Here is a 57,671-nt window from a genome sequence, read left to right as displayed (position 1 = left end):
CCAAGCCCGACGCCGATGCGACGACCAAGGTGCCCGCCTCCTCCCGCTACCCCGGTCAGCTGCGGAAGCAGGAGCTGCCGGTCCAGGCGTTCCAGGACATCAGGACCACACAGAACACCCTGGACAACTTCAAGGTCATCCTCACCGCACAGGACCGGGTGGTGACGCCGTTCGGCCGGGCGATCGACCGGGAGATGTCGACGTCCTGGCGCGGCAGCCCTGCGGCGGCCCAGCTGTATCGCGACAGTGTGCGGACCTATCTGCAGAGCCTCACCGAAGAGGTACAGCTGATCGAGAAGTCGCAGGTGACTCTGTCGGGACGCAGTGCGACAATCCCGGTCACCGTGCAGAACAAGCTGGTCCAGGGCATCGACCATCTGGTGCTGCGGCTGAGGTCGGACAACCCCACGCGCCTCAGCCTCGACCACGACAAGGGCATCGCCGAGCAGCCGATCAAGGTCGAGGGCGGCCACAGCCAGTCGGTGAAATTCGCCGCTTCGGCCAACGCCAACGGCCCGGTGCAGATGACGGCCCAGCTCTACACCGAGGACGGCAAGCCGTACGGCCTGCCCATGGAGTTCACGGTGAAGGTCTCCGAGATCACACCGACCGTGATGCTCGTCATCGCGGGCGGCGTCCTGCTGCTCGTCCTCGCAGGCGTCAGGATGTACAGCCAGCGCAAGCGCGCGGCTGCCCGCGAGGCGGCCGCGGAGGATGCGGAGGGCACAGAGGAGGCTGCTGAGGGCACTGAGGGCTCGGAAGGTGACATCAACAGCCCCGATCCCGGGCAGGCGAGTGACCCGACACCGGACACCGGACCGGAAAGCGGCGACCCGTCGGGCACGGGTGAGAAAGTGGACCGTTGAGCGATGTCGTGGCCGGCCGGCCGGGGACGATGAGGTGGGGTAGCAATGAACGCGCCGTACGACGGTGACCGCGGTCAGGGCGCGGGCGGAGACCCGGCAGACCAGGTTCCTCCGCCGCCGCAGCCTGCCCCCGAACCGTACTCACAGGACCCGTACATCCAGGACGCCTACGCCCGTGATCCTTACCAGGCGCAGGATCTGTCCGCGCAGGACCCGGTGACCGAGGCGCTCTACGACCGCGCCTCGCACCCGCCGCCGACTCCGGGCACGTATCAGGAACCGCCGGCCCTGTACCAGCAGCCGCCGACTCCGCAGCATGCCCCGGACCCCCACGTCTGGGCGCAGACCCCGCCGCCCGAGCCCGCCGGACCGTCGCGTCATCTGCCGTACGGGGAGAACGCCAGGACCACCCAGTTCACGGGCGTGGACGATTTGGTCACCCGGGCCGGCGAGGAGGAACCGGAGCCTGACGCGTTCGCGCACCTTTACCGGGACCAGCAGACATCGGGTCAGCCCTCGCCCACTCCCGAGCCGATCCCGGCGCCGCCCGCCCCGAAAAAGCCGAGCGGCCGGGTCTCCGGCCTGATGAGATCCAGCGCGGTGATGGCCGCGGGCACCCTGGTCTCCCGCCTCACTGGCTTCGTCCGCAGCCTGGTTATCACCGCTGCGCTCGGCGCCTCACTGCTCGGTGACACCTACACCGTGGCGTACACCCTGCCGACGATGATCTACATCCTCACCGTCGGAGGCGGCCTCAACTCCGTCTTCGTGCCGCAGCTGGTGCGCTCGATGAAGAACGACGACGACGGCGGCGAGGCCTACGCCAACCGTCTGCTCACCCTCGTCATGGTGGCGCTCGGGATCATCGTCGCCATCGCGGTATTCGCGGCACCGCTGCTGATCCATCTGATGTCGGACACCATCGCCAGCAGACCGGCGGCCAACAGCGTCGCCGTCACCTTCGCCCGGTACTGCCTGCCCACAATATTCTTCATGGGCGTGCACGTGGTGATGGGCCAGATCCTCAACGCACGTGGGAAGTTCGGCGCGATGATGTGGACTCCGGTCCTCAACAACATCGTCATGATCGCCACGTTTGGCCTGTTCATCTGGGTCTACGGCACCTCTGCCGAATCCCAGATGGGTGTCCAGACCATCCCGCCGGAGGGTGTCCGGCTGCTGGGCATCGGCACCCTGCTCGGTCTCACCGTCCAGGCCCTGTCGATGATCCCGTATCTGCGCGAGACGGGCTTCCGCTTCCGTCCCCGCTTCGACTGGAAGGGCCACGGCCTCGGCAAGACCGTCAAGCTGGCCAAGTGGACCGTGCTGTTCGTCCTCGCCAACCAGGCGGGTGTGCTGGTCGTCACCCAGCTCGCCACCGCTGCCGGTGAGGCCTCCGGGAGGTCCGGCGCGGGCATCCTCGCCTACTCCAACGCCCAGCTGATCTGGGGCATGCCGCAGGCCATCATCACCGTCTCGGTGATGGCCGCCCTGCTGCCCCGCATCTCCCGCGCAGCCCACGACAACGACCCGGGGGCCGTACGCGACGACATCTCCCAGGGCCTGCGCAACTCGGCGGTCGCCATCGTCCCGGTCGCCTTCGCGTTCCTCGCCCTCGGCGTCCCGATGTCCACGCTCCTGTTCGCCTCCAGCGGCCTGGAGTCCGCCCGGGGCATGGGCTTCATCCTCATGGCGTTCGGCCTCGGCCTCATCCCGTTCTCCGTGCAGTACGTCGTACTGCGCGGCTTCTACGCGTACGAGGACACCCGCACGCCCTTCTACAACACCGTCATCGTCGCCGGGGTCAATGCCGCCGCCTCCGCGCTCTGTTACGTGGTCCTGCCGGCCCAGTGGGCGGTTGTCGGTATGGGCGCCTCGTACGGCCTCGCCTACGCCGTCGGCGTGGGCGTCGCCTGGCGGCGGCTGAAGAACCGGCTGGACGGCGACCTGGACGGCTCCCGCGTCATGCGTACGTACACCCGGCTCGGCATGGCTTCCGTCCCGGCCGCGGCCGCCGGCGGTGCGGTCGCCTTCTTCGTCATGAAGGGACTCGGCAGCGGCGCTGCAGGCTCGCTCGCCGCGCTGGTCGCCGGCGGAATCGTCCTGCTGGGCGTCTTCTTCGTCGCCGCGAAGCGGATGCGTATCGATGAGCTCAACGCCCTGGTCGGAATGGTCCGCGGACGCCTCGGACGGTAGGACGCGAGTACCGCACAACCATCGTCGGCCGCCGTGTGTCGTGCATAGCGGCCGACTGTGGGCACAATTGGCATGGCTTTTGGATAGGGCGCAACGGATGGGGAGGCAGGAACGACGGTGGCGGAACGTAGCACGGCCGCCGTCGACGTGGCCGACAACAGCGGAGACGACCCGCTGACCGCGCAGGCGGGCAAGGCCACGACCGACGGGGCGGCGGAATCCCAGAACTCGGCGGAGAAGACCGCACCGGACACGGGCAGCGAACGGCAGGGCACCGAACCCGCCATCGCGGCGCCCGAAATGCATAGTGGCCACAAACTCGCCAGACGCTACCGCCTCGAGGAGTGCGTCACCCGTCTGGACGGTTTCAGCAGCTGGCGTGCTGTCGACGAGAAGTTGCGCCGTGCGGTGGGAGTGCATCTGCTCCCTGCCGATCACCCGAGGGCGCGCTCAGTGCTCGCGGCGGCCCGCTCCTCCGCGCTCCTCGGCGACCCTCGGTTCGTACAGGTCCTGGACGCCGTCGAAGAGAACGATCTCGTCTACGTCGTCCATGAGTGGATTCCTGACGCAACGGAGCTCACAGCTCTGCTCGCCATGGGCCCCATGGAGCCTCACGACGCGTACCAGCTCGTCGACCAGCTCTCTCAGGCCATGGCCGCGGCGCACCGTGAAGGCCTTGCCCACCTCAGGCTCACCCCGGGCGCGGTGCTGCGGAGCTCGACCGGGCAGTACCGGATCCGCGGCCTCGCGGTGAACGCGGCTCTGCGCGGAATCACCGCCGATGGACCACAGCGTGCCGACACCGAGGCGATCGGTGCGCTTCTCTACGCGGCGCTGACGCATCGCTGGCCGTACGAGAACGACGCGTACGGCCTCTCCGGGCTGCCCAAGGGCGTCGGACTGCTCGCCCCCGACCAGGTGCGGGCCGGTGTTCACCGCGGCCTCTCGGAACTCGCCATGCGGGCCCTGGTCAACGACGGTGCCACTGCCTCCCGCCAGGAGCCGCCGTGCACCACGCCCGACGAGCTGGCCAAGGCTGTGGCGGCGATGCCGCGCATCCGCCCGCCGGAGCCCGCGTTCACCTCACCACCGGAATACCAGCGCACGACCTACCAGCAGGGCACTTACGCCCGTCCCGCGCCCCGCCCGGGCACGAGCACCACCCAGCCGGTTCCCTCCCCTCCGGCACCGCTCCAGAGCCGCACCGGCAAGGTCCTCAAGTGGACCGTGGCCGCGCTGCTCATCGCCGCCCTGGGGCTGGGCAGCTGGCAGGTGGCGGACAAGCTGATCGACCGCGACAAGGACTCGGTCGATCCAGGCAGCTCGCAGACGGACAGCGGCGAAAAAAACGCCGCACCCGAATCCGGCAAGCCGGTCGCCATCACCGGTGCCCGTGACTTCGACCCGCTCGGCGACCACTCCGAGAAACCGGCCGGGATAAAGAACAGCTACGACGGCGACCCTGCGACGTTCTGGACCACCGACGGCTACTTCCAGAGCGGTGACTTCGGACGGCTGAAGCCGGGCGTCGGCATCATTCTCGACCTCGGCAAGGTCCAGCAGGTCGGCACCGTGGATGTCTCCTTCCTCGGCGGTGACACCTCCGTGGAGCTGCGGACAGCGTCCGAAGATGCCTCGTCCGAGCCGACAACCCTCGACGGCTTCAACAAGGTCGCCAACGGATCCGGTTCGAATGTGTCCCTCAAGCCCGGCAAGCCGGTACGGGCACGGTACGTTCTGGTCTGGCTGACCAAGCTGCCACAGAGTGACGAGGGCAACTTCCGGGGCAAGGTCTCGGAGATCAAGATCACCAGCTGACGGCACCAGGGGAGGGGGCTCACCGTTGGACGACGCGACACTCGGCGACACAAGCGACCAGGACCTTCTGGCACGCCATGTCGCAGGGGACCCGGATGCCTTCGGTGAGCTTGTACGGCGCCACCGCGACAGGCTCTGGGCCGTCGCCCTGCGTACCCTGGGCGACCGTGAGGAGGCTGCTGACGCGGTCCAGGACGCCCTGGTCTCCGCCTTCCGGGCCGCCCATACCTTCCGCGGCCAGTCCGCCGTCACTACCTGGCTCCATCGCATCACCGTGAACGCGTGTCTCGACCGGGCCCGCAAGGCTTCCTCACGGAAGACCTCCCCCGTCGACGACACCGAGCGGCTGGAGCAGCTACTTGAGCCTCATGAGTCCGCCGAAGCTCCGGTCGAGCGCAAGGATCTCCACCGCGAACTACTGGCCGCGCTGGCGAAACTTCCCGTCGATCAGCGGGCCGCGCTGGTGCTTGTCGATATGCAGGGCTACCCCGTCGCGGAGGCGGCCCGCGTCCTCGATGTGCCCACGGGGACCGTCAAGAGCCGATGCGCGCGTGGGCGGGCACGGCTGTTGCCCATGCTCACTCATCTGCGGAGCGATACCGGGGATAACACCGAGGTCAGCATGGGAAGGAACCGGACGCCGGGGACATCCGTCCCACCGGCGTCGGGACAAAGGGACGCAGGGCCGAATGACCCTGCAGCTGTGAAGGGCGGAGGTGGGCGCGCGTGACATCCACGGCCGACACGACTCAGCACCCGGACGTCTCGGAGATCTCCGACCTCACGGAAGGTCTTCTCTCGCTGGAGCGCACGGCCGATGTGCGACAGCACCTCGACGGATGTCCCCTGTGCGCGGATGTACGCACGTCCCTCGAGGAGATTCGCGGGCTGCTCGGCACACTGCCCGGAGCGCACCGGATGCCCGCCGACATCGCAGGCCGTATCGATGCCGCTCTGGCCGCCGAGGCTCTTCTGGACGCCACCGCTCCCGCAGAGGCCGCCGCTGTTTCACGTGAAACAGCGCCCGTCGCTCAGCAGGCGGACGTCACGACGACCGACCGGCCAGCGGGCCGCCCGCGCGCTGCCACCGGTCCCGGCCGCAGCCGCCGGACACGGCGCCGCCGCACAGCCGTCCTCGGCGCCATCTTCAGCGCGGCCGCAGTAGGCGTCAGCGTCCTGCTCCTCCAGTCCCTGCAGTCCACCGGCGACAACAGCGCAGACGCCGCCAAGAAGGAAGCAAGCGTCAGCTCCACTGCGGGTGGCACCCAAGACTTCTCCGAGTCCGGCCTGCAGGGCCGCGTGCAGGCTCTGGTCGCCACCAGCCTCGGTCAAAGGGAGCCGAGGATAGAGAAGGGGCCGTCTATCGACAGCCAGTCCAACCCCGTCTCGCCCAAGAGCAAGCCGGACATGACTGTGCCTCCCTGTATCCAGAAGGGCACCGGCCGGACCGATGCTCCGATCGCCTTCGAGCGGGGTCAGTACGAGGGCAGTAACGCCTACCTCGTCGTGCTGCCGCACTCCACGGACAGCGGTCAGGTCCAGGCGTATGTGATCGATGCGGCCTGCGTCGACACCGCCCCCGCACCGACGGGCAAGCTCCTGCTGACGACCGCCTACCCTCGCCCCTGACACACGCCTCCGCGCCGCTCGGACGTACCGGGAATGCACGCCCCGTAGGATCCGTTGGGTGGGGTGAGAGTCATTGAACCGGCCCCGTAGGCAGCAGGCAGTCCGCAGAAACGAGGAAGAAACCCGTGAGCGACGTCCGTAACGTGATCATCATCGGCTCCGGACCCGCCGGCTACACGGCTGCGCTCTACACCGCGCGCGCATCCTTGCAGCCGCTGGTGTTCGAGGGGGCCGTCACCGCCGGCGGTGCACTGATGAACACGACGGAGGTGGAGAACTTCCCCGGCTTCCGCGAGGGCATCATGGGCCCGGACCTGATGGACAACATGCGTGCACAGGCAGAGCGCTTCGGTGCCGAGCTGGTCCCGGATGATGTCATCTCCGTCGACCTCACGGGCGAGATCAAGACTGTCACTGACACGGCAGGTACCGTTCACCGCGCCAAGTCCGTGATCGTCACCACCGGTTCACAGCACCGCAAGCTCGGTCTGCCGAACGAGGACGCGCTCTCCGGACGCGGCGTCTCGTGGTGCGCGACCTGTGATGGCTTCTTCTTCAAGGACCAGGACATCGCCGTGATCGGCGGCGGTGACACCGCGATGGAAGAGGCCACCTTCCTCTCCCGCTTCGCCAAGTCCGTCACCATCGTCCACCGCCGCGACAGCCTGCGCGCCTCCAAGGCCATGCAGGACCGCGCCTTCGCCGACCCGAAGATCTCCTTCGCCTGGGACAGCGAGGTCGCCGCGATCCACGGCGAGCAGAAGCTCTCCGGTCTGACCCTGCGCAACACCAAGACGGGCCAGCCCTCCGAACTCGCTGTGACAGGACTGTTCATCGCCGTGGGCCACGACCCGCGCACCGAGCTCTTCAAGAGCCAGCTCGAGCTGGACGACGAGGGCTACCTGAAGGTCGAGGCGCCGTCGACGCGCACCAACCTGACCGGTGTCTTCGGAGCGGGTGATGTCGTCGACCACACCTACCGTCAGGCCATCACCGCCGCCGGCACGGGCTGTTCCGCCGCCCTCGACGCTGAGCGCTTCCTCTCCGCGCTTGCCGACGGCGAGAACGCCGCCGAGCCGGAGAAGACCTCCGCGGTCTGACCCCTGCACCATCCCCCTCACACCCCGCAAAGAAGTAAGGAGGCCGCCGTGGCCGGCGCCCTGAAGAACGTGACCGATGACACCTTCGAGGAGGATGTCCTCAAGAGCGACAAGCCCGTACTGGTGGACTTCTGGGCCGCCTGGTGCGGTCCCTGCCGCCAGATCGCGCCATCCCTCGAGGCCATCGCGGCCGAGCACGGCGACAAGATCGAGATCGTGAAGCTCAACATCGACGAGAACCCGGCCACCGCCGCCAAGTACGGGGTCATGTCCATCCCGACGCTGAACGTCTACCAGAACGGCGAGGTTGCCAAGACGATCGTCGGTGCGAAGCCGAAGGCCGCGATCGTCCGCGACCTCGAGGGCTTCATCGGCGAGTAGCACCGCGCCGCTGTTTCACGTGAAACACGAATGGGCTCATCCCTCACCGGGATGAGCCCATTCTCGCTTTCCTACTCACAACGGCCGCAGCACCGGCTCCTTCTGAACAGCCCCGAGCAGCCGGTCCAGCGCCAGCTCCACGTCTTCCTTCCAGGAGAGCGTTGTCCGCAGCTCCAGCCTCAGCCGGGGATACGTCGGATGGGGACGCACGGTCTTGAATCCCACGGCCAGCAGATGGTCGGCGGGCAGCACACAGGCAGGCTCCTTCCAGCGGGCATCCCCGAACGCCTCGATCGCCCGGAAGCCCCGCCGCAGTAGATCCTTGGCGACGGTCTGCACCATCACCCGCCCGAGCCCCTGACCCTGATACCCCGGCATGATCCAAGCGGTCATCAGCTGCACGGCATCCGGTGAAACAGGGCTCGTCGGGAAAGCCGTGGAGCGCGGCACATACGCCGGAGGCGCATAGAGAACGAAGCCGACTGGTACCTCGTCGACGTAGACGACCCTGCCGCAGGAGCCCCACTCGAGCAGCACGGCCGAGATCCAGGCCTCTTTCTCCAGTGAGGGTGTTCCCGCCTTTACCGCGGCTTCTCCACTGACTGGATCAAGTTCCCAGAAGACACACGCACGACAGCGCTTGGGAAGGTCCGAAAGGTTGTCCAGCGTGAGTGGTGCAAGCCGACGCCCCATGAAGGCCATTCCTCACTTCCCTCGCCTGCCGCGCTACGAGCGGCTGCCAGCGCGCTCCTCTCCCAGAGCAGGCTGCTGACGAACCCGCCGACTGCCCCCAGGCCCAAGCCGGCTGTCACCAGTTGGCTGCGGCTCACCGATCGCATGGCCCTCGCCCTCCCTCTGAGGTGGATCAAGGTGTATGCGCCATACCAGAACGCATCGTATCCACCCAGCCCTGGCACGGATACCGGGCGACGGCAAAGGGCAGACCGTGTTCCTCCAACGATCGGACACGGCCCGCCCCTGACGGTATTACGGAAGGGCTCAGCCCTCGTCGCCCTCAACGGGCTCCTCGCCGAGTCCCTGCTCCAGGACCCGTCCCTCGCCGGGGGCGAGGGTGCCGAGGATCCGCTCCAGATCGTCTATCGACGCGAACTCGACAACGATCTTCCCCTTCTTCTGACCGAGGTCGACCTTCACTCGCGTCTCGAACCGGTCCGAGAGCCGTGAAGCCAGGTCGGTGAGCGCCGGCGACAGACGGGCACCGGCTCGCGGACTCTTCGGCTTGGACGTGCTCTTGGGACTCGAGTTGATCAGGGTCACGATCTCTTCGACCGCTCGCACCGAGAGCCCCTCAGCCACGATCCTGTGCGCAAGCCGGTCCTGCTCCTCGGAGTCCTCCACCGAGAGCAACGCCCGCGCATGACCGGCCGACAGCACCCCGGCAGCCACCCTGCGCTGGACGGGAGGCGAGAGACGCAACAGGCGCAGCGTGTTGGACACCTGCGGACGCGAGCGTCCGATCCGGTCGGCCAGCTGGTCGTGCGTGCAGTTGAAGTCCTTGAGCAGCTGGTCGTAGGCGGCAGCCTCTTCCAGCGGGTTCAGTTGGGCACGGTGCAGGTTCTCGAGCAGCGCATCCAGAAGGAGCTTCTCGTCGTCCGTATCCCGGACGATCGCGGGAATCCGCTCCAGACCCGCCTCACGGCAGGCCCGCCAGCGGCGCTCGCCCATGATGAGCTCATAGCGCTCGGGCCCCGACTGCCGAACGACAACGGGCTGAAGCAGCCCCACTTCCTTGATGGAGGTGACCAGCTCCGCAAGAGCGTCCTCGTCGAACACCTCACGCGGCTGGCGCGGGTTGGGCGTGATGGTGTCGATCGGCAACTCCGCGAAGTGCGCGCCGGCCGGCTCGACCGGCTGCGGCACAGCCTCCGGTTCCGGCGCAGGCGTGATCGCCTCCGACGGAGGGGAAGCGCTGGGCAGCGTCGTCACCTTCGCCGCCGCCACACCACGTTCCGCGGTCAGCACCGGACCCGCTCCCGAAGAACTCGAAGCCCCGGAAGGAGGCACCGCCTTCTCCTGGGGAGCGGCAGGGATCAGCGCACCCAGCCCACGCCCCAATCCTCTACGTCGCTCACTCACTGGATCCCCTCCGACATGTTCTGCTGGCTGTTCTGGCTGCCCACATGGGCATGCTGCGGGTCGTAGTGGATCCCGACCCCCCGCAGCGCGATCTCACGCGCCGCCTCAAGATACGACAGGGATCCACTGGAACCCGGATCGTAGGTCAGCACCGTCTGTCCGTAGCTCGGCGCCTCCGAGATACGCACCGAGCGCGGAATGCTCGTCCGCAGCACCTCATTGCCGAAGTGACTGCGCACCTCGTCGGCCACCTGGGAGGCCAGCCGGGTCCTGCCGTCGTACATGGTGAGCAGGATCGTCGACACATGCAGGTCCGGGTTGAGATGACCGCGGACCAGGTCCACGTTCCGCAGCAGCTGGCCCAGACCCTCCAGTGCGTAGTACTCGCACTGGATGGGGATGAGCACCTCGGCACCGGCGACCAGCGCATTCACGGTCAGCAGACCGAGCGACGGCGGGCAGTCGATGAGGATGTAGTCCAACGGCTGCTCATAGGCCTGGATCGCCCGCTGCAGTCGGCTCTCCCGCGCCACCAGCGACACCAGCTCGATCTCCGCACCGGCGAGATCGATGGTGGCGGGGGCGCAGAAGAGACCTTCGACGTCCGGGACGGGCTGGACCACCTCGGAGAGCGGCTTGCTCTCCACCAGGACGTCATAGATCGAGGGGACTTCGGCGTGGTGATCGATCCCCAGCGCCGTGGAGGCGTTGCCCTGTGGATCCAGGTCTACCACCAGAACGCGCGCGCCGTGCAGCGCGAGCGAGGCAGCGAGGTTGACCGTAGTGGTGGTCTTGCCCACGCCGCCCTTCTGATTGGCGACCACCATGACGCGTGTCTGCTCAGGTCGGGGCAGACCCTCACCGGCACGCCCCAGCGCCTCCACGGCCAGCTGGGCAGCACGGCCGATGGGGGTGTCGTCCATCGGGGGCGGTGTTTCACGTGAAACATCCTCCCCCGACGGCTCCGTACGGGGACCGGGGACCGGATCGGTCATCGGTCCCGCGATGTTGGCGTCGGACCGCAAGGATTCACTCTCCTCGACTTCAGGCTCGCAATGCACAGAGCCTGCCATGCTTTCGGGGTCGTGAACCAGCGAGGCCCGTGGTTCTGTGGAGGAATCCACCTCTGTGGACAATTCCGTAGCCCTCAAGAGGGGCTTCCGGTCCCGCATCGGGGCGGCAGCACGGCCGCGGCTGATGATTCCCTGCAGCAGTGAGCGACGTTTCACGTGAAACACGATGCACGCGCCGCGGGACTACAGCCGCACGACACTCCGAAATGCGTACGTATGGCAGCTTGTATGGAGCATCGCTGATAGACAGTACGGACTGTACGGATCAGCGACGCCGTCGGGTACGACTGGTCCGGGCGGCCTTGGCCCGCTTCGCCGCGAAGCGCACTCCGCCGGGACTCTCTCCGACTTCCACACGCACCACAGTGGAGAGCGGCTCCACGATCCCCTCACCGACGTGCAGCACTGAGGTCTCCACCACACCGAGCTTGCTCAGCGCAGCACGGGCCCCCTGGAGCTCCTCCTCGGCAGTGTCACCCTTGAGCGCCAGCATCTCTCCGTACGGACGCAGCAGAGGCACTCCCCATCCCGCCAGCCGGTCCAGCGGTGCCACGGCTCGCGCCGTCACCACATGCACGGGAGGCAGCTTCCCAAGCACTTCCTCGGCTCGGCCCCGGACCACGGTCACATGGTCCAGGCCCAGCAGTTCGACCACTTCCTGAAGGAAGTTCGTCCGCCGCAGCAGCGGCTCGAGGAGGGTGATCTTCAGGTCCGGGCGTACCAGCGCCAGCGGGATGCCCGGCAGACCGGCCCCGGAGCCGACATCGCAGACCGTGACACCCTCGGGCACAACCTCCGAGAGCACCGCGCAGTTCAGGAGATGCCGCTCCCACAGCCGCGGCACCTCACGGGGACCGATAAGGCCCCGCTTGACTCCCGCGTCAGCGAGCAGCTCCGCGTACCGCACAGCCTCCGGAAAGAACTCTCCGAATACCGTCCGCGCCTCTTCGGGCGCCTGGGGAAGCTCTGCTGCCTCCGTCACGGGAACCGTCCTTCCGTACCGCACTGTCGCAATGTGGACTGTGGTGGCTGACTATCAGGCTGACAAAGATCGGCCCCGCCTGCGAACAGACGGGGCCGAGGAAACAATCGAGGTCAGGCCGGGAGTACGACGACGAAGCGCTGCGGCTCCTCGCCCTCGGACTCACTCCGCAGACCCGCGGCCGCGACCGCGTCGTGCACAACCTTGCGCTCGAAGGGCGTCATCGGGTTCAGCTTCACCGGCTCACCGGTGCTCTTCACCTCGTCGGCCGCCTTCGCACCCAGCTCGCTGAGCTCCGTGCGCTTCTTGGCCCGGAAGCCCGCGATGTCCAGCATCAGCCGGCTCCGGTCCCCGGTCTCCCGGTGCACTGCGAGCCGCGTCAGCTCCTGGAGAGCCTCCAGGACCTCGCCGTCGCGGCCCACGAGCTTCTGCAGATCCCGGCTGTCCCGGTCGCTGATGATCGAGACCGCTGCCCGGTCCGCCTCGACGTCCATGTCGATGTCGCCGTCGAGATCAGCGATGTCGAGCAGACCCTCGAGGTAGTCGGCCGCGATCTCCCCTTCCTGCTCGAGGCGGGTCAGGGTGTCGCCGCCCTCGGCGGGGGCGGAGATGGTGCCTTCCGTCACGGATGGACTCCTTCTTACTTCTTGGACGACGGGTGCTTGGGCCGCTGCTGACCCTTGCGCTGTCCGGACTTGGGCTGCTGGCGTGCGGAGCCTGAGGGCTTGCCCGCCGGCTTCGGCTTGGCGTCCTGCGGCTCATCCTTCTGCAGCGAGGGCTTCGACTCGGAGTCGGCGCCCTCAGAGCTCTTGGCGGCGCCCGGCTGGGCACTGGCGGACTGCCGCTTCGCCTTGGTCTGACGCTTGGGCTGCTGCCGCCGCTGCGCTGCGCCGCCATCGGCCTCGGCGACAGCGGTGTCACTCTTGGCCACCGTGCCGTCCGCCTGAGCGGCAAAGCCCGCCTTGGCCAGACCGCTGATGAACCTGCGCTCGTTGTCGTTGCGGTCCACGCCCTTGGCAACGATCGCCTGGACGACACTGCGCTTGCGCCGCGAACGCACCTCGCTGTGGGCGGTGACGCCCTTCAGCAGCCGCTGCAGGTACTGGTCCTGGGCCTTGCTGCCCGGGGTCGGGTTCTGGTTGATCACGAACATCTGCTGGCCCATGGTCCACACGTTGGTGGTCAGCCAGTAGACAAGGACACCGACGGGGAAGTTGATACCCATCACAGCGAAGATCACCGGGAAGATGTACATCAGCATCTTCTGCTGCTGCATGTACGGCGTCTTCACCGTGAGGTCGACGTTCTTCTGCATCAGCTGGCGCTGCGTGTAGAACTGCGACGCCGACATCATGATGATCATGATCGCGGTGACAATGCGCACATCGGTCAGCGAGGCGCCGAGGGCAGCGACTTCCTTCGTGCTGTCCGTGAACTTCGACGCCAGGGGGGCACCGAAGATGTGTGCCTGCCGGGCACTGTCCAGCAGCGATTCATTGATAACGCCGATGGTCTTGCCCGAGGCGATGCTGGAGAGCACGTGGTACAGAGCGAAGAAGAACGGCGACTGCGCGAGGATCGGAAGGCACGAGGAGAGCGGGTTGGTGCCCGTCTCCTTGTACAGCTTCATCATCTCTTCGGACTGACGCTGCTTGTCGTTCTTGTAGCGCTCCTGGATCGCCTTCATCTTCGGCTGGAGCGCCTGCATGTTCCGGGTCGACTTGATCTGCTTCACAAAGAGCGGGATCAGACAGATCCGGATGAGGATCACCAGCGACACGATGGACAGTCCCCAGGCCCAGCCCGTGTTGGGGCCGAAGATCGCCCCATAGAGCGTGTGGAACTGGACGATGACCCACGAAACAGGTGTGGTGATAAAGCTGAAGAGACTGGCAATCGTGTCCACTAATCAGGCTCCTTGAGCATTGGGCGAAGACTCTGCGGCCGGGCTCGGGGGTTCGGGGGCCGACCCCCGGGAAGGCACATCAGCTGCGGAGTGCCCGCCCTTGCTGCCGCGCAAGGCGTCGCGCAGCATTTCGTGCCACCGCGGGCGCTTGCGCGGCGGCACATAATCCACGCCGCCCGGCGACCACGGATTGCACCGCAGGATCCGCCAAGCGGTGAGAGCTGTGCCCTTCACCGCGCCGTGCCGGTCGATGGCCGTAAATCCGTAGTGGGAACACGACGGGTAGTACCTGCAGACAGGCCCCAACAGCGGGCTGATCGTCCACTGGTACAGCTTGATCAGAGCCAGCAGCGGGTACTTCATCGCGCGCCCCCTCCCAGCAGCCGCTGAAGAGCGGCATCCAGGTCTCGGGCCAGCTGTTCATAAGCGGCGTCGCCCGCACCGGGCAGCGCCCGTACGACCACCAGGCTACCGGGGGGCAGCTCGGCGAGACGGTCGCGTATCAGGTGGCGCAGTCTCCGCTTGACCTTGTTGCGTACGACCGCGCCGCCCACTGCCTTGCTCACGACGAAACCCGCACACGTCGGGGGAGCGCTCTCCCCAGGCGCGTGCGGGTCCGTTGCACCGCTGCTTAGATGGACGACGAGAAGCGGGCGTCCGGCCCGACGTCCCCGGCGTACCGCGGTCGCGAAGTCCTCGCGCCGCCTCAGCCGATTCTCGGTAGGCAGCACGTCATGACCTGTAAGCGATCAGGCGGACAGGCTGGCGCGACCCTTGCCACGGCGGTTCGCGAGAATCGCGCGGCCGGCACGGGTACGCATCCGCAGGCGGAAGCCGTGGGTCTTCGCGCGACGACGGTTGTTCGGCTGGAAGGTGCGCTTGCTCACTCGGGGGCTCCAGAAATGATTCGTAGATGGCGGGACATCGCCTGGCTGTCACCGTGCGCCCACGAGTAGCTCGCGTATACGCCCGAGTGCACCGCTTCACGATCACAGACCGTGATCTTTGCCCATCGGAGGCAGGCGGCAGCAGCCATCGACAACTCGACCTGGTTACGGTACGCGCGGCTACGCCATCCGGTCAAACCAGACCCATGACGTGGTCCACTGTGCACAGGCTGTGGACAACAACTTGAACCGCGCGGGTCGGCCTGACTACCGTGGCTGAACTCCAATTCCTTTCCTGCCTGTCTTCCCATCCCGTCCCGAGAACCACACATTCGTGGGACGGGACCTGTGAGAGAGCGTGCCTTGTGGCTGACGTACCTGCCGATCTTGCCGCAGTGTGGCCACGAGTGCTGGAGCAGCTCCTCGCGGAGGGCCAGCAGGGGATCGAGCCCAAGGACAAGCAGTGGATCGAGCGCTGCCAGCCCCTCGCGCTGGTGGCCGACACCGCTCTCCTCGCCGTTCCCAATGAATGGGGCAAGCGCGTCCTCGAAGGCCGGCTCGCCCCATTGATCAGCGAGACCCTCAGCCGTGAGTGCGGCCGTCCGATCCGTATCGCGATCACCGTCGACGACTCGGTTGGCGAGCCCCCGGCCCCGCAGGCGCCCGCGCAACAGCAGCAGGCGCCCCGCTATCAGGGCCCGCAGCACGACGAGCCCCGCCAGAACGACCACTACGAGGGGTACGGGCACCGGCCCGGCGACGACGGACTTCCCACCGTCCGCCCCGCCTATCCCGAATACCAGCAGCACCAGCAGCAGCGACCGGAACCCGGCGCCTGGCCGCGTACCCAGGAGGACCTGTCCTGGCAGCAGCCTCGTCTCGGCGGCTTCCAGGACCGCGACCCGGCTGCGGAGCAATGGCGCGAGCCGTACGCCACCGGCCGGCCGCGCCAGCCCCAGCACGACTACCGGCAGCCGCAGCCGCCCGAGCGCCAGCAGTACGAGCAGCACCAGCAGCAGCGACCGGACCGGCACGAGCTGCCGGAGCACCAGGCCCCGCACCGCGGCGCTCCCGGGGGTGCACCCGGACCGCTGGGAGCGCAGCCGTCGCCGGCTCCCGGTCCCGGCGAGCCACATGCCCGCCTCAACCCGAAATACCTCTTCGACACCTTCGTCATCGGTGCGTCCAACCGGTTCGCGCACGCTGCGGCCGTCGCGGTCGCCGAGGCACCGGCCAAGGCGTACAACCCCCTTTTCATCTACGGGGAGTCGGGACTCGGCAAGACCCACCTGCTGCATGCCATCGGGCACTACGCGCGCAGCCTCTACCCCGGCACGCGGGTGCGGTATGTGAGCTCCGAGGAGTTCACCAACGAGTTCATCAACTCGATCCGCGACGGCAAGGGCGACACCTTCCGCAAGCGCTACCGCGACGTGGACATCCTGCTGGTCGACGACATCCAGTTCCTGGCGAGCAAGGAGTCGACGCAGGAGGAGTTCTTCCACACCTTCAATACGCTCCACAACGCCAACAAGCAGATCGTGCTCTCCTCGGACCGGCCGCCCAAGCAGCTGATGACGCTGGAGGACCGACTGCGGAACCGTTTCGAGTGGGGTCTGACCACCGACGTACAGCCGCCGGAGCTGGAGACACGGATCGCCATCCTCCGTAAGAAGGCGGTACAGGAGCAGCTCAACGCTCCGCCGGAGGTGCTGGAGTTCATCGCCTCGCGGATCTCTCGCAATATCCGCGAGCTGGAGGGTGCGCTGATCCGGGTGACGGCGTTCGCGTCGCTCAACCGGCAGCCGGTGGACCTCGGGCTCACCGAGATCGTGCTGAAGGACTTGATCCCCGGTGGGGAGGACTCGGCCCCCGAGATCACCGCGAGTGCGATCATGGCGGCGACCGCCGACTACTTCGGGCTGACGGTGGAGGATCTCTGCGGATCCTCGCGCAGCCGGGTGCTGGTGACCGCCCGCCAGATCGCCATGTATCTCTGCCGTGAGCTCACCGACCTGTCGTTGCCGAAGATCGGCGCGCAGTTCGGCGGCCGCGACCACACGACCGTGATGCACGCGGACCGCAAGATCCGTGCGCTGATGGCCGAGCGGCGCTCGATCTACAACCAGGTCACCGAGCTCACCAACCGCATCAAGAACGGCTGACAGGCCGGCACAGCAGCCGCCGAAGAGGTCTTCAAGGGCGCTCTGGGACGAAGTCCCGGGGCGCCCTTCGGCGTTCCCCAGCTGTCCCGCAGATGTCCGGTGTTCGAATACGCGGCGACGGGGCGGGTTCTCCACAGATCTGGGGACGATCTTCCGTCCACAGCCTGGGGACTGGGAAGTTGTCCAGATTGCGTCCACAGGGGCGATTACTGAGACTTCATCGCGCGAGGTCAGACGGTTGTGGATTTGTGGCCAACCGTGCTCCACAGACTGTGGACACAGAAACCGTCCACAGGACGTGATCCATGTTGTCCACTGGCGGCCCACAGGCTATGCCGCGTTGCCCACAGCTTCTCCACAGCCCTGTCCACTGTTCGGCAACGAAACCCCAGGTCTCACCGTGTCGAGTGAAAGGCGTCACACCAACGAGGTCGGTTGGGCTGTGGGGAACGTGGGTAAAGCTGGGGACAGCACTGGGGAGAAGTCCCCTAGGGCTGTGCATCGGATGTGCAGAACTTTCGGGCGTCCACAGATGGGCCCGGTTGTCCACCGGCTCCACCCACAGGCCCGGTGGACAAAAAAACGGGTCTGACCTGCACAGATGGCGTTATCCACCGTTTCCACAGGCCCTACTACTACTCCCACCTAGAGTTACCGGGAAATTCGCTTCGAAGAAGGCCCTGTGCACAACTGACGCCCGGAGCGTCCGACACCTCTTGCGACGACTTGACCCCGACCCGCACCGACTGTCGGTGCCGTACGTCAGACTGGTCCCCGGCGATACAGCCGACGACGAAGGCCAGCAGGGCGAGCCAGCAACAGCAGGAGGCGGTTCCGGTGAAGATCCGGGTGGAGCGCGATGTACTCGCGGAGGCGGTGGCCTGGGTGGCCCGGAGCCTCCCGGCCCGTCCGCCGGCACCCGTACTCGCGGGCCTTCTTCTGAAGGCGGAGGACGGTGCCCTCAGCTTCTCGAGCTTCGACTACGAGGTCTCGGCCCGTGTCTCGGTGGAGGCGGAGGTGGACGAGGACGGCACCGTTCTGGTCTCCGGCCGGCTGCTCGCCGACATCTGCCGCGCTCTCCCCAACCGCCCGGTGGAGATTTCCACAGACGGTGTACGCGCGACCGTGGTCTGCGGCTCCTCGCGATTCACACTCCACACCCTGCCTGTGGAGGAGTACCCGGCGCTGCCGCAGATGCCGACCGCGACGGGCACCGTGCCCGGTGAGATCTTCGCCTCTGCCGCCGCACAGGTCGCCATCGCCGCCGGTCGCGACGACACGCTCCCCGTCCTCACCGGCGTACGCATCGAGATCGAGGGCGACACGGTCACGCTGGCCTCCACCGACCGCTACCGCTTCGCCGTCCGCGAGTTCCTGTGGAAGCCGGAGAACCCCGATGCGTCCGCCGTGGCGCTGGTGCCCGCCAAGACGCTGCTGGACACTGCCAAGGCACTGACCAGCGGTGACACGGTCACGCTTGCGCTCTCGGGCTCGGGTGCGGGCGAGGGGTTGATCGGTTTCGAGGGTGCCGGGCGGCGGACCACGACCCGACTGCTCGAAGGCGATCTGCCGAAGTACCGCACGCTCTTCCCCACCGAGTTCAACTCGATCGCTGTCATCGAGACGGCGCCCTTCGTAGAGGCCGTCAAGCGTGTGGCGCTGGTCGCCGAGCGGAACACCCCGGTGCGGCTGAGCTTCGAGCAGGGCGTGCTGATCCTCGAGGCCGGTTCCAGCGACGATGCACAGGCTGTGGAGCGTGTCGACGCGAACCTCGATGGCGACGACATCTCTATCGCCTTCAACCCGACCTTCCTGCTCGACGGCCTGAGCGCCATCGATTCCCCGGTCGCCCAGCTGTCCTTCACCACCTCGACCAAGCCCGCGCTGCTGAGCGGCAAGCCGGCTGTGGATGCCGAGGCGGACGAGGCGTACAAGTACCTGATCATGCCCGTCCGGCTGTCCGGCTGAGCCTGCCGAGTGAGCTGAAGGTGTGATCCCGACGGGGCTGCTCCCGCCCGAGCAGGCCCGTCGGGGCCGTGCGTACCGGCCGGGCGTAGGCTCAGAGCCGGGTACGAATCGGCATACAACGCTTAAGGAATCTGTGATGGAGCTCGGTCTCGTCGGCCTTGGCAAGATGGGCGGCAATATGCGCGAGCGCATCCGCCGCGCAGGCCACACAGTCATTGGCTACGACCGCAATCCGGACCTCGCCGATGTCCACAGCCTCGAGGAGCTTGTGGGCAAGCTGAAGGGCCCGCGGGTCGTGTGGGTGATGGTCCCGGCCGGAGCCGCGACCCAGTCCACTGTCGACGAGCTTGCCGAGCTGCTCGAGCCGGGCGACGTGGTGGTGGACGGCGGCAACTCCCGCTGGACGGACGACGAGAAGCACGCGGTCGAGCTCGGTATCAAGCGCATCGGCTTCGTCGACTGCGGTGTCTCCGGCGGTGTCTGGGGCCTGGAGAACGGCTATGCGCTCATGTACGGCGGCGAGGACGAGCACGTCGCGAAGGTCCAGCCGATCTTCGACGCGCTCAAGCCCGAGGGCGAGTTCGGCGCGGTCCACGCGGGCAAGGTCGGCGCCGGTCACTTCGCCAAGATGGTCCACAACGGCATCGAGTACGCCATGATGCAGGCCTACGCCGAGGGCTGGGAGCTCCTGGAGAAGGTCCACTCGGTCACCGACGTACGCGAGGTCTTCCGGTCCTGGCAAGCGGGCACGGTCATCCGTTCCTGGCTGCTCGATCTGGCGGTCAACGCGCTGGACGAGGACGAGCACCTGGAGAAGCTGCGCGGTTATGCACAGGATTCCGGCGAGGGCCGGTGGACTGTGGAAGCCGCGATCGACAACGCCGTGCCGCTGCCCGCGATCACCGCGTCGCTGTTCGCGCGGTTCGCGTCCCGTCAGGACGACTCCCCGCAGATGAAGATGATCGCGGCGCTGCGCAATCAGTTCGGCGGCCACGCGGTGGAGAACAAGAAGTAACCCTGAGCCGGGGGAGGTCGGCGTACATCCATGCACGTCACGCATTTGTCGCTGGCCGACTTCCGCTCGTACGCCCGGGTCGAGGTCCCGCTCGACCCGGGCGTCACCGCGTTCGTGGGGCCGAACGGGCAGGGCAAGACGAACCTCGTCGAGGCGGTCGGCTATCTCGCGACGCTGGCCAGCCACCGGGTCTCGTCGGATGCTCCGCTGGTACGGATGGGGGCCGACCGGGCCGTCATCCGGGCCGCCGTCACGCAGGGCGAGCGCTCCCAGCTGATCGAGCTTGAGCTCAATCCGGGGAAGGCGAACCGGGCCCGTATCAACAGGTCTTCACAGGTCAGACCGCGTGATGTGCTGGGGATAGTCCGGACGGTGCTGTTCGCGCCGGAGGATCTGGCGCTGGTGAAGGGCGATCCGGGCGAGCGGCGGCGGTTCCTCGACGAGCTGATAACGGCGCGGTCGCCGCGGATGGCCGGGGTGCGGTCCGATTACGAGCGGGTGCTCAAGCAGCGCAACACCCTGCTGAAGTCGGCGGCGATGGCGCGACGGCACGGCGGGCGCGGGATGGATCTGTCCACGCTGGATGTGTGGGACCAGCATCTGGCGCGGGCGGGAGCGGAGCTGCTGGCACAGCGGATCGATCTGATCGCGGCGATGCAGCCGCTGGCGGACAAGGCGTACGAGGCGCTGGCGCCAGGGGGCGGACCGGTTGCGTTGGAGTACCGTTCCTCCTCCTCTGCCGGGAGCGGGGTCGGTAGCGACGGCGGGTCCGGTGTGCACGGTCGCGACGAGTTGTACGCACAGCTGATCGGCGCGCTTGCGGAGGTGCGCAAGCAGGAGATCGAGCGGGGCGTGACGCTGGTCGGGCCGCACCGGGACGAGTTGGTGCTCAAGCTGGGGCAGCTGCCGGCGAAGGGGTACGCCAGCCATGGCGAGTCCTGGTCGTACGCGTTGGCGCTGCGGCTGGCCTCGTACGAGCTGCTGCGGGCCGAAGGCAACGAGCCGGTGCTGGTACTGGACGACGTCTTCGCGGAGCTGGACGCGCGGCGCCGGGAGCGGCTGGCGGAACTGGTGGCGCCGGGCGAGCAGGTGCTGGTGACGGCGGCGGTCGACGACGATGTGCCGGGGGTGCTGGCGGGGGCGCGGTACACGGTGGCCAACGGGGAGGTGGAGCGCGTATGAGCGACGAGCCGGTGGGGTCCGGGGAGCCGGCGGAGTCGCCGAAGGTGCCCGAGTCGTCGGGCGTCGACCTGGCGCGGGTCGCGCTGCGCGCGGCGAAGGAGCAGGCGAAGGCGCGCGGTGCGGCGGCTCAGCAGAAGAAGCAGGCCAGGCGGGGCGGCGGGCTGAGGTCGGGGGCGCGGGCGGACGGGCGCGATCCGCTGCCGCTGGGTGCGGCGATCAACCGGCTGATCACCGAGCGGGGCTGGGAGACGCCGGCGGCGGTGGGCGGGGTGATGGGGCGCTGGCCGCAGATCGTGGGCGCGGACCTGGCGAATCACTGCGTGCCGCAGAAGTACGACGAGGACGAGCGCGTGCTGACGGTGCAGTGCGACTCGACGGCGTGGGCGACGCAGCTGCGGCTGCTGGCGCCGCGGCTGGTGGCGCGGCTGAACGAGGACCTGGGGCAGGGGACCGTGAGGCTGATCAAGGTGCTGGGGCCGGGTGGGCCGCAGCGGAGGTACGGACCGCTGAGGGCGCCGGGGAGTGTGGGGCCGGGCGACACGTACGGCTGAGGGCGCGTCTGTCTCCCCGTGCCCGCCCCTTCCCGAAACCGGGGGGCTGCGCCCCGAGCCCGCTTTTCGGCGGCTTCGCGCCGAGATGCGGTGAGTGGGGGGGCGACTGGAACGCTCCCGTCCGGTGGCGCGAGTCCGCCTCGGGCCGCCGCGCCGGCAGCCCGCGGCAGCCGTCCACCTTGCGTCGGGCTCCCTCGCCTGGTGTGGAGGGTCCGCCCCAGGCTCCTTGTGCAGTTTCGGGCCGTTGGCAGCCCGCCGTACTGCCCTGCGCCGGACTCGTGCCCCAGCCCCGCCCGGTGTCGGGATCCTCCCCGCGCCCCTCACGGCAGCAGCGCGCCGTGCCTCCATGCGCCGGGCTCCCCCGCCCCGCGGATCGGGCCCCGCACCCGTCGCGGCAGCAGCCTGCGGTGCCCCCCTGCGCGTCGAGCTCGCCCTCGCCCCGACCTCCCAGGCCCCCTGCCCGCCAAACGCAGCCGTGTCCCCTGGGCAGGACGAGCCGGGGGAAACCGGGCGAGGCATGTGAGGTGTCCCTCACCGTAGCGGGAGGTTGACAGGCCGAAGCGCTCAATGCCCGTGTGAGCCTCCTGAAGCCCCTTCCCGGATATGGGGAGTCGGACCGATACGGTTCAGGGCGGCACATGCGGACTCAGCTACCGGCAAACCCCCATTCGGGTCGGCGGTACCGGTAGACTGATGGACAATCCCGCCCACTCGCGGAACATGTCGAACGACGCAGCCGCTCCCGCTTGCCCGGAGAACGGCTTGTGCTGTGCCAGAAAGGGCGCTTCGTGGCCGATTCCGGCAACCCCAACGAGAACATTCCGTCCACTCCTGCCGGCGGCAACGGCGAGGTCAAAGCCTCGTACGACGCCAGCGCGATCACCGTCCTCGAGGGTCTGGACGCGGTCCGCAAGCGCCCCGGCATGTACATCGGCTCGACCGGTGAGCGTGGACTTCACCACCTTGTGCAAGAGGTCGTCGACAACTCCGTCGACGAGGCCCTCGCCGGGCACGCGGACACCATCGACGTCACGATCCTTGCCGACGGTGGCGTACGCGTGGTCGACAACGGCCGCGGTATCCCGGTGGGCATCGTCCCGTCCGAGGGCAAGCCGGCCGTCGAGGTCGTGCTGACCGTTCTGCACGCCGGCGGCAAGTTCGGCGGCGGCGGCTACGCCGTTTCCGGCGGTCTGCACGGCGTCGGTGTCTCGGTCGTCAACGCCCTGTCGTCCAAGCTCTCCGTCGAGGTCAAGAGCGACGGCTACCGCTGGACACAGGAGTACAAGCTCGGCGTCCCCACCGCCCCCCTCCAGCGGAACGAGCCCACCGACGAGACCGGTACCACGGTCACGTTCTGGGCCGACCCGGACATCTTCGAGACGACCGAGTACTCCTTCGAGACGCTCTCCCGCCGTTTCCAGGAGATGGCCTTTCTCAACAAGGGCCTGTCCCTGACGCTGACCGACGAGCGCGAGTCGGCCAAGGCCACCGCGGGCGCGGACGCCCCCGAGGAGCCGGACGAGGAGCCGCCCGCCAGGACGGTCAGGTACTACTACGAGGGCGGCATCGTCGACTTCGTGAAGTACCTGAACTCCCGCAAGGGCGATCTGATCCACCCGACTGTCATCGACATCGAGGCGGAGGACAAGGAGCGGCTGCTCTCTGTCGAGATCGCCATGCAGTGGAACTCCCAGTACACCGAGGGTGTGTACTCCTTCGCGAACACGATCCACACCCATGAGGGCGGTACGCACGAAGAGGGCTTCCGGGCCGCGCTCACGGGCCTGGTCAACCGTTACGCGCGCGACAAGAAGCTGCTGCGCGAGAAGGACGACAACCTCTCCGGCGAGGACATCCGCGAGGGTCTGACCGCGATCATCTCGGTCAAGCTGGGCGAGCCGCAGTTCGAGGGTCAGACCAAGACCAAGCTGGGCAACACCGAGGCGAAGACCTTCGTCCAGAAGGTCGTGCACGAGCACCTCACCGACTGGTTCGACCGCAATCCCAACGAGGCCGCGGACATCATCCGCAAGTCCATCCAGGCGCAGACGGCGCGTGTCGCGGCCCGTAAGGCGCGCGACCTGACCCGTCGCAAGGGCCTGCTGGAGTCGGCTTCGCTGCCGGGCAAGCTGAGCGACTGCCAATCGAACGACCCGACGAAGTGCGAGATCTTCATCGTCGAGGGTGACTCCGCCGGTGGTTCGGCGAAGTCCGGGCGTAACCCGATGTACCAGGCGATCCTGCCGATCCGAGGCAAGATCCTGAACGTCGAGAAGGCCCGGATCGACAAGATCCTGCAGAACACCGAGGTCCAGGCGCTGATTTCGGCCTTCGGCACCGGGGTCCACGAGGACTTCGACATCGAGAAGCTCCGCTATCACAAGATCATTCTGATGGCGGACGCCGACGTCGACGGTCAGCACATCAACACCCTGCTGCTGACCTTCCTGTTCCGCTTCATGCGGCCGCTGGTCGAGGCCGGGCACGTGTATCTCTCGCGCCCGCCGCTCTACAAGATCAAGTGGGGCCGGGACGACTTCGAGTACGCGTACTCGGACCGTGAGCGCGACGCGCTCGTCGAACTCGGCAAGCAGAACGGCAAGCGGATCAAGGAAGATTCGATCCAGCGCTTCAAGGGTCTCGGCGAGATGAACGCCGAGGAGCTGCGCATCACCACGATGGACGTGGACCACCGCGTGCTCGGCCAGGTCACGCTGGACGACGCGGCGCAGGCCGACGACCTGTTCTCCGTGCTGATGGGCGAGGACGTCGAGGCGCGGCGCTCGTTCATCCAGCGCAATGCCAAGGACGTCCGCTTCCTCGACATCTGAGTCGGTCTCAGCTGACCGCTTCGAAAGGATCTTGACCAGCAATGGCCGACGAGAACACTCCCGCCACCACTGAAGAAGAAGAGCAGGTGCTGCGGATCGAGCCCGTCGGGCTCGAGACGGAGATGCAGCGCTCGTATCTCGACTACGCGATGTCCGTCATCGTCTCGCGTGCGCTGCCCGACGTACGGGACGGTCTCAAGCCCGTCCACCGTCGTGTGCTCTACGCGATGTACGACGGCGGATACCGGCCCGAGAAGGGCTTTTACAAGTGCGCCCGCGTCGTCGGTGACGTCATGGGTACGTACCACCCGCACGGTGACTCCTCGATCTACGACGCCCTGGTCCGCCTGGCCCAGCCGTGGTCGATGCGGATGCCGCTGGTGGACTCCAACGGCAACTTCGGTTCTCCGGGCAACGACCCGGCCGCCGCCATGCGGTACACCGAGTGCAAGCTCATGCCGCAGTCGATGGAGATGCTCCGGGACATCGACGAGGAGACCGTCGATTTCCAGGACAACTACGACGGCCGCAACCAGGAGCCGACGGTTCTGCCGGCCCGGTTCCCGAACCTGCTGGTGAACGGTTCGGCGGGCATCGCGGTCGGTATGGCGACCAACATTCCGCCGCACAATCTGCGCGAGGTCGCGGCCGGCGCGCAGTGGGCGCTGGAGAACCCTGACGCCACGCACGAGGAGCTGCTCGACGCGCTCATCGAGCGCATCAAGGGCCCGGACTTCCCGTCCGGCGCGCTGGTCGTGGGCCGTAAGGGCATCGAGGAGGCGTACCGCACCGGGCGTGGCTCCATCACGATGCGTGCGGTCGTCGAGGTCGAGGAGATCCAGAACCGCCAGTGCCTGGTGGTCACGGAGCTTCCGTACCAGACCAACCCGGACAATCTCGCACAGAAGATCGCCGACCTGGTGAAGGACGGCAAGATCGGCGGCATCGCGGACGTCCGCGACGAGACCTCTTCCCGTACGGGCCAGCGCCTGGTCATCGTGCTGAAGCGGGACGCGGTCGCCAAGGTCGTGCTGAACAACCTCTACAAGCACACCGATCTGCAGACGAACTTCGGCGCGAACATGCTGGCGCTGGTCGACGGTGTGCCGCGCACGCTGTCGCTGGACGCCTTCATCCGCCACTGGGTGCACCACCAGATCGAGGTCATCGTCCGGCGTACGAAGTTCCGCCTGCGCAAGGCGGAGGAGCGGGCGCACATCCTCCGCGGTCTGCTCAAGGCGCTTGACGCGATCGACGAGGTCATCGCGCTGATTCGGCGCAGTGACACGGTCGAGATCGCGCGCGAGGGCCTGATGGGCCTGCTGCAGATCGACGAGATCCAGGCCAACGCCATCCTCGAGATGCAGCTGCGCCGACTGGCAGCACTGGAGCGGCAGAAGATCGTCGCCGAGCACGACGAGCTGCAGGCCAAGATCAACGAGTACAACGCGATCCTGGCCTCGCCCGAGAAGCAGCGTCAGATCGTCAGCGAGGAACTGAACGTCCTCGTCGAGAAGTTCGGCGACGACCGGCGCTCCAAGCTGGTGCCCTTCGACGGTGACATGTCCATTGAGGACCTGATCGCCGAGGAGGACATCGTCGTCACCATCACGCGTGGCGGCTATGTGAAGCGTACGAAGACGGACGACTACCGCTCGCAGAAGCGCGGCGGCAAGGGCGTACGCGGTACGAAGCTGAAGGAAGACGACATCGTCGACCACTTCTTCGTGTCGACGACGCACCACTGGCTGCTGTTCTTCACCAACAAGGGCCGGGTCTACCGTGCCAAGGCGTACGAGCTGCCGGATGCCGGCCGGGACGCGCGCGGCCAGCACGTCGCCAACCTGTTGGCCTTCCAGCCGGACGAGCAGATCGCCGAGATCCTTGCGATCCGCGACTACGACGCCGCGCCCTATCTGGTGCTCGCCACCAAGGGCGGCCTGGTCAAGAAGACGTCGCTGAAGGATTACGACTCGCCCCGTTCGGGTGGTGTCATCGCGATCAACCTCCGGGAGACGGAGGACGGCAGCGACGACGAGCTGATCGGCGCGGAGCTGGTGTCGGCGTCGGATGATCTGCTGCTCATCAGCAAGAAGGCGCAGTCGATCCGGTTCACCGCAACGGACGATGCGCTGCGTCCGATGGGGCGTGCGACATCGGGTGTGAAGGGGATGAGTTTCCGTGAGGGAGACGAGCTCCTCTCGATGAATGTTGTCCGGCCGGGTACGTTCGTGTTCACTGCCACCGACGGCGGGTACGCGAAGCGGACCGCTGTCGACGAATACCGCGTCCAGGGTCGTGGCGGCCTCGGTATCAAGGCCGCCAAGATCGTGGAGGACCGCGGGTCGCTCGTGGGTGCGCTGGTGGTCGAGGAGACGGATGAGATCCTCGCCATCACGCTCGGCGGCGGTGTGATTCGTACGCGAGTCAATGAAGTCAGGGAGACGGGCCGTGACACCATGGGCGTCCAACTGATCAACCTGGGCAAGCGCGATGCCGTGGTCGGTATCGCTCGTAACGCCGAGGCCGGTCGCGAGGCCGAAGAGGTCGAAGCGGCTGCAGAGGTCGAAGGGACCGAAGAGGTCGAAGGGACCGAAGAGGTCGAAGGGACCGAAGAGGTCGAAGGGACCGACATCGAGACGGTCGAGGCGGCAGTCGAGGGTGCTCAGCCCTCGGCCGGGGAGCACGAGGAGTAAAGCGTGAGTGGAGCCACGGGCGCCGGATCGGCCGCTTCCGGAGCGAACGGTGCCCGTGGCCCTGCCGCGGACTCCCAGGGAGTTACGGTGACGGACACCCGGGGGCCCCAGCCCCCGTACGAGACGCACGGCGGCGAGCAGCAGGCAGCGCAGCCGTACCACCCGCCTCAGGCGTATCCCTCGCCGCAGGGCGTGGGTCAGATGCAGGGCGGGCAGCAGGCGGGCACCGCTGTGCGGCGGCCGCGGACCGGGGCGCGTACGACGCCGCGTACCCGCAAGGCGCGGCTGCGGGTGGCCAAGGCCGACCCGTGGTCGGTGATGAAGGTCAGTTTCCTGCTCTCCATCGCGCTGGGCATCTGCACGGTGATCGCGGCCGCGGTGCTGTGGATGGTCATGGACGCCATGGGCGTCTTCTCCACGGTCGGCGGGACGATCAGCGAGGCCACCGGCTCGAACGAGAGCAATGGCTTCGATCTTCAGTCGTTCCTGTCGCTGCCGCGGGTGCTGGTCTTCACCGCGGTCATCGCGGTGATCGATGTGGTGCTGGCCACAGCGCTGGCGACGCTCGGGGCGTTCATCTACAACCTGTCCGCCGGTTTCGTGGGCGGTGTCGAGCTCACGCTGGCGGAGGACGAGTAACCGATTTTGGCGCTGCCAGGCACGTGCGCTAATCTTCAGAGGTCAGCGCAGAGCGCGGCGGGGCTATAGCTCAGTTGGTTAGAGCGCATCCCTGATAAGGATGAGGCCACAGGTTCAAATCCTGTTAGCCCCACAGTTGTGATTCGGCCCGGACGGGGATTCTCCGTCCGGGCCGATCGCTTTGTCCGAGACCGGAGTTGGCGCGTACGCAGGTCACCGATCGGTATCGGTCGGTGTGTATAGTCGGGCGCCAGAAGTCCTCATACGTCAAGGAAAGACGAGGTCGCGCGGTGAAGAAGCTTCTCCTGGTCGCACTGGCCGCCATCGGCGGGCTCCTCGTGTACCGCCAGATCCAGGCGGATCGCGCCGAGCAGGATCTGTGGACGGAGGCGACCGACTCCGTGCCCGCAGGTTCGGGTGTGTGAGACGCAGCAGTCTTGAATCATGGAGCCCCGGTCGCTGAAGCGGCCGGGGCTCCGTGTTGCCCGGGCCCCGGGGGGCCGGTGCCGTTGCGGGACCGTGACAATGCCCCTCTTGAGTTCACCTCCGCAAATCATTAGATTGCAAGAGCAAACTTGGGTTTCGGGAGGGGACACGGGTGAAGGCACGACTGGGTTGCCGGGCGACGGGGGCAACGATCGGCGCGGTGCTGCTCGCACTGGCAGCCGGGCCGCTGTCTGCCGCAAGCGCGGCCGGGCAGGCGCAGCAGGCCGGGCAGGCGCAGCAGGCGGAGCGGGCCGAAGCGCCGGACGGGAAGAGCGGCCTGGTGATGGTGCTCGACTCCTCCGGCTCCATGGCCGACGACGACGGCACGGGCCGAACCCGGATGGAATCCGCCCGCACGGCGGTCGGAACCGTCGTGGACGCCCTTCCGGACGGCTTTCCCACCGGCCTGCGGGTCTACGGCGCCGATCGGCCCAAGGGCTGCACCGACACCCGGCTGGCCCGGCCCGTACAGCCACTGGACCGGGCGGCCATGAAGCAGGCCGTGGGCGCCGTACGGCCCAAGGGCGACACGCCCATCGGACTGTCACTGCAGAAGGCCGCCCAGGACCTGCCGAGGCGCGCGGACGGTGCGATCGGGACGCGCACGATCCTGCTGGTCTCCGACGGCGAGGACAACTGCGGCTCCCCGCAGCCTTGCGAGGTCGCCGAGCAGCTCTCCAAGAACGGTGTCGGACTGCGCATCGATACCGTCGGCTTCCAGGTGCGGGGCGCGGCACGGCAGCAGCTGGAGTGCATTGCGAAGGCGGGCAACGGCCGCTACTACGACGCGCCCGACGCCAAGGCCCTCGCCCGCCAGCTGCAGCGCTCGGCACAGCTGTCCGCGGACGGTTACCGCTTCCGCGGCAAGCCGGTCGAGGGCGCGCTGAAACGGGACGCGGCGCCCGCTCTCGTACCGGGGCAGTATCTGGACACCATCGGACCCGGCGAGCAGCGCTATTACGCGGTCGACCTGGATGCCGAATCGACTGTGGACTTCTCGGCGACGGCGGTGCCGCAGCCCGGGGCGGCGGTCGACACCTTCGACGTCCTGCGCACCAGCATCGTGTACGGCACTGACAGTTCCTGCGGGACCAGCACCGAGCGCTTCTTCCAGAAGGAGGGCGCGACCCCGCTCACCTCGGCGGTCGCCCGGATCCGGAGCGAGAAGGGCACGGATGGCTGTGACAAGGAGGGTCGGTACTGGCTGGTCGTCGAGCGGGAGAGCAAGAAGGGCTCGGACGCCGCGCGGTGGCCGCTGGAGCTGACGTACGGGGTGGAGAAGCCGCTGGCCAAGGATGTGACGCCCGCTCAGTCGCAGCCGGAGTACGGGGAGGGCGACAAGGACGCCCTGCTGCCGACCGGAGACCCGCGGGACGTGACGGGCGGCACCGGCTTCAACGACGCCAAGGAGCTCGGACAAGGCGTGTGGCGGGACAAGGTCCTGCCGTCGCAGACGCTCTGGTACAAGGTCCCGGTCGGCTGGGGGCAGCAGCTGCGGTACGACGTGGAGTTCGCCAACGAGCCGACCGTGGCGGGCTCTGCCTCGGTGTGGTCCTACGGAGCCACGCAGGTCTTCACGCCGGACCGGGCGCCGGTCGGCGGCGGCACCGGGGAGTTCAGCCCGCAGAGCATCTACAACGGCCGGCCCATGGCGCTGGAGATGGGCACCGTGCCGGTTGCCTGGACCAACCGCCACGAGTCCAGCCCCAACGTCGTCCCGGTGCACACCAGGGGCGGCTTCTACATCGCCGTCACGCTGGGTGCGAAGGCGGCCGAAATCGCCGAGAACCCTCACATCGGTGTGGTGGTACGGGTGGCGGTGCTGGGCGACGAACTGGCAGGCCCGCAGCACGACGCTCCCGCCCTGGCGAAGGAGACGCACAAGCAGGGTGATTCGGCCGCCCGCGCAGACAGCGAAGGGGCCGCCGGGGCAGGATGGACCGGCACTGCGGCCGCGGCGGCGGCAGGCGGCGCGGTCGTCCTGATCGCGATCCTGGTACTCGTACTGGTACGACGCAGGTCGGCCACGGGTACGGCCGCCGATACGGCCACACGCACGGACACGGCCACACGCACGGACACGGGCACGGACACAACAAGGAGAAGCGCGTGAAGAGGCAGCGCGGCAGAGGCCGGGCGACGCTGGCCTGCATGGCGGCGATGTGCGCGGTGGCGGCGCTGCCCGGGCAGTCGTGGGCGGCCGGCGAGCCGAATCCGTACACCTTCGACAGCGCGGCGAAGCCCGTCCAGGGCACGGCGTCCAACACCGCCGGGCCGCCCCTGAAGGCCGGATCGACCTACAAGGACACGATCAAGCCCCGCGAGAAGCACTATTACCGCATCGATCTGGACGGCACGACCAACGCGTACATCTCTGCGGTGGTCGTCCCGAAACTGGACACGAAGGTCGCGTACTCGGACAAGCTCACGGTGAGCATCGAGGACCGCTCGGGCGCCAAGTGCAGTGACCACTACGCCCAGTTCGGCTCCGCAGAGTACGCCCGGCCGGTCGCCGCGTACGCGGACCGGACGATCGAGAAGGAGGGCAGCAACTGCCAGGAGGCCGGCACGTACTACGTCCTCCTGGAGCGGACCAGCGACGCGACCTCCACGCCCGAAGCATGGGACGTCGAGATGCGTTTCGCCTCCGAGCCCGGTCTCAAGGCGGCCGCTCCTACCGCACCGCCCGAGAATTGGCCCTCCGCATCGCCGGCGGCACCCGCAGGCGGCCCGGAGAAGCGCCCAGGCGGAACGAGTTACACCGACGCCACCAGCCTGAAGCAGGGCGAGTGGCAGGACGAGATCACGCCGGGCCAGACGCTCTTCTACCGGGTGCCGGTGAACTGGGGACAGCAGATCTTCGCCAGCGCCGACCTCGGTACGAGCACGGTGGCCGACAGCGCCCAGAGCGTCAGCCAGGCCTTTGTGCTGTCCTTGCACAACCCGGCCCGCGGGTACGTGAACAACAAGGTCAGCGTGTACTACGACGGCAAGCAGAAGTCGGTCGCGCTGGATCCGCTGCCTCCGGTGGCGTACGCGAACCGGTACGACTCCGACAGCGCCACCAGTGCCATGCGCTTCGCCGGCTGGTACTACCTGTCGGTCACGCTCAATCCGGAGATCGCCGAGGAGTACGGCAAGAAGGCGATTCCGCTGACTCTGCGGGTGAACATCGAGGGCGAGGCGGAGCACGCCCCGGCGTACGCGGGGCCGGCCGGGGACTTCGAGGTCACCCAGGACGACCAGGAGGCGGCGGACAGCGGGAAGAGCGCTCCCGAGGCGGCGAAGAGCGACACGATGAAGCTGGTTGCTGCTGCGGGGATCGGCGCGGGGACCGTGCTGGTGCTGGGGCTCGGGGCGTGGACGCTGCTCGCGCGGCGGCGGACGGCTGCGGTGCCGGCGGCATCCGCTCAGTCGCCGGCTCAGGGGCAGACGCCCGGGCAGGCACCGGGGCAGGCGTCGATGTACGGGCAGACGCCGATGTACGGGCAGACGCCGGGGCAGGGTCAGGGACAGGCACCCGGCCAGGCGCCGGGGCAGTACGGGTCGCCCCCCGCCTGGTAGTTCAGGCCCGGTGGTTCAGGCCTGGGTCAGCGCCCAGATGCCGACCGCGAAACAGACCAGCGCAATGAACAGCACCGGGACCGCAACCTTCGGGGGCGGTCCCGGTCGCTTGTGGGCCGCCTGCGGAATTGGTGCGTGCGAGAGCGGAACCTGCGGGCTCTGAGCGGTGTATGCACGAGTAAGAGCTTGTTCGTACTGCACCGGGGCAGTCGGGGCGGTCTGCGCGGTCGGGGACTGCGCGGGATGTTCGAGCGCCGGAGTGTGAAGGGGGGAGGCGCTGTGCACCGGTACGGGTGTGGGCTTGGGGGTCGGCGTTGGTTCCGCGGCCGCAGGCGTGGGGGGAGGCGTGGACGGCTGTGCCGTGTACGGGAGTTGTGCGGGCGGCTGCTGGGGTGGCGGAGCCAGATGGAAGCTTCCCGTCTCCGACGGCGGGAGCGGCTGCTGCACGGGAGCCTGGGCGGACTGTTGTACGGGCGCCTGAGCGGCCTGCTGGCCTGCCTGGGGGGCCGTTGCGGGGCCGGTGGGGCCGAATCCGGCGGGAAGCGGCCCGATCTGGTCGAAGACCTCGACCGGTTCTTCGTCGGAGCCGGCGTCCGGAAGCATCTCGACGGCGGCCGTGAGCGCCTTGCGCGCTCCCGTGGCGGTACGGAACCTGACCTGCGGATCGGGCTGCAGCAGACCGGCCAGCACCTGCCACAGCGGCTCCGGGATGCCTTGGGGAGCGCCCGGGGTGCCGTTGTTGGCGAAGTGCTCGACCAGAGCCCTGGAGTCGGGCTTCTGGCCCTGGAGGAGATAGAGCGCGACCAGACCGACCGCGAAGAGATCGGCCGTGAAGTCCGGCTCGGCACCGAGCATCTGCTCGGGCGCGAAATAGCCGGGCGTGCCCACCACATAGTTGGTCTCGGTGAGGCGCGGCTCGCCCTTGCGCATGGAGATCCCGAAATCGGACAGCCGTAGATGCGGCCGCCCGGTTCCGGTCGCCTCGAGCAGAATGTTGGCCGGTTTGATGTCGCGGTGCACGACCCCCTCCGCATGCACCGCGGCCAGTCCGGACAGCAGCTGATCGAGCAGCGTGCAGACAAAACGGGGCGGCAGCGGTCCGTAGTCGCCGATGACGTGCGCCAACGATCCGCCGCTCACCAGATCCATGGTGAACAGCACCTTGTCGTCGTCCGCGGCCCAGCTGGCCGGGGCAAGGACATGCGGGTGATCGATCCGCAGGGCCTGCTCGCGGACGAAGCGCAGCAGCGTGTGCGCATCGCTCTGCTGCAGCACCTTGGCTGCCACATAGCGTCGGCGCCGGTGGTCCCAGGCACGCCAGACCGCGCCGACACCACCGCGTCCGATCGGGTCGATCAGTTCATACCGACCAGCGAAGACCTCACCCATTGCGCTGCGCCCGCTCCCCGTTCCCTAGTGAGGCCTTCCGCCTCGGTCAGCTCTGGTGCGACTCGTAGTGGGCGACCGCGTCGGCGGTGCGCCCTGCGCCGTACACCCGGAGGAACTCTGCCAGTTCCGGGTGGCTCGGTGCGAGGGAGTCCGCCGCATCGATGATGTCGCCCGCGGCCGCCACCGACCGCAGCAGCGACTGGATCTCGCGTACGACACGGCGCACAGTCGGCGCACCCGAGCTGCTGGTGCTCTGGCTGGTGCCGGTCAGAACGGAGCCGCCCTGAGACTTCTTGACCTCTTCCATCCGGTCGGTGGCCTCGACCGCGCTGACACTGCCGTCGGCGACCTGACTCGCCAAGTCCTGCAGCGCCTGGACCCGTTGGACCACCGCGGGGTTGCCGATCTTGGCGCGCTGGCCGCTCATCAGCTGGGAGAGCATCGGAGCCGAAAGACCGAGCACCGCCGCGAGCCGGGCCTGGTTCAGACCCAGATCATCGATGAGCCGGCGGAAGAGCGCCCCCAGCGGCTCTCCGTACCAGCTGCGCTGCAGCTCTCTGGCTCTTGCGGTCGTTTCCTGCTGAGCTGCGTCCATCGCGTCTCCCCATCGCTTCCCCAAGCGGGCTTCGCTGCTGCGAACCACGTCGAGCATCCTACGGAGAGTGGTCGCCGACCGGGAGTCCCAATCCTTTTGCAGAATCCCGGGGGTGACCCGGTACTCTGGTCTGCGGCGGTGGCCGAGGACGTTGTGCTCGGTCGTGCCCACCCATCCGGGGCCTTAGCTCAGTTGGTAGAGCGCTGTCTTTGCATGGCAGATGTCAGGGGTTCGACTCCCCTAGGCTCCACATCTTAAAAACCCCCTCTGACCTGCGGAAACGTAGATCGGTGGGGAGTTTTGCCCGATAGTGCAGACGAAGCGGTCCGCATCATGATCATGATGCGGACCGCTTCGCTGTGTTCGGTGGTCTTTGGGTGATGTCCGGTGGTGCTGTTGCCCGAGCCGACTTCCGTGCAGTGGCCGCCGGGCCTGGGACGGGGGCGGCACGGTGATCACCGGGCCTGCGTGACTGCGGACCGTGCGGCGTTGGCTCGCCCGTTCTGTCCAAGTCCACTTCTGGCCTGTCTCTTTGTGGACATCGCATTCCCGCGCCCCGCCCGCCCATTGGTGACAGTATTTGGGCCAATTGCAATTCGCCGCTGTCGACAGGCGGCCAATTGATGGGGGAAACGCATGTCAGGTCGTATTCACTTGGCCGCGATCGCGGCATTCACGAGTGTGCTGATCACAGGCGGTGGCGCTGCAGCCTCGGCCGCAGGTGGCGGCACCGTATGGGGCAGTGCGCGTCCGGTTTCCGGGGGTGTTGTCGCTGATACGGGATGGGACGTTCCTCTTCCGCATTCCGGCGGATTCACCGATGACACAGGGTGGGACTGAAACACCTGAGGTTTCGGCGTGAGTGATCCATCGGCCCGGGCGGGGGGAATTCCGGCCCGGGCCGTGTGACGGAAACTCCGAGAGGGGCAGGATGGCGGCCGAGTCACCACGGTCGGAGCGAACCGACGAGAAGTACGGGGGAATGGACCCCCGGGAAACGATGCGGGTCCTGCCCGGATTTCTGCAGCACCGGCTAACATTGTTCACTGGAAAACCAATTACTGGCCAGAAATCGCCTGGGTGGACTGCCAGCTACCACCTGATCGCCGCCGCGGGGGCGATGGCGGCCGGTGCTGCCCTCTCCGCCGCGGCCTGGACACTGGCGGGCTGGTGGCTGCTCCTGCTGCCGGCCGGCTGGGCCGTCACGCTGCACGGTATGCGCAATCTGCGCATGATGATCTTCCACCAGTGTTCGCACCGCAATATGTACCGCCGCCGTACCGCCGACCTTGTCATCGGCCGGGCCGTCTCCTCCGTGCTGGTGATCCAGAACTTCGAGCGCTACAGCCGCGAGCATGTGGCCGACCACCACGCCGCGCACCACATGACGCTCCGCGACCCCACCGTGCAGGCCTTCCTGATCAGCCTGGGCCTGACGCCGGGGATGACGCGGGAGGCGATGTGGCGGCGGGTGCTGGGCAGGATGTTCTCGCCGCTCTTCCACCTCCAGTTCGCGGTGGCACGGGCGCGGTCCTTCTGGACCGCCTCGGCGTCGGCCGAGAAGGCCACGGCGGGAGTGCTGTACGGAGGCCTGACCGTCGCCACCGCCGTCACGGGCACCTGGACCGCCTTCCTGGTCGTGTGGTGTGTGCCGCTGATTCCGCTGTTCCAGATGAGCAACATCCTGCGGCTCTGCGTGAAGCACACCTTCCCCCCGGTCGGCACCGAAGTGCGGCGTGGCCGGGAGTACTTCGCGAGCCTGACCAACGCCATATTCATCGGCGAGGCCGCACCGGCGCGGCAGGGGGCCGGCGCGTGGTGCCGGTGGACGGTGCGGATGCTTTTCGTGCACGCCCCTGCCCGCTACCTGGTGCTCACCGGTGACACCGTCGTGCACGACTACCACCACCGGTATCCGGCGAGCAGGGAATGGCACGACTACCTCTTCGCCCGGCAGCGCGACCTGGAGACGGGGCACCGCGGCTGGCCCGCGTACGAGCACGTCTGGGGGCTCGTTCCGGCCATCAACAGGGTCTTCGACTCGATCGCCGTGGCGGACCCGGAAGAGTACGACGCCGGGCGCATCGCCTCGGTGAGCAAGCGGGAACTCTTCGCCGCGTTCGACGACTGACGGGCCGGCATCAGCCATCAGGAACGGATCACCATGACGGAGCAGCCGGTGCACCAGCACGATCAGAACCAGGAGCGACGGTCGGTCATCCTCGGCGTCGCCGCCAGTGACGCGCACGCCGTGGCCAACCATCTCATCGCCCACTCCCTGCGCAGCATCGGCTTCCAGGTGATCAACCTGGGTACCTGCACCCCCGTGAGTGAGTTCGCGGCCGCCTGCGCCGAGCACCCGGAGGCCGAGGCGGTGATCATCGGCAGTCTCAACGGTCATGCCCAGGAGGATCTGCGGGACCTGCCGGCGGCCAAGAAGTCCGGCGCCATCGCCTGCCCGGTCGTGCTCGGCGGGAACCTCTCGGTGGGCAGCCACAAGGAGACCGCCGCGCTGGACAGGCTGTACGCGCTCGGGGTGGACCACATCCTCGACGACCCCTCCGAACTCCCCGACGTACTCGACCGGTTGCGCGACGAGCGAAGGTCTGCCGCCGACGCAGCCGCCCGGTCGCGCGCAGCGTCATGACCGACGGAGCGCGGCTGCCGCCCCTCGCGGAGTCGGTCGGCTACATCCGGTCGCTGGGCAAGGAGTCCGCAGCCGACGTACTGTCCCGGGCCCGGGAGTCCGGCCGCCTGGCGGTGCAGCCCCGCTGCGGGGTCGGCGGCCACGACGCCATGCGCGAGCTGCTGACGGAGCTGGCCGCGGAGGGCGCCCCCGATCTGCTCACCATCACCATCGACTCCCACACCCGGCTGGGCAACTTCGAGCGGGCTCGCAGGCTCGCCCATCTCAGCCCGCGCGAACTCAACGGCTATCCGCTGGTGGCACACGGCTGGCAGCGCGGCCGGGAGCTCAACGAGTCGGTGGCCCAGCCGCTGCAGATCCGGCACGGTTCCCCCGACGCGCGGCTGATGTTCGAGGTGGCGGTGGCCGCCGGCATCACCTCGTTCGAAGGCGGTGGCATCTCGTACAACCTGCCCTACTCCAAGGACGTCCCGCTCGCCGATTCGCTCGCCGCCTGGGATGTGGTGGACCGGCGCTGCGGCGATCTCGCGGAGCTCGGGGTCGTCGTCGACCGGGAGCTGTTCGGCACCCTCACCGCGGTGCTGGTGCCGCCCTCCGTCAGTCTCGCCATCAGCGTGCTCGAGGCGGTCTTCGCCGCGCGGGCCGGGGTGCGGTGCATCTCGATGGCGTACCCCCAGGGCGGACAGCTCGCCCAGGACGTCGCCGCGTTGCGGGCGATTCCGCTGCTGGCCGGGCGCTATCTGCCCGACGGCGTGGACGTCCACGCCGTACTCCATGAGTTCATGGGAGTTTTCCCCAAGGAGCGGGGCAACGCCGAGGACCTGATCCTCTACGGGGCGCTGGTCGCCAGGCTCGGGGGCGCGTCCAAACTGCTCACCAAGACCTACCAGGAGGCGTACGGCATCCCGGACGCCGCGGCGAACGCGGCAGGCATCCGGCTGGCCCAGCGCGCCAATTCTCCGCTGCTCGGCTTTGTCGCGCCGAACGAGGAGGAGACTGCCGAGGAACTGGGCTGGATCCTGGCGGAGGTGGCGGAGATTGTGGAGCCCGTCCTCGAACGGCCCGACACGACGGCCGCGGTGATCGAAGCCTTCGCCGACGGCCGGCTGGACATCCCCTTCAGCGCCAGCAAGCACGCCCGGTCCGAGGTGATTCCCCGACGGGACGCCTCGGGAGCGATCCGCTACCTCTCGGCCGGCCGGCTGCCGCTCTCCGGGAGCAGCCTGCGCCGCCATCGCGAGCAGCTGCGCGCCGGTCCGGGCACGGCGCCCGCGATCGGCTCGCTGCTGGCCGAACTCACCGGTGACATCAACTACTTTCCGCTGTTGTTCGGTGAGACTTCCGGGAATACCGGAGCGAAGCCGCGTGACAAGCCCTTGGGAGGACCCCATGAAAGCCGTCCGAGTACACCGGCCGGGAGGACCCGAGCAGCTCGTGCCCGAGGAGCCGGCGCCGCCCGTCCCTGAGCCCGGCCAGGTCCTGGTGCGCAACGACGCGGTGGGCGTCAACTTCATCGACGTGTACTACCGCGACGGCAGTTACCCCAGCGAACTCCCTTTCATCCCCGGGCAGGAGGCCGCCGGCACGGTCATGGAGACCGGCGAGGGTGTCACCGGCTTCGCGCCGGGCGACACCGTGGCGTACGCGACCCACCGCGGCGCCTACGCCCGGACCGCGGCGGTGCCCGCGGGCAAACTGGTTCCGGTGCCCGACGGGGTTGCGGCGCGCGATGCCGCCGCCGTGCTGCTGCAGGGCCTGGCCGCCCACTATCTGACCCATGACACCCACCCGGTCGGTGCGGGCGAGACGGTCGTGGTGCTGGCCGCCGCGGGCGGCCTCGGCCGACTGCTGGTGCAGCTGGCGGCGCACCGCGGTGCGACGGTGATCGCGGTGGTGTCCGGTGCGGAGAAGGAGAAAGCGGCCCTGGAGTCGGGAGCCCGGCACGCCCTGCGCTACGAGGGCTTCGGCGAGCGGGTGCGCGAGCTCACCGGTGGCGCGGGCGCGCAGGTCGTCTACGACTCCGTGGGCGCGGCCACGTTCGAGGACAGTCTGCGTGCGCTGGGGCGGCGCGGGATGCTCGTGCTGTGCGGGGCGTCCAGCGGGCCGGTACCCCCGCTCGACACGGGGCTGCTGCGCTCCGGCGGATCCCTGTATGTGACGCGGCCGACGCTCGGCGACCATGTGCCGGACAGCGACGCGCTGCGCGCCCGGGCGGCGCAGGTCTTCGCCCTGCTCGCGACGGGCGCGATCCGGCCGCTGGTCTCGCGGGAGCTGCCGCTGGAGCGGGCGGCGGAGGCACACCGTCTGCTGGAGGACCGCGCCACCATCGGGAAGCTGCTGTTGCTGCCATGAGCGCTGAGCGCGGAGGTCTGAGCACTGAGCACTGAGCGCAGAGGTCCGAGCGCAGAGGTCTCAGGTCTGAGCGCCGAGATCTGACCGCCGAGGTCTGAAGACACGTGTGGCCGCCGGTTTCGCCGGCGGCCACCCGCGCGTTTCGGGAGGAAGGCGGGTCCGGATCAGCTGGAGTCGGCAGCCTCGCCATCCATCTGCGGGCTGGGTTCCGGCTTGACCAGGCCCTGCGCTGCGGCCCGCACCCCGGCCTGGAAACGGCTGGTGGCGCCGAGTTCATCCATGATGCCCGCCATGTAGCGGCGGCAGGTGCGGGTCGCCATGCCCAGCTTGCGGGCGATGACGTCGTCCTTCAGCCCGGTCGCCATCAGCCGCAGTATGGACGTCTTGATCTCTTCCGAGGTACTGGTGTATTCGACATCGCGCGGGTCGTAGGGACTGGCGGAGAGCCACATCTTGTCGTGCATACGCCATAAATGGCCGACGGTGGTCTCATCCGTCACTATCGCGGCCCCCGGCGGGCGACCGCCCACCCGCTCCTGGGGAACGAAGGCCGTCGACCGGTCGAAGATGATCAATCGCTCGTAGATCTCCTCGGCCGTGCGCACCTCGGCCCCCAGGTCGGTGACCTTGCGGGTGTAGGTACGGGTGGCCAGGTTGGCGCGTGCGGTGTGCTGGTAGAGGATCCGCATGGTCACGCCCCGTTCCAGCATCGCCGTGTCACGGGCGACGGCCTCGTTGAGCGCCTCGGGACTGCGTCCACCACCGGGCTGAATGGTGAACGCCTCACTGGTGCAGCTGCGGGTGGCTGCGGCCAGTTCGCGTCGTACTTCCGCCGGGTCCTCGACCAGCCGCACGGTGGGTGCGGTCTGATGCAGTTGCCGGTACTTGACGTAGATCGGAGCGATCGACCGCATCTGCCGGTGGATCTGGGCGAGTTGCTCGCGGCGTTCGCTGATGCCGGCCTCCAGATGGGCGGAGAGTTCGGCTTCGGCCACCTCCGGGTTGGCGGGGACCGGCGGCTGGTCCGTGCCGGGGAAGATCAGCAGTCGCATCTGGGTCAGTACGGTACGTATGCGCGCGGCCTCGGCTGCATCGCACGAGAGTTGCTCGGCGATGTCGCTGTCGGTGAAGACGCCCCGCCGTACTGCGTGGTCGTACGCGGCTACACAGGAAGCGTCCAGTTTAGGAGCATTTTGCCGGTTTGATGTCGCCATATGCCCGTTCCGTCCGAGTCCACTAGTGGACTGGCCATCTTAGGACAGCGCTATACCGCCTGTATTCCTTTTGTCGTGGCCTCGCCGATGGCAGAGTTGTGCTCGGGCCCGCGGAATGTCGTCGAGTAATCCGGAATTGGAAGGAAGACGGCACAGGTATGCGCGAACTTGAGATATCAGACCGCCGAATAGCCGATGACACCGAGGCGTACGTCATCGCCGAGATCGGGCACAACCACGAAGGCAGCCTGGAGAAAGCGGAAGAGCTCTTCCGGCTGGCTGCAGCGGCCGGAGCGTCGGCAGCGAAACTTCAGAAGCGCGACAACAAGGTGTTGTTCACGCGCGAGATGTACAACCAGCCGTACACCGGCCGGAACAGCTACGGCGCCACTTATGGCGCACACCGTGAATTCCTGGAGTTCGGGCGCGACGAGTATCTGCACCTCGCCAAGCTGGCCCAGGAGCTGGGCATCGATTTCTTCTCGACCGCATTCGACATGCCGTCAGTGGATTTCCTGATGGAAATCGATCTCCCGGCGATCAAGATCGCCTCCGCGGACCTCACCAACACCCCCCTTCTCGCCTATGCCGCCAAGACCGGCAAGGCACTGGTCGTCTCCACCGGCGGTGGGACGATGGACGAGGTCAGGCGGGCCGTGGACACGATCCTGCCGATCAACGACCGGCTGGCGCTGCTCCAGTGCACCGCCGTCTACCCGGCCGGCGCCGAGGACCTGCATCTGTCGGTGATCGAGACCTACCGGCGGGAGTTCCCCGACGTGGTGGTCGGCTTCTCCGGCCACGATCTGGGCAACGAGGCGAGCTGCCTGGCGTACGCCGTCGGCGCCAGGGTGATCGAGAAGCACTTCACCCTCGACCAGACCCGTCCCGGCAGCGACCACCACTTCTCCCTCGACCCGCCACTGCTGGCCGATCTGACCGCGTCCCTGGAGCGCACGCGCCGGACGCTCGGTTCGCCGGAGAAGGTGTGCAGCGAGCGCGAGGCCCCGGCCGTGCGCAAAATGGGCAAGAAGCTCGTGGCGGTCCGCGATCTGCCGGCCGGCCACACGGTCACCGCCGAGGACGTCATCGCCAGGTCACCGGGCGACGGCATGAAGCCGTACCGGCTCGACGAGGTGCTGGGCCGCACGCTGCGCGAATCGCTGCCGGCCGACGGTGCCTTCGCGCCCGAACTGCTCGACAGAGCCGACACGGCCGCCGGCGTAGGACGGGCGGGCTGACGCCGTGCTGTCCGACCTGACCGGCAGGACCGCTGTGGTCGCCGGGGTGGGCGGCAAGCTCGGCAGGGTGTGGACCAAGGCGTTTCTGCAGGCGGGTTCCGATGTCTTCGGGTTCGACCGGGTCGAACCCGAAGAAGAGGTGCTCAAGGAGTTGACCGAGCACAGCCAGGAGGAGGGAGCCGGCCGGTTCGCCTTCCATTACGGGGACGTCACCGACCGGAGCAGCGTCCAGCGTGCCCTCGACGAGTGCCTTGCCCGGCACGGCCCGCCCAGCATCCTCGTCAACAACGCGGGCATCGACCAGCCGCCGTCCGCCGCATCGGGCAGCTGGCTCTTCGAGGACATCCCGGAGGAGCTCTCCAGCGCTGTTCTGGACGTCAACGCGGCGGGGGTGCTGCGCACCTGCCAGGTGTTCGGCACGGAAATGGCCCGGCGCGGGCGCGGCTCGGTGATCAACATCGGTTCGCTGTACGGAAGCGTGGCGCCGGACCCGCGCTTCTACGACCACATCGAGCTGGATCCGCCGTTCCTCAAGCCGCCCGCCTACGGCATGTCCAAGGCCGGAGTCGCCGCTCTGACCCGCTATCTGGCCACCTTCTGGGGGCCGTCCGGGGTCCGGGTCAACACGTTGTCGCCCGGCGGCGTACTGGGCGGGCAGGACCCGCAGTTCCGCGAGAAGTTCACCGCCCGCGTCCCACTGCGGCGGATGGCCACCGAGGACGACCTCGTCGGGCCACTGCTGTTCCTCGCCTCCGACATGAGCCGGTACGTCACCGGGACCGAACTCGTCGTCGACGGCGGGTTCGTGTGCTGGTGACCACCCACGACCAACGGAGTCAGCCATGACCACCACCCTGCACTGGGTGCCGGCGGCCGAGTTCGCCCGCGTACGGGAGGGGATCTCCGATCCGTACGACGGCTCGCGTGCTGTGAGCGCACTCAGCCGGATCAACACCCTCTACATGATCATGCGGGCCGGGTCCGGGCACCTGGGCTCCAGTTTCAGTGCCGCCGACATCGTCACGCACCTCCATCTCCACGAGATGCGGCGGCCGTTCGAGGACGACGGTGACGTCTACTTCTCCTCCAAGGGCCATGACGCACCCGGTCTGTACGCGGCGCTCATCGGCCTCGGCGCACTCGACGAGCATCTGGTGCACGGGCTGCGCCGGATCGACGGGCTGCCCGGACACCCCGATGTGCACACCCCGCACATGCCCTTCAACACCGGCTCTCTCGGTATGGGCATCTCCAAGGCCAAGGGCCTGATCCTCGCCGACCGGCTGCACGGCCGGGACCGACGCATCTATGTGCTGACCGGCGACGGCGAGCTCCAGGAGGGCCAGAACTGGGAGGCGCTCGCCGGAGCCGTACGACACGGGATGCGCGAACTCACCGTCGTCGTCGACCACAACAAGATCCAGTCCGACACCTGGGTGGCCGACGTCAGTGATCTCGGCGACCTGGAGGCGAAGTTCCGCTCCTTCGGCTGGGGGACGCTGCGCTGCGACGGCAATGACCCGCTCGAGCTGGAGGCCGTCTTCCGCAAGCGTGCGGAGAGCTTCCCCGACGGGCCGGCGGTGATCATCGCCGATACGGTCAAGGGCGCCGGCTGCGAGACGTTTGCCGCCACCACGTCCCTGCGGGACGGCGAGTGGATGTACCGCTTCCACAGCGGTGCACCCTCCGCCGAGGACCACCGTTCCGCGTACGCCCAACTCAGCGCCACAGCATCCGAGCTGCTGGACCGCCACGGCCTCGGGCCGCTGCGGGTCGAGACCGCGGTCCCCGGTCCCGTCCCGGCCGTCGAGGTGGCCGCGAAGCGGCTGCCGCAGGTGTACGGCGAGGCGTTGGTGGATCTGGCACGCCGGGACGCGCGGGTCGTCGCGCTCGACGCCGACCTGGTCCTCGACACCGGACTCATCCCCTTCTCCGAGGAATTCCCGGACCGCTTCTTCGAATTCGGGATCGCCGAGCAGGACATGGTGTCGGCGGCGGGCGGCCTCGCCGCGGGCGGGCAGCTGCCCTTCGTCCACTCCTTCTCCTGCTTCCTGCACTCGCGTCCCAACGAACAGATCTACAACAACGCGACCGAGGGCCGCAGGGTCGTCTACACCGGCTCCCTCGCCGGTCTGCTCCCGGCCGCACCCGGCCACTCCCACCAGGCGGTACGGGACATCAGCGCCCTCGGCGCCGTACCGGACCTGCTGGTCCTGGAGCCGGCCAACGCGGCCGGGGTCCGGGCCGCGGTCGAGTTCTGCGCCACCGCCGAGGAGAGCGTCTACCTCCGGCTGGTCAGCGCGCCCGTACGCAGCGAGGTGGACGCACTGCCCGCGGCGCCGCTTCGGGCAGGCCACGGCCGGGTGGTACGGGAGGGCGGGCGCACCGTCGCCGTCGGCTCGGGGCCTGTCGTCCTCGCGCAGCTGCTGTACGCGGCCGAACTGCTGACCGCCGACGGCATCGAGCTGACGGTGGTCGAGCTCCCCTGGCTCAACCGGGTCGACCCAGAGTGGCTCGCCGAACTGGCCTCCGGAGCCGACACGTTGACCGTCGTCGAGAACCACTACGCGCAGGGCGGGCAGGCAGACACGCTCGCCCGCGCCCTGCTGGAGCTGGGCCTGGCCGCGACTCCCCGCTTCCACGGGATCGGCCTCACCGAGGTTCCCCGCTGCGGCACCGAGGCGGAGGCACTCGCCGCGCACGGCCTGGACGCCGCGGCGCTCGCCGCCGCACTCCGTAACGACACCCGCTGACACCCGCTGACACCGGCTGACACCCGCTGAGACGCGCCGATCGCCGAAATCCGCGCTGAACAGGAGTACGTACTGATGGAAACCGTCTACAACGACCTCGTACGGCCGCCCCAGGAGATCGTGGACGCCTTCCGCGCGGTCCTGGACGAGTACAGCCCCAGCTGCCTCGTGACCGACGCCCGCCGCCGCGTCGGCGCGATCGGCGGCTTCCAAACCGTGCGCCACGAGCACAAGGTCGTCGGCCCCGCCCTCACCGTGAACCTCTCCATCGACGACCTCGTCGACTGCATGCCGGTGCTCGCCCGCGCCCAGCCCGGCGACATCGTCGTCGTCGCCTGCCACGGCACCCCGCTCACCGCCATGTGGGGCGGGCTGATGTCCACCCTCTCCCTGAAGGCCGGGATCGGCGCGGGCATCGTCGACGGCGCCGTGCGTGACGTCGACGAGATCCGCGACCTGGACTTCCCGCTCTGGTACCGCTCCACCGTTCCGCGGCCCTCGCCGACCGCCGTGCACGACCGCACCGAGCCGGTCCAGGTCAACGTCCCCGTCGTGGTCGGCGGCCAGGTCATCAACCCCGGCGACATCCTTGTCGCGGACGAGAACGGCATCGCCGTCGTCCCGCCCGCGCTCGCCGAGGACGTACTGGAGGGCACCCGCCTCAACATCGGCAAGGAGCGCACCATCCGGGAGAAGATCTCCTCCGGTGCGACCGTGCTGGAGCTGCTCGAAGAGTTCGGTCACCTGTGATGGGTGCCCCCACGCGGCTGTATCTGACCGGGGCGGACGGCATGCTGGGCACCGCCCTGGCCGCCGCCCTGGCCGCCGACCCGGTGACCGGCGGCTGGGACGTGCACGGCGTCTCGGTCAAGGACTTCGACATCGCGGACGCGGCCGCGGTCGGCCGCTCCATCGGGGAGTTCCGTCCCGATGTCGTCGTCCACACCGCCGCGCACGCCGTGGTCGACGACTGCGAGCGGGATCCCGCGCTGGCGCTGCGCGTCAACATCGCGGGCGTGCGCAACGTGGCCGACGCGTGCTGGCGCACCGGCAGCCGGCTGGTCCACATCTCCAGCGACTACGTCTTCGACGGGGCCGCCCCGCCGGACGGCGGCTACCGGGAGACCGACCTGCCCAGCCCGCTGAGTGTGTACGGGCTGACCAAGCTGGCCGGCGAGCGCATCTGCGGCCTGCTGGGCGACCGGGCGCTGTCCGTACGCACCTCCTGGCTGTTCGGCGGGGCGGACGAGCGGGTGGACGTGGTGCTGGCCGCACTGCGGCTGGCCGCCGCCGGTGAGCCGGCCGCCCTGGTCGCGGACCAGTACAGCCTGCCGACGTACACCGGGGACCTGGCCCGGGCGCTGGTGTTCCTGCTCACCCGCCCCGAGCCGGTGGCCGGCACCGTCCATGTCGCCAACGCGGGTACGGCCAGCTGGTACGACGTCGGGCTGGCAATGCGTGAACTGCGCCCCGACATGCCCGAGCCGAAGCCGCTGACCATGGCGGAATGCGGCTTCGTCGGCGGCCGGCCGCGCGACTCGTCGCTGTCCACCGAACGGCTGGCCGCCCTGGGGCTGACCCTGCCGCACTGGCGGGACGCCCTGGAACGGTTCTGCGCCCGGCACTGACCCCGAGTTCGAGCAGATCAGTCCGAGCAGACCAGAGTCCGAGCAGACCAGAGTCCGAGCAGACCAGAGTCCGAGGAGAGGAATACGGTGCAGCGATCCACCTGGCGCACCTGGTCCGGCACGGTCGGCTGCGCTCCCGCGCAGCTCGTCCGCCCCACCGGCGAGGACGAGATCGTCCAGGCGGTACGGGCCGCCGCAGGCAGCGGACTGACCGTGCGGGCGGCCGGTACCGGCCATTCGTTCAACCGCCTGGCGACCACGCCCGGCGTGCTGCTCGACCTCACCTCGTACTCCGGGGTCGTCGCCGTGGACCGCGCGGCCGGGGAGGTCACGGTCCGCGCCGGCACCCCGATCGGCGTCCTCTGCAGGGAACTCGACCGCCAGGGACTGGCGCTGGAGAACATCGGCACTCTCGCCGAGCAGACCGTCGCGGGCGCCCTGTCCACCGGCAACCACGGCACCGGACTGGCCCATCCGCCGCTGTCCGGCCAGGTCACCCGGGTCCGGCTGGTCACCGCCGACGGCGTCGCCCGGGACGTCGGCCCGGGTGACGACCCCGACCTGTGGGGGAGCGTACGGACCGCGCTGGGCACCCTCGGCGTACTCACCACCGTCACACTGCGCTGCGTGCCCGCGTTCAACCTCCGGCTGCGGCTGCACTCCGAGCCGCTGGACGCGCTGCTCGAGCGCTTCACGCAGTGGGCGGGGCAGAGCGAGCACCCCAGCCTCAACTGGCTGCCCTGGACCGACCGGGTGAGCGTGCGTTCCATCGACCGCACCGACGAACCGGCCACCCCCCGGGCCCCGTTGCGCCGTTATGCGTCCACCCTCGACGAGGTGCGCTGCGGGATCACCGGCCAGGCCGGCCGGGTCGGCGGCTCGGGCACGGTGCCCTGGCTCACCAGTCGCGTCGGCGGCCTGTGGCCCGACTCCCCGTACATCGACACCAGCCACCGGGTCTTCACCTTCCCGCAGCCGGTGCGGTTCCTCGCCATGGAGCACGCGCTGCCGCTGGAGCGCACCGCCGACGCGCTGCGTGCCCTGCGGCCCGTGCTGCGCAGGCTGGGCGCGTACTCCCCGTACTCGGTACTGGTACGGGTCAGTGCGGGCGACGACCTGCCGCTCAGCCTCGCGTACGGACGCGACACCGGCTATATCAACGTCACCGTGCCGCGGACCGCGGGCCAGATCGAGATTCTGCGCGCCGCCGAGCATGTGCTGCGCGAGTACGGGGCCCGCCCGCACTGGGGCAAGGCGCACACGGCGACCGCCGAGGTGCTCGCGCCGCGCTATCCGCGCTGGAAGGACTTCCAGCGGATACGGACGCTGCTCGACCCGGCCGGGGTGTTCTCCAACGAGTACGCGGACAAGGTCCTCGGCCCGGTGCCAGCCACCGCACGCGACAGGGCACCCGCAGGGGCGGCCCAGTGACGGCGGCCGCGGCACCCGGCGCCGTACTCCTCGACTTCGACGGCCTGATCTGCGACACCGAGAGCGCGGGACACCGCGCCTGGCGGGAGATCTACGCCGAGTGCGGCCTGGAGTTCCCGGACGGGCTGTGGCGTTCCATGGTGGGCCGCGCCGACGGCGAACGGCTCGCCGCCGGCCATCTCGCGGACCTGATCGGCGGCGGGGACACGCCTGCCCTGGTGGCCCGCAGGAAGCAGCGCAAGCTGGACCTGTGCCGGAGCGAGCCGCTGCGGCCGGGGGTACGCGAGCTGCTCGACGCCGCCCGGGACGGCGGGGTGCCGGCCGTCGTGGTCTCCAGCGCGCCGCATGCCTGGGTGGCTCCGCATCTGGACCGGCTCGGAGTGCGGGACCGCTTCGCGTTCCTGGTGACGGGCGATCTGACGGACCGCCACAAGCCGCACCCGGACCTGTACGAACTGGCGTTGAGCCGCCTCGGCTGCCCGCCCGCCCGGGCCGAGGCATTCGAGGACTCGGCGATCGGGGTACGTGCCGCCCGCGCCGCCGGAGTGCGCTGTGTCGCCGTGCCCAACGCGGTCGGCGATCCGGCGGAACTCGTCCATGCCGACGCCGTACTGCCCTCGCTGAGCGACTACGACCTGAACGACTACGACCCGAGCCACTACGAGCCGAGCCACTACGACGTGACCGGCCTCGACCCGACCCGTTACGACCCGACCCGTTACGACCCGCAGGCGGACGGCGTCCGCACCGAAGGGACACCCGCCGTATGACCACCGCAGCCGCACTGGAGGCCCTGGCCAGCCCGGACGCCTCGAACCCCGAGTGGATCTGGCGCTCCGGCGAGCTCGTGCCCTGGGAGCAGGCCGCAGTCCATGTCAACGCGGTCGGCCATGCCTCGGTCGCCGCCGTCTTCGAAGGCATCAAGGCCTACCTCGCCGCCGACGGGCAGCGGCTGCTGGTCTTCCGGCTCGACGACCATCTGCGCCGGCTCGCCGACTCCGCCCGGCTCTGCCGCCTCTCCCTGCCGTACTCCGCGGCGGAACTGCACCGGGCCGTCGTGGAACTGCTCACCGTCAACGGCTACCGGCAGGACGCCTATCTGCGGCCCTGGGCCTTCCCCGGCGGCATCATCAGGGAGCAGATGGTCCCTGCCGACGCGGTCTGCGAAGTGATCGTCGACTCCTGGCCGTTCCGCAGCGCCCTGGACACCGAGCGCGGCTGCCGCGCCGCCGTCAGCTCCTGGCTGCGGGTCGGCGAGTCCTCGATGCCACCGCGCGCCAAGGCGTTCTCGAACTACCACAACGGCCGGCTCGCGATGATGGAGGCCAGGGAGAACGGCCACGACTGGCCGGTCATGCTCAACGAGCGGCACAAGGTCAGCGAAGGCGCGGGCGCCTGCCTCGCCCTCGTACGCGACGGAGTCGTCGCCACCCCCTCACTCAGCAGCGGCGTCCTGCCGGGCATCACCCGGGACACCGCGCTCGTCCTGCTGCGCGGTCTCGGCCTGCCGGTCGAGGAGCGCGAGGTGGACCGCAGCGAGCTGTATCTCGCCGACGAGATCTTCTTCATGGGGACGGCGTGGGAGATCCTGCCCGTCACCACCATCGACGGGCTGACGGTCTCCGACGGCACGCCCGGCCCGGTGACCCGCAGGCTCTCCCAGGCGTACGGCCGGCTGATGCGCGGCGAGGACGACCGTTTCGCCGAGTGGATCACGGAGGTTCCGCTGTCGTGAAGGCCGTGCTGGTACGGGAGTTCGGCGCGCCCGAGGTGTTGCGCGCCGAGGAGGTGGCAGACCCGCGTCCGGCCGCCGGGGAGCTGCTGGTCGCGGTCGAGGCGGCCGGCGTCAACTTCATCGACGTCTACCGGCGGTCGGGCGCCTACCCCGGTCCACTGCCGTTCATCCCGGGCGCCGAAGCGGCGGGCGTCGTCATCGCACTCGGACCGGAGACGGACGAAGCTGCCTGTCGCCACCGGGTCGGCGACCGGGTCGCGTGGGCCAACCAGCCCGGCGGCTACGCCGAACGCGCAGTGATCCCCGCCCACCGGGCCGTGCCCGTCCCGGACGGCCTCACCTGCCGCTCCGCGGCCGCGGTGCTGCTGCAGGGCATGACCGCCCACTACCTGACGCACGACACCTACCCCGTGCGCCCCGGCGACACCGTGCTCGTGCACGCGGCCGCAGGCGGGATGGGGCTGCTGCTCACCCAGCTGGCACGGCTGCGCGGCGGCCGGGTGATCGGCACCGTCTCCACCGCCGAGAAGGAGAAGGCCGCCCGCGCGGCCGGCGCCTGGCAGGTCCTGCGGCACGGCCAGGACGACATCGCCGCGGCCGTACGGGAGCTGACGGACGGAGAGGGGGTCGCCGCGGTGTACGACGGGGTGGGCGCCCCCACCTTCGACGCGAGTCTGGACTCACTGCGGCCCCGCGGCACCCTGGCGGTCTTCGGCCAGGCCGGCGGCCGGGTGCCGCCGGTGGACCTGCAGCGGCTCAACGCCGCGGGCTCGGTGTTCGTCACACGGCCGAATCTCGACCACCACATTGCCACTGCTGGTGAACTGGCTCACCGGGCCGCCGATGTCTTCGGACTCGTCGCCGGCGGCCGGATCGACCTACACATCGGCGGCAGTTTCCCGCTGGAGCGGGCCGGGGAGGCCCACAGGGCCCTGGAGAGCCGCGCCTCCACCGGGAAGCTGCTCCTCACCACCAGCACCACGAACGGAGACACACCATGAGCGACCAGCCGGCCACCTTCGCCCTCGGCGGCGACCTCCCTGTCCACCGCCTCGGCTTCGGCGCCATGCGGCTCACCGGCGACGGCAACTGGGGCCTGCCCGACGATCCCGAGGGCGCGCTCAAGGTCGCCCGCCGGGCGGTCGAACTGGGTGTCGAGTTCATCGACACCGCCGACGCCTACGGCCCGGCAACCAACGAGATGCAGCTCGCCGAGGCTCTCCACCCCTACCAGGACGGCCTGGTCATCGCCACCAAGGCGGGCCAGAGCCGGCCGTCCCGGCGCGAGTGGAAGCCGCTCGGCCGTCCCGAATACCTGCGCCAGCAGTGCGAGTTGAGCCTGCGGTGGCTGCGTGTGGAGCGCATCGACCTCTTCCAGCTGCACCGGATCGACCCGCAGGTGCCGGCCGCCGACCAGTTCGCCGCCCTCGCCCAGCTCCAGAAGGAGGGCAAGGTCCGCCACCTCGGCCTCTCCGAGGTCACCGTCGAGCAGATCGAGGAGGCAAAGGCCTACTTCGACGTGGTCAGCGTGCAGAACATGTTCAACCTGACCGACCGTTCGCACGAGGCCGTACTCGACTACTGCACCCGGGAGAACATCGCCTTCATCCCGTGGCTGCCCATCGCACGCGGCGAGCACGCCGCCCCCGGCAGCCCGGTTGCCGGTATCGCCCGGGAGCTCGGCGCCACCCCCGCCCAGGTGGCGCTCGCCTGGCTGCTGCGCCGCTCGCCCGTGGTGATCCCGATCCCGGGCACCTCCTCCATCGCCCACCTGGAGGAGAACATGCGCGCCGCCGAGATCGAGCTCACCGACGACCAGTTCGCGCGCCTGTCCCAGCTGACCTGACCGGAAGGCAGAAGACCACCGCCATGAGCATCCTCGTACTCCACAAGAAGAACCTCAGCCGCCGCCGCCATCTGGCCAGGGCCCAGCAGTATGCCCACGAGCACGGTGAGCGTCTGCTGCTGGTGATGAAGGACCCCGAGTGGGAGGCGGAGTACGTCGACCGGGTCGTCATCGCCGACACCAGCAGCATCGACGAGACGCTGGCGGCGGTGAAGGCCCTCGCGGCCGAGGAGAGCGAGGCGTTCTCCGCGGTGGTCACCTTCGCCGAGGCGCCCGTGCCCTCGGCCGCCCGGGTGGCGGCCGAGTTCGGGCTGGTCTCGGTGAGCGAGCAGACCGCGCGGCTGGCCCGCGACAAATGGGTCATGCGCGAGGCGTTCGCGGCCGGCGGCGTACCGCAGCCCCGCTACGGCATCGCGCACTCTCTCGACGAGGCCCGCGAGATCGCCCGCCACACCGGCTTCCCGCTGGTGATGAAGCCAGTGCTGGGCACCGGCAGCATGTTCGTACGCAGCGTCGACAACCAGGACGAGCTCGCCGAGCACTTCGAGTTCTTCCTCAAGGGCGCCTGGGACGGCTTCACCTACGACCCGCTGCACAGCGCCGCGCACCAGGAGTACGAAGGCGGGCTGCTGCTGGAGGAGTTCGTGCCCGGCGCCGAGATATGCGTCGAGTCGCTCGTCCACGACGGCACCACCCGCACCCTCGCCATCCACGACAAGCCGCTGCCCACCGGGCCCACCTTCGAAGAGGTGTACGCCTGCACCCCGACCCGGCTCCCGGAAGCGACAGTGCGGGCGGTCGAGGAGGCCACCGTGGCCGTACACCGCGCGCTGGGCATCACCACCGGCGCCACCCATGTGGAGTTCCGGCTGCGCGGTGACGCCGAACCGGTCGTGCTGGAGGCCGCGGCCCGGATGGGCGGCGGCCCCATCTACCGGTCCGTCCTGCTCTCCACCGGCGTCGACATGGTCGAGGCGGTGCTGGACCTCGCGAGCGGGCGGGCGCCGCGCATCGAGCCCAAGGAGCGGGCCACCCCGGTCGGCTTCTGGAACATCTTCCCCGACAGGGCAGGCACGTTCACCGGTGCCGTCGGTCTCGACGAGGTGAGTGCCGACCCGCGCGTCGACGAAGTGCAGATCTACAAGACGCCGGGCGACCAGCTGCTCGTACCGCCGCAGACCTTCCAGGGCCACGGCCACCTCATCTTCACCGTGGACACCGAGGACGAACTCGACCCGGCCTTCCGGGAGATGACCACCACTCTTCGACTGGAGACCGAATGACCAGCCCCACCAGCACCAGGCGCCGTATCGCCGTCGTCGGCGGGCACTCCCACTCGGTGATGTCGGCGAAGGACCTCGGCCTCGACGTGGTGCTGGTCCATATGCCCGGCATGTACGAGGAGATGCTGCAGGACCACTGCGAGCGCATTGTCCACGCCGACCTGTCCGACGCCGGCGCGCTGCTGGACGTACTGCGCCCGCTGCACGAGGAGCGCCCCTTCGAGCGGGTGCTCACCACCAGCGAGGCCGGGGCCGTCCCCACCGCCGTCGTCGTCGAGGAACTCGGCCTGCCGGGCAACAGCGTGGCCGCGGTACGCGCCCTGTACGACAAGGTGCTCACCCGCGAGGCGCTCGCCCGGGCCGGCGTCAGCCCGGTCCGGTACCAGGTCGTCGAGAGCGCGGAGTCCCTCACCGCGTTCCTGGACACCATCGGCGGCCGGATCGTCGTCAAGCCCGTCGACGGCACCGCCAGCGCCGATGTGCACATCCTGGACGACAAGGAGGCGGCGACGGCTGCCTGGGACGCGCTCAGCGCCGCCGGCTACCCCAGGGCGCTCGCCGAGGAGTTCCTTGACGGCCCGGTCATCAGCGTCGAGGCGTTCTCCTTCGGCGGCCGCCATCTGCCGGTCGCCCTGATGACCTCGGTGCTGGACGAGTACCTGGTGGAAATGGAGCACTCCATCCCCGGGGCGTACGGCGCCGAGTGGACCGGTGAGCTGCACGCACAGACCGTCGCCCTGCTCAACGAGGTCGGCCTCCAGGAAGGCCCCACCCACACCGAGTTCATCCTCACCCCGGACGGCCCGCGCATGCTGGAGTCCCACAGCCGCATGGGCGGCGGCGGCACCCCCTCCATCCTGCGGCGCGCCTACGGACTGGACTTCTCCCGGATGTTCCTGTCCGTCCCGCTCTCCATCGAGGAACTGCCCGAGCACGCGCCCCGGGCGGTGGGCGCCGGCCACATCCGCTTCTTCGCGCCCGAGCCCGGCGTGATCACCGGCTTCGACGGAATCGAGCGGCTGACGGAGTCCGGCATCGAGGTGCGGCAGGCGCCGGTCGGTACGAAGCTGCCCGGAGTGCCGGGGCTGGTGGAGCTCTCCGGCGCCGACACAGGGGTCCTGCTGCAGATGAACGTGGGCGACACCGTGCCCGCGATCCGGGCCGGCTGGGACCGGGCCATGGGATACGTCATCGCCACCGGCAAGGACACGCCGGACGCCGCGCGCCGCTGCGCCGAGGTCGACGAGATCCTCCGCTTCCACACCGCCCCGGCCGCGGACGGAGCGCGGGACGCCTGATGACGACACCGAGGAAGACCGGCAGCGACGACGCGGCGACCGCCGACAGCACGGACGCGGCGACCGCCGACAGCGCGGACGCGGAAGCCCCCGACAGCACGGAGACCGTCCCGCTCCTGCGCGACCACGACTTCCGGATGCTGTTCGCGGCGGCCGTGGTCAGCAAGGTCGGCACGCACATCGGCTACATCGCCCTGCCCCTCGTGGCCATCGAGGCACTCGACGCGTCACCGGGTCAGGTCGGCCTGCTGGGCATGCTGTCCACCGTCGCCTTCCTCCTCATCGGGCTGCCGGCCGGGGCCTGGGTGGACCGGATGCGCTACCGCCGGGTCATGATCGTCACCGACCTGGCGCGTACCGCGCTGCTCGCCTCCGTGCCCGCCGCCGCCTGGCTGGACCTGCTCACCATCGAGCAGCTCTACGCGGTGGTGCTGCTGTCCGGCTGCGCCACCGTCTTCTTCGACGTCGGGGCCCAGAGCTATCTCCCCCACCTCGTCGGCCGGGACCGGCTGGTCCAGGCGAACGCGCAGCTGGGCGCCTGGGACGCGGCACTCCAGGTGGGCGGCAGGGGCGGCGGCGGCTTCCTGGTGGGGGCCCTCACCGCGCCGGTCGCGGTGCTCGCCAACGCGTTCGGCTTCCTGTGGTCCGCGCTCTGCCTGACCCGGATCCGCAAGCGGCAGGACAAGCCGTCCCACGTACGGAAGAACCTCGCCTCGGAGATCGGGGAAGGTGTCCGGTTCGTCTTCGGCCATGTCGTACTGCGGCCGGTCGCACTGGCCGGGGCCTGCACCAATCTCTCCGTCTTCGCCATCACCACGATGATCCCGGTGCTGTTCCGCGACGAACTGGGCCTCTCGGTGTGGACCGTCGGCCTCTTTCTCTCCGTCGGCGGCGTCGGCGTCTTCCTGGGCGCGCTCGCGGCCCGCCGGGTGGGAGAGCGCCTCGGCGCCGGCCGGGCGCCCTGGATCCTCGGTCTTTCCACCGCCCCCTTCGCGCTGGCCGTACCGCTGGTGGTGGACCGTGGCGCGTGGCTCTGGCTCACGGCCGGCTGCTGGCTGCTGGTCACGATCCGCATGGGCGTCGACAACGTGCTGATGGTCAGCTTCCGCCAGCGCGTCACCCCGGACGCACTGCTGGGCCGGATGAACGCCACCATGCGCTTCCTGTTCACCGGGGCGCTGGCGATCGGCGCGGCGCTCGCCGCGCTCATCGGCGAGTACGTCTCCGTACGTGCCGCCCTGGGGACCGGGGCCGTGGGCCTGGCCGTTGCCTGGCTGCCGGTGTTCCTCTCCCCGCTGCGCACGATGCGCGAACTGCCCTCCGAATAGACCGCACCGCACCGCACGGCACCGCACCGCACGGCACCGCACAAACCGCACTCCACCCAGACCGCCCAAGCCCGAAGGGGGGACGTGTCATGTCCGAGCGCGTCACCGAGACCTACAACCAGCAGTGCCTGAACGGGAAGACCGGGCTGCTCCACGCGATGGCCCGCGCCGAGTTCCCGCCGCTGTTCCACGAGTCCTGCGGCCACCGGCTGCTGCCCCGGCCGTTCTTCATCGACGAGCCGCAGATGCGCGGCTTCGCCGCCGACATACGGTCGGTCTTCGACCTCCTCACCCAGCTGCCCGACCGCCTCTTCGGCGGCGACCTCGACGCGTACTGCAAGGCGCTTGGAATACCGGAGCGGCAGGCCGCCCTGATGTGCCGCTTCGCGGGCGGCGAGCCCGTCCCGTACGGCCGCGCCGACATCTACCACGACGGCACCTCCTTCAAGCTGCTGGAGTTCAACGTCGGCAGCGAGCTCGGCGGAGCCGACCGGGCAGAGATCCAGCGGGCCCTCCTCGACGTCCCGGACTTCCGGGACTTCGCCGAGGAACAGCGGCTGACCTACGTACACACCGGCGAGCGGATCGCCGCCGCCCTGCGCACCGCCGCAGCCCCGCTGACCGGCGGGGCGGACCCCGTCGTCGCGCTCGTCGAAGGGGACGGCGGCCTCGCCCCGTACCTGCATCTGGTCCGCTCCTTCCAGGAGATGATGCAGCGCCTGGGGATCGACCTGCGGGTCGGCGAGGTCAGCCAGATCCGTGAGCAGGACGGCCGACTGCTGCTCGACGGCACCCCCGTCGATGTGGTGCTGCGCTACTTCTCCGCGGCCCAGACCGTCCGGACCCCCGGCGGCGAGGAGGCGATCGAGCCGATCCTGCGCGCCCACGAGGAGGGCCGGGTGGTGCTGTTCACCACCTTCCAGAGCTCTCTGTACGCCAACAAGGGCTGCCTCGCGCTGCTGTCCGACGAACGCGGCCGGGAGGCGTTCACCGCCGCGGAGCAGGACCTGGTCGACCGGGTGCTGCCCTGGACCCGGGAGCTGACCCCCACGCTGGTCGAGCACTGCCGCGAGCACCGGGAGCAGCTGATCGTCAAACCCCGTGCGGACTTCGCCGGCTCCGGCATTCATGTCGGCTGGGAGCTCACCGACCTCGAATGGCGCCAGGTGCTCGACGAGACCGCGGGCCGCGGCTTCATCGCCCAGGAGCGGGTGGTGCCGCGGCGCGAGCCCGTGGTCTCCCCCGAGACCGGCCGCACCGAGGACTGGATGGCCGCCTGGGACGTGTTTCTGACTCCCGACGGATACGCGGGCTCACACATCCGCGCCCTGCCGTACGGAGAGGGAGCCGTGGTGGGGATGGGAGCCAACCCCGCCTGCCGGACCAGCGGCCCGTTCCTCGTGCCGGCGTGATCCCGTTCGTCCTCGGCCGCCTGCGCGTCCCGCGTGCCCTTGCGTACCGCCGGGTCCATACATCACCCATGCCGCCACGCAACTCCGGACGCGGCCGGCTCCGGTCACCGCCGGGCTCGGCTCAACCGCACCTTGCCATTTCATAGGGCCGTCATTGGACCGTCCGAGTGGTGTTCATCCGAAGAACTGCACAGCGGTGGCGTCGCTCCCTCACTTCTCGAGATGCGTACACATCATGAGAAAGGTATGTAGATCGCTCAACCCGAAAGTGAGGGGTCATGGCCGCCTTCAAGGTCAAGAATCTGTGGACCGCATTCATTGCCGCGTTCTTTGCGCTGCTTGCCTCGATGGGGCTGACCACCGCGGCCACCGCCGCGCAGCGGGCCGCCCTGCAGACGCCGGACCAGCCGGCCCTGCCGAGCCTGCCGAAGCAGGTGCGCGCGCAAGCCCTTCGGGCGACATTGCCGGCGCCGAATACGCGATGGAGCCCCACGGCACGCGACAGGTCGCTGCCGCCCACGATCAAGCAGCGTATTCGCGCCGAAGCCCATGGCTCCTCGCCCGCCACACGGCATCTGCAAGCGATCGACGCCGACAGTGCCTACGGCTCACTGAACTTCGCCCCCGCACCACGGTCCGCATCCGCCCCCGCACCACGGTGCGCATCCGCCCCCGCATCCGGGTCCGTCCCCGCCCCCGTCGCGGAACCGGCGCTCGCCGCGGCATGAGGCGCCGGGAGCACTCACGTCTCCCGGCGCCACAGATCACAAGGGCGCTACCCGGTCAGCGGCGATCGTCGGGATCCGAACCCTCCGCCTCATCCTGCTTCGCCTGCACCTCAGGGTCGAGATCATCCTGCCCACTGCCGTCGACGGACGCCAGCGGGGCGCGGTCGGAGACCTCCGTGGCAGCGGGCGGTTCCACCAGCCAATCGGGATTGGCCTGCTTGTCCCACCACTTCCAAGCGGCGAAAGCTCCACCGACCACCGCGCCGATGATGGCGACACCCTTGGCGAGGCGTCCGGCCTTGGACCGCCGTTCGTGCTTCCTCACCAGTTTCTGAATCTCCTTGGCCGTCACCTGTCCGCGCAGTGCGGCCAGCGCGGCAGCCGAGCGGGCCGCAGCCTCTTCTCGTACCGGCTGAGCGACCGCCACCGCGTGCTCGACACGCGGAACGGTGTAGTCCGCCGCCTGACGAGCAGCCTTCCGGGCCCTGGTCGCGGCTCGGTGCGCGGCCTTGTCCACTTTCGGTGGGACATGCGGCGCGACACGTACGTAGTACTGAACACGGGCCTGATCAGCGGCCTTCGAGACTTTGGGCGCAAGCCGCGCGCCGGCCTCGTGCGCATAATGCGCGGCGTGCTCCTTGGCCGTCCCGGCGTAGGGCGCCACCACTTCCGCGGCGTGCTGCACGCTCTCCTTCGCCGTACCGGTCGCGGCGCGCACGCTGTCCATGCGGGTCACGGGATCCTCCTCATCGGTGGCGT

At 68.9% G+C, this 57,671-nt stretch carries 50 protein-coding genes and 2 tRNA genes (1 of these 52 running past the window's edge); 39 read left to right on the top strand and 13 right to left on the bottom strand.

The features are described 5' to 3' along the window. The 7 genes from ACFYXH_RS15000 to trxA all read left to right on the top strand — a co-directional run. Positions 1-866, top strand: partial view of a DUF6049 family protein gene (locus tag ACFYXH_RS15000; RefSeq protein ID WP_389562665.1) — the final stretch only. 1,483 nt of this gene lie to the left of the window's left edge; 866 of the gene's 2,349 nt are visible here — the last part of the coding sequence; the start codon falls outside the window, past its left edge; its stop codon occupies positions 864-866. A gap of 45 nt (positions 867-911) precedes the next feature. After that, positions 912-3,062: a murein biosynthesis integral membrane protein MurJ gene (murJ, locus tag ACFYXH_RS14995; RefSeq protein WP_389562662.1), complete on the top strand. Its 2,151-nt coding sequence runs from the start codon at positions 912-914 to the stop codon at positions 3,060-3,062. Positions 3,063-3,179: 117 nt separating this feature from the next. Beyond that, positions 3,180-4,880: a serine/threonine protein kinase gene (locus ACFYXH_RS14990; RefSeq protein ID WP_389562661.1), complete on the top strand. Its 1,701-nt coding sequence runs from the start codon at positions 3,180-3,182 to the stop codon at positions 4,878-4,880. A 25-nt stretch (positions 4,881-4,905) separates the two neighbouring features. Then, on the top strand, positions 4,906-5,610 hold the full coding sequence (sigM, locus tag ACFYXH_RS14985; protein WP_362677336.1) for an RNA polymerase sigma factor SigM: 705 nt from the start codon (positions 4,906-4,908) through the stop codon (positions 5,608-5,610). Beyond that, positions 5,607-6,509 (top strand): hypothetical protein, encoded by a 903-nt coding sequence (locus tag ACFYXH_RS14980; protein ID WP_389562659.1) that lies wholly within the window; start codon positions 5,607-5,609, stop codon positions 6,507-6,509. Before sigM ends, ACFYXH_RS14980 begins: the two co-directional genes overlap by 4 nt. Before the next feature lie 125 nt (positions 6,510-6,634). Further along, on the top strand, positions 6,635-7,609 hold the full coding sequence (gene trxB / locus ACFYXH_RS14975; RefSeq protein WP_327324767.1) for a thioredoxin-disulfide reductase: 975 nt from the start codon (positions 6,635-6,637) through the stop codon (positions 7,607-7,609). Positions 7,610-7,657: 48 nt separating this feature from the next. Continuing rightward, the gene (gene trxA / locus ACFYXH_RS14970; RefSeq protein WP_142214727.1) at positions 7,658-7,990 is read left to right on the top strand and encodes a thioredoxin; all 333 of its coding nucleotides are present in this window, start codon (positions 7,658-7,660) and stop codon (positions 7,988-7,990) included. Between the two features lie 75 nt (positions 7,991-8,065). On the opposite strand, the gene ACFYXH_RS14965 is transcribed toward trxA, so the two are convergent. The 9 genes from ACFYXH_RS14965 to rpmH form a co-directional block, all read right to left on the bottom strand. Further along, complete coding sequence (locus ACFYXH_RS14965; protein ID WP_362677340.1) at positions 8,066-8,683, bottom strand: GNAT family N-acetyltransferase; 618 nt, start codon at positions 8,681-8,683, stop codon at positions 8,066-8,068. 306 nt (positions 8,684-8,989) lie between these two features. After that, positions 8,990-10,087 carry a ParB/RepB/Spo0J family partition protein gene (locus tag ACFYXH_RS14960; RefSeq protein ID WP_389562657.1) on the bottom strand — a complete coding sequence of 366 codons (1,098 nt, stop codon included), beginning with the start codon at positions 10,085-10,087 and terminating at the stop codon, positions 8,990-8,992. Beyond that, a complete protein-coding gene (locus ACFYXH_RS14955) occupies positions 10,084-11,160 on the bottom strand; it encodes a ParA family protein (protein ID WP_389562655.1) in 1,077 nt (358 codons plus the stop codon). Before ACFYXH_RS14955 ends, ACFYXH_RS14960 begins: the two co-directional genes overlap by 4 nt. Before the next feature lie 265 nt (positions 11,161-11,425). Further along, complete coding sequence (gene rsmG / locus ACFYXH_RS14950) at positions 11,426-12,142, bottom strand: 16S rRNA (guanine(527)-N(7))-methyltransferase RsmG (RefSeq protein WP_327324771.1); 717 nt, start codon at positions 12,140-12,142, stop codon at positions 11,426-11,428. A 113-nt stretch (positions 12,143-12,255) separates the two neighbouring features. Next, positions 12,256-12,768, bottom strand: coding sequence for a R3H domain-containing nucleic acid-binding protein (locus tag ACFYXH_RS14945; protein WP_327324772.1), 513 nt, complete (start codon positions 12,766-12,768; stop codon positions 12,256-12,258). 14 nt (positions 12,769-12,782) lie between these two features. Continuing rightward, complete coding sequence (yidC, locus tag ACFYXH_RS14940) at positions 12,783-14,048, bottom strand: membrane protein insertase YidC (protein ID WP_389562653.1); 1,266 nt, start codon at positions 14,046-14,048, stop codon at positions 12,783-12,785. A gap of 3 nt (positions 14,049-14,051) precedes the next feature. Further along, positions 14,052-14,411 (bottom strand): membrane protein insertion efficiency factor YidD, encoded by a 360-nt coding sequence (gene yidD, locus ACFYXH_RS14935; protein ID WP_362677352.1) that lies wholly within the window; start codon positions 14,409-14,411, stop codon positions 14,052-14,054. Then, a complete protein-coding gene (rnpA, locus tag ACFYXH_RS14930; protein ID WP_327324775.1) occupies positions 14,408-14,779 on the bottom strand; it encodes a ribonuclease P protein component in 372 nt (123 codons plus the stop codon). The genes yidD and rnpA overlap by 4 nt, the downstream gene beginning before the upstream one ends. Positions 14,780-14,797: 18 nt before the next feature. Continuing rightward, the gene (rpmH, locus tag ACFYXH_RS14925) at positions 14,798-14,935 is read right to left on the bottom strand and encodes a 50S ribosomal protein L34 (RefSeq protein WP_006381191.1); all 138 of its coding nucleotides are present in this window, start codon (positions 14,933-14,935) and stop codon (positions 14,798-14,800) included. Between the two features lie 365 nt (positions 14,936-15,300). Here rpmH and dnaA point away from each other — a divergent pair, with 365 nt between their 5' ends. The 12 genes from dnaA (at position 15,301) to ACFYXH_RS14865 (ending at position 32,032) form a co-directional block, all read left to right on the top strand. Then, a complete protein-coding gene (gene dnaA / locus ACFYXH_RS14920; RefSeq protein WP_389562651.1) occupies positions 15,301-17,100 on the top strand; it encodes a chromosomal replication initiator protein DnaA in 1,800 nt (599 codons plus the stop codon). A gap of 837 nt (positions 17,101-17,937) precedes the next feature. Next, positions 17,938-19,068: a DNA polymerase III subunit beta gene (dnaN, locus tag ACFYXH_RS14915; protein ID WP_327324777.1), complete on the top strand. Its 1,131-nt coding sequence runs from the start codon at positions 17,938-17,940 to the stop codon at positions 19,066-19,068. Between the two features lie 136 nt (positions 19,069-19,204). Further along, the gene (gene gnd, locus ACFYXH_RS14910) at positions 19,205-20,083 is read left to right on the top strand and encodes a phosphogluconate dehydrogenase (NAD(+)-dependent, decarboxylating) (protein WP_389562648.1); all 879 of its coding nucleotides are present in this window, start codon (positions 19,205-19,207) and stop codon (positions 20,081-20,083) included. A 30-nt stretch (positions 20,084-20,113) separates the two neighbouring features. Beyond that, complete coding sequence (gene recF / locus ACFYXH_RS14905) at positions 20,114-21,265, top strand: DNA replication/repair protein RecF (protein ID WP_389562646.1); 1,152 nt, start codon at positions 20,114-20,116, stop codon at positions 21,263-21,265. Then, positions 21,262-21,816, top strand: a complete 555-nt coding sequence (locus ACFYXH_RS14900) for a DUF721 domain-containing protein (RefSeq protein ID WP_385304669.1) — start codon at positions 21,262-21,264, stop codon at positions 21,814-21,816. Before recF ends, ACFYXH_RS14900 begins: the two co-directional genes overlap by 4 nt. A gap of 764 nt (positions 21,817-22,580) precedes the next feature. Next, a complete protein-coding gene (gene gyrB, locus ACFYXH_RS14895; protein WP_389562644.1) occupies positions 22,581-24,647 on the top strand; it encodes a DNA topoisomerase (ATP-hydrolyzing) subunit B in 2,067 nt (688 codons plus the stop codon). 41 nt (positions 24,648-24,688) lie between these two features. Further along, positions 24,689-27,343: a DNA gyrase subunit A gene (gene gyrA / locus ACFYXH_RS14890; protein WP_389562642.1), complete on the top strand. Its 2,655-nt coding sequence runs from the start codon at positions 24,689-24,691 to the stop codon at positions 27,341-27,343. Between the two features lie 87 nt (positions 27,344-27,430). Then, positions 27,431-27,982, top strand: coding sequence for a DUF3566 domain-containing protein (locus ACFYXH_RS14885; protein ID WP_389562640.1), 552 nt, complete (start codon positions 27,431-27,433; stop codon positions 27,980-27,982). A gap of 59 nt (positions 27,983-28,041) precedes the next feature. Then, a tRNA-Ile gene (locus ACFYXH_RS14880) sits at positions 28,042-28,115 on the top strand. A gap of 157 nt (positions 28,116-28,272) precedes the next feature. Beyond that, positions 28,273-28,407: a DLW-39 family protein gene (locus ACFYXH_RS14875; RefSeq protein ID WP_003958712.1), complete on the top strand. Its 135-nt coding sequence runs from the start codon at positions 28,273-28,275 to the stop codon at positions 28,405-28,407. A 173-nt stretch (positions 28,408-28,580) separates the two neighbouring features. After that, positions 28,581-30,581 (top strand): VWA domain-containing protein, encoded by a 2,001-nt coding sequence (locus ACFYXH_RS14870; RefSeq protein WP_389562638.1) that lies wholly within the window; start codon positions 28,581-28,583, stop codon positions 30,579-30,581. After that, the gene (locus tag ACFYXH_RS14865; RefSeq protein ID WP_389562636.1) at positions 30,578-32,032 is read left to right on the top strand and encodes a hypothetical protein; all 1,455 of its coding nucleotides are present in this window, start codon (positions 30,578-30,580) and stop codon (positions 32,030-32,032) included. The genes ACFYXH_RS14870 and ACFYXH_RS14865 overlap by 4 nt, the downstream gene beginning before the upstream one ends. Before the next feature lie 15 nt (positions 32,033-32,047). On the opposite strand, the gene ACFYXH_RS14860 is transcribed toward ACFYXH_RS14865, so the two are convergent. Both ACFYXH_RS14860 and ACFYXH_RS14855 read right to left on the bottom strand, forming a co-directional pair. Next, positions 32,048-33,421, bottom strand: coding sequence for a serine/threonine-protein kinase (locus tag ACFYXH_RS14860; protein WP_389562635.1), 1,374 nt, complete (start codon positions 33,419-33,421; stop codon positions 32,048-32,050). 46 nt (positions 33,422-33,467) lie between these two features. Beyond that, positions 33,468-34,016: a DNA-binding protein gene (locus ACFYXH_RS14855; RefSeq protein ID WP_327324787.1), complete on the bottom strand. Its 549-nt coding sequence runs from the start codon at positions 34,014-34,016 to the stop codon at positions 33,468-33,470. A 177-nt stretch (positions 34,017-34,193) separates the two neighbouring features. Here ACFYXH_RS14855 and ACFYXH_RS14850 point away from each other — a divergent pair. The 5 genes from ACFYXH_RS14850 (at position 34,194) to ACFYXH_RS14830 (ending at position 39,015) form a co-directional block, all read left to right on the top strand. Further along, a tRNA-Ala gene (locus ACFYXH_RS14850) sits at positions 34,194-34,266 on the top strand. An 870-nt stretch (positions 34,267-35,136) separates the two neighbouring features. Further along, a complete protein-coding gene (locus tag ACFYXH_RS14845) occupies positions 35,137-36,147 on the top strand; it encodes a stearoyl-CoA 9-desaturase (RefSeq protein ID WP_389562633.1) in 1,011 nt (336 codons plus the stop codon). A 33-nt stretch (positions 36,148-36,180) separates the two neighbouring features. Next, the gene (locus ACFYXH_RS14840; RefSeq protein WP_362677379.1) at positions 36,181-36,663 is read left to right on the top strand and encodes a cobalamin-dependent protein; all 483 of its coding nucleotides are present in this window, start codon (positions 36,181-36,183) and stop codon (positions 36,661-36,663) included. Beyond that, positions 36,660-38,129 (top strand): methylaspartate mutase, encoded by a 1,470-nt coding sequence (locus ACFYXH_RS14835; protein WP_389562630.1) that lies wholly within the window; start codon positions 36,660-36,662, stop codon positions 38,127-38,129. Before ACFYXH_RS14840 ends, ACFYXH_RS14835 begins: the two co-directional genes overlap by 4 nt. Continuing rightward, a complete protein-coding gene (locus ACFYXH_RS14830) occupies positions 38,098-39,015 on the top strand; it encodes a quinone oxidoreductase (RefSeq protein ID WP_327324791.1) in 918 nt (305 codons plus the stop codon). Before ACFYXH_RS14835 ends, ACFYXH_RS14830 begins: the two co-directional genes overlap by 32 nt. 164 nt (positions 39,016-39,179) lie before the next feature. Here the strand turns inward: ACFYXH_RS14830 and ACFYXH_RS14825 are convergent, their stop codons facing one another. Next, entirely contained in the window at positions 39,180-40,229 is a 1,050-nt protein-coding gene (locus ACFYXH_RS14825; RefSeq protein WP_389562628.1) for a LuxR C-terminal-related transcriptional regulator, read from the bottom strand. 158 nt (positions 40,230-40,387) lie between these two features. Between ACFYXH_RS14825 and ACFYXH_RS14820 the strand changes: the two genes are divergently transcribed. From ACFYXH_RS14820 to ACFYXH_RS14750, 15 genes are all read left to right on the top strand, one after another. Further along, a complete protein-coding gene (locus tag ACFYXH_RS14820) occupies positions 40,388-41,470 on the top strand; it encodes an N-acetylneuraminate synthase family protein (RefSeq protein WP_389562626.1) in 1,083 nt (360 codons plus the stop codon). 4 nt (positions 41,471-41,474) lie between these two features. Then, on the top strand, positions 41,475-42,287 hold the full coding sequence (locus tag ACFYXH_RS14815) for an SDR family oxidoreductase (RefSeq protein ID WP_389562624.1): 813 nt from the start codon (positions 41,475-41,477) through the stop codon (positions 42,285-42,287). 25 nt (positions 42,288-42,312) lie between these two features. Continuing rightward, positions 42,313-44,223 (top strand): transketolase C-terminal domain-containing protein, encoded by a 1,911-nt coding sequence (locus ACFYXH_RS14810; RefSeq protein ID WP_389562622.1) that lies wholly within the window; start codon positions 42,313-42,315, stop codon positions 44,221-44,223. A gap of 75 nt (positions 44,224-44,298) precedes the next feature. Further along, complete coding sequence (locus ACFYXH_RS14805) at positions 44,299-44,973, top strand: RraA family protein (protein WP_389562621.1); 675 nt, start codon at positions 44,299-44,301, stop codon at positions 44,971-44,973. Beyond that, positions 44,973-45,851 carry a dTDP-4-dehydrorhamnose reductase gene (rfbD, locus tag ACFYXH_RS14800; protein ID WP_389562620.1) on the top strand — a complete coding sequence of 293 codons (879 nt, stop codon included), beginning with the start codon at positions 44,973-44,975 and terminating at the stop codon, positions 45,849-45,851. Before ACFYXH_RS14805 ends, rfbD begins: the two co-directional genes overlap by 1 nt. Positions 45,852-45,938: 87 nt before the next feature. After that, positions 45,939-47,282, top strand: coding sequence for a D-arabinono-1,4-lactone oxidase (locus tag ACFYXH_RS14795; RefSeq protein WP_389562619.1), 1,344 nt, complete (start codon positions 45,939-45,941; stop codon positions 47,280-47,282). After that, on the top strand, positions 47,279-48,052 hold the full coding sequence (locus tag ACFYXH_RS14790; protein ID WP_389562617.1) for an HAD family hydrolase: 774 nt from the start codon (positions 47,279-47,281) through the stop codon (positions 48,050-48,052). Before ACFYXH_RS14795 ends, ACFYXH_RS14790 begins: the two co-directional genes overlap by 4 nt. Next, the gene (locus tag ACFYXH_RS14785; RefSeq protein ID WP_362677401.1) at positions 48,049-49,017 is read left to right on the top strand and encodes a branched-chain amino acid transaminase; all 969 of its coding nucleotides are present in this window, start codon (positions 48,049-48,051) and stop codon (positions 49,015-49,017) included. Before ACFYXH_RS14790 ends, ACFYXH_RS14785 begins: the two co-directional genes overlap by 4 nt. Then, positions 49,014-50,018, top strand: coding sequence for a quinone oxidoreductase family protein (locus ACFYXH_RS14780; protein WP_389562615.1), 1,005 nt, complete (start codon positions 49,014-49,016; stop codon positions 50,016-50,018). The genes ACFYXH_RS14785 and ACFYXH_RS14780 overlap by 4 nt, the downstream gene beginning before the upstream one ends. Then, positions 50,015-50,863, top strand: coding sequence for an aldo/keto reductase (locus ACFYXH_RS14775; protein ID WP_385304635.1), 849 nt, complete (start codon positions 50,015-50,017; stop codon positions 50,861-50,863). Before ACFYXH_RS14780 ends, ACFYXH_RS14775 begins: the two co-directional genes overlap by 4 nt. A gap of 23 nt (positions 50,864-50,886) precedes the next feature. After that, the gene (locus ACFYXH_RS14770) at positions 50,887-52,146 is read left to right on the top strand and encodes an ATP-grasp domain-containing protein (protein WP_389562613.1); all 1,260 of its coding nucleotides are present in this window, start codon (positions 50,887-50,889) and stop codon (positions 52,144-52,146) included. Further along, on the top strand, positions 52,143-53,444 hold the full coding sequence (locus ACFYXH_RS14765) for an ATP-grasp domain-containing protein (RefSeq protein WP_389562611.1): 1,302 nt from the start codon (positions 52,143-52,145) through the stop codon (positions 53,442-53,444). The genes ACFYXH_RS14770 and ACFYXH_RS14765 overlap by 4 nt, the downstream gene beginning before the upstream one ends. Next, on the top strand, positions 53,444-54,772 hold the full coding sequence (locus tag ACFYXH_RS14760) for an MFS transporter (RefSeq protein WP_389562609.1): 1,329 nt from the start codon (positions 53,444-53,446) through the stop codon (positions 54,770-54,772). Before ACFYXH_RS14765 ends, ACFYXH_RS14760 begins: the two co-directional genes overlap by 1 nt. 89 nt (positions 54,773-54,861) lie before the next feature. Further along, positions 54,862-56,184, top strand: a complete 1,323-nt coding sequence (locus ACFYXH_RS14755) for a hypothetical protein (protein WP_389562607.1) — start codon at positions 54,862-54,864, stop codon at positions 56,182-56,184. A 278-nt stretch (positions 56,185-56,462) separates the two neighbouring features. Next, positions 56,463-56,912 (top strand): DUF6344 domain-containing protein, encoded by a 450-nt coding sequence (locus ACFYXH_RS14750; RefSeq protein ID WP_389562605.1) that lies wholly within the window; start codon positions 56,463-56,465, stop codon positions 56,910-56,912. Positions 56,913-56,967: 55 nt separating this feature from the next. On the opposite strand, the gene ACFYXH_RS14745 is transcribed toward ACFYXH_RS14750, so the two are convergent. After that, positions 56,968-57,648, bottom strand: a complete 681-nt coding sequence (locus ACFYXH_RS14745) for a DUF5324 family protein (protein WP_389562604.1) — start codon at positions 57,646-57,648, stop codon at positions 56,968-56,970. Between the last annotated feature and the right edge of the window lie 23 nt (positions 57,649-57,671).

This window comes from Streptomyces sp. NPDC002730, assembly GCF_042888805.1.
In the GTDB taxonomy this organism is placed as follows: Bacteria; Actinomycetota; Actinomycetes; order Streptomycetales; family Streptomycetaceae; genus Streptomyces.
Note: the sequence above shows the minus strand (reverse complement) of the source record. Positions and strands in the feature narration are given on the sequence as shown.

Bases quoted from the DNA above. Each gene is read 5' to 3' on its own strand.
- ACFYXH_RS14810 (WP_389562622.1), top strand. From the start codon at position 42,313: ATGACCACCACCCTGCACTGGGTGCCGGCGGCCGAGTTCGCCCGCGTA.
- murJ (WP_389562662.1), top strand. From the start codon at position 912: ATGAACGCGCCGTACGACGGTGACCGCGGTCAGGGCGCGGGCGGAGAC.
- ACFYXH_RS14855 (WP_327324787.1), bottom strand. From the start codon at position 34,016: ATGGACGCAGCTCAGCAGGAAACGACCGCAAGAGCCAGAGAGCTGCAG.
- ACFYXH_RS14750 (WP_389562605.1), top strand. From the start codon at position 56,463: ATGGCCGCCTTCAAGGTCAAGAATCTGTGGACCGCATTCATTGCCGCG.
- ACFYXH_RS14845 (WP_389562633.1), top strand. From the start codon at position 35,137: ATGGCGGCCGGTGCTGCCCTCTCCGCCGCGGCCTGGACACTGGCGGGC.
- ACFYXH_RS14805 (WP_389562621.1), top strand. From the start codon at position 44,299: ATGGAAACCGTCTACAACGACCTCGTACGGCCGCCCCAGGAGATCGTG.
- ACFYXH_RS14840 (WP_362677379.1), top strand. From the start codon at position 36,181: ATGACGGAGCAGCCGGTGCACCAGCACGATCAGAACCAGGAGCGACGG.
- recF (WP_389562646.1), top strand. From the start codon at position 20,114: ATGCACGTCACGCATTTGTCGCTGGCCGACTTCCGCTCGTACGCCCGG.
- ACFYXH_RS14900 (WP_385304669.1), top strand. From the start codon at position 21,262: ATGAGCGACGAGCCGGTGGGGTCCGGGGAGCCGGCGGAGTCGCCGAAG.
- ACFYXH_RS14785 (WP_362677401.1), top strand. From the start codon at position 48,049: ATGACCACCGCAGCCGCACTGGAGGCCCTGGCCAGCCCGGACGCCTCG.
- ACFYXH_RS14770 (WP_389562613.1), top strand. From the start codon at position 50,887: ATGAGCATCCTCGTACTCCACAAGAAGAACCTCAGCCGCCGCCGCCAT.
- yidD (WP_362677352.1), bottom strand. From the start codon at position 14,411: ATGAAGTACCCGCTGCTGGCTCTGATCAAGCTGTACCAGTGGACGATC.
- ACFYXH_RS14820 (WP_389562626.1), top strand. From the start codon at position 40,388: ATGCGCGAACTTGAGATATCAGACCGCCGAATAGCCGATGACACCGAG.
- ACFYXH_RS14965 (WP_362677340.1), bottom strand. From the start codon at position 8,683: ATGGGGCGTCGGCTTGCACCACTCACGCTGGACAACCTTTCGGACCTT.
- ACFYXH_RS14755 (WP_389562607.1), top strand. From the start codon at position 54,862: ATGTCCGAGCGCGTCACCGAGACCTACAACCAGCAGTGCCTGAACGGG.
- ACFYXH_RS14835 (WP_389562630.1), top strand. From the start codon at position 36,660: ATGACCGACGGAGCGCGGCTGCCGCCCCTCGCGGAGTCGGTCGGCTAC.
- gnd (WP_389562648.1), top strand. From the start codon at position 19,205: ATGGAGCTCGGTCTCGTCGGCCTTGGCAAGATGGGCGGCAATATGCGC.
- ACFYXH_RS14775 (WP_385304635.1), top strand. From the start codon at position 50,015: ATGAGCGACCAGCCGGCCACCTTCGCCCTCGGCGGCGACCTCCCTGTC.
- ACFYXH_RS14955 (WP_389562655.1), bottom strand. From the start codon at position 11,160: ATGGCAGGCTCTGTGCATTGCGAGCCTGAAGTCGAGGAGAGTGAATCC.
- ACFYXH_RS14860 (WP_389562635.1), bottom strand. From the start codon at position 33,421: ATGGGTGAGGTCTTCGCTGGTCGGTATGAACTGATCGACCCGATCGGA.
- gyrA (WP_389562642.1), top strand. From the start codon at position 24,689: ATGGCCGACGAGAACACTCCCGCCACCACTGAAGAAGAAGAGCAGGTG.
- ACFYXH_RS14825 (WP_389562628.1), bottom strand. From the start codon at position 40,229: ATGGCGACATCAAACCGGCAAAATGCTCCTAAACTGGACGCTTCCTGT.
- ACFYXH_RS14760 (WP_389562609.1), top strand. From the start codon at position 53,444: ATGACGACACCGAGGAAGACCGGCAGCGACGACGCGGCGACCGCCGAC.
- rfbD (WP_389562620.1), top strand. From the start codon at position 44,973: ATGGGTGCCCCCACGCGGCTGTATCTGACCGGGGCGGACGGCATGCTG.
- ACFYXH_RS14765 (WP_389562611.1), top strand. From the start codon at position 52,143: ATGACCAGCCCCACCAGCACCAGGCGCCGTATCGCCGTCGTCGGCGGG.